Annotated in this window: 58 protein-coding genes and 1 pseudogene (1 of these 59 only partly in view); 37 read left to right on the plus strand and 22 right to left on the minus strand. The window is 66.0% G+C overall.

The features are described from left to right. Together GQ57_RS31490 and GQ57_RS31495 are read left to right on the plus strand one after the other, a co-directional pair. On the plus strand, positions 1–812 hold an 812-nt coding region (locus GQ57_RS31490), incomplete at its 5' end, for an aminotransferase-like domain-containing protein (RefSeq protein WP_152603401.1). 277 nt (positions 813–1,089) lie between these two features. Continuing rightward, positions 1,090–2,217 carry a zinc-binding dehydrogenase gene (locus GQ57_RS31495; protein ID WP_034199909.1) on the plus strand — a complete coding sequence of 376 codons (1,128 nt, stop codon included), beginning with the start codon at positions 1,090–1,092 and terminating at the stop codon, positions 2,215–2,217. Between the two features lie 247 nt (positions 2,218–2,464). On the opposite strand, the gene GQ57_RS31500 is transcribed toward GQ57_RS31495, so the two are convergent. Beyond that, a complete protein-coding gene (locus GQ57_RS31500) occupies positions 2,465–3,625 on the minus strand; it encodes an NAD-dependent formate dehydrogenase (protein ID WP_034199910.1) in 1,161 nt (386 codons plus the stop codon). 203 nt (positions 3,626–3,828) lie between these two features. On the opposite strand from GQ57_RS31500, the gene GQ57_RS31505 reads away from it, so the two are divergent. Then, positions 3,829–5,361, plus strand: coding sequence for an FAD-dependent oxidoreductase (locus GQ57_RS31505; protein ID WP_034199911.1), 1,533 nt, complete (start codon positions 3,829–3,831; stop codon positions 5,359–5,361). A 179-nt stretch (positions 5,362–5,540) separates the two neighbouring features. Here GQ57_RS31505 and GQ57_RS31510 read toward each other — a convergent pair whose 3' ends face one another. After that, entirely contained in the window at positions 5,541–5,759 is a 219-nt protein-coding gene (locus GQ57_RS31510; RefSeq protein WP_034199912.1) for a DUF6566 family protein, read from the minus strand. Positions 5,760–5,915: 156 nt separating this feature from the next. Between GQ57_RS31510 and GQ57_RS31515 the strand changes: the two genes are divergently transcribed. Together GQ57_RS31515 and GQ57_RS31520 are read left to right on the plus strand one after the other, a co-directional pair. Beyond that, the gene (locus tag GQ57_RS31515) at positions 5,916–6,554 is read left to right on the plus strand and encodes a MarC family protein (RefSeq protein ID WP_031401166.1); all 639 of its coding nucleotides are present in this window, start codon (positions 5,916–5,918) and stop codon (positions 6,552–6,554) included. Between the two features lie 45 nt (positions 6,555–6,599). After that, on the plus strand, positions 6,600–7,064 hold the full coding sequence (locus tag GQ57_RS31520) for a DUF1269 domain-containing protein (protein ID WP_034199937.1): 465 nt from the start codon (positions 6,600–6,602) through the stop codon (positions 7,062–7,064). A gap of 69 nt (positions 7,065–7,133) precedes the next feature. On the opposite strand, the gene GQ57_RS31525 is transcribed toward GQ57_RS31520, so the two are convergent. Further along, complete coding sequence (locus GQ57_RS31525) at positions 7,134–7,808, minus strand: HAD family hydrolase (protein WP_031401168.1); 675 nt, start codon at positions 7,806–7,808, stop codon at positions 7,134–7,136. Between the two features lie 194 nt (positions 7,809–8,002). On the opposite strand from GQ57_RS31525, the gene GQ57_RS31530 reads away from it, so the two are divergent. The 11 genes from GQ57_RS31530 (at position 8,003) to GQ57_RS31580 (ending at position 18,418) form a co-directional block, all read left to right on the plus strand. Next, on the plus strand, positions 8,003–9,199 hold the full coding sequence (locus GQ57_RS31530; protein ID WP_031401169.1) for a sugar transporter: 1,197 nt from the start codon (positions 8,003–8,005) through the stop codon (positions 9,197–9,199). A gap of 482 nt (positions 9,200–9,681) precedes the next feature. After that, positions 9,682–10,119 carry a hypothetical protein gene (locus GQ57_RS43175; protein ID WP_160257574.1) on the plus strand — a complete coding sequence of 146 codons (438 nt, stop codon included), beginning with the start codon at positions 9,682–9,684 and terminating at the stop codon, positions 10,117–10,119. A gap of 411 nt (positions 10,120–10,530) precedes the next feature. Beyond that, a complete protein-coding gene (locus GQ57_RS31540) occupies positions 10,531–10,863 on the plus strand; it encodes a hypothetical protein (protein ID WP_034199914.1) in 333 nt (110 codons plus the stop codon). A gap of 51 nt (positions 10,864–10,914) precedes the next feature. Further along, complete coding sequence (gene catA / locus GQ57_RS31545; RefSeq protein ID WP_031401172.1) at positions 10,915–11,850, plus strand: catechol 1,2-dioxygenase; 936 nt, start codon at positions 10,915–10,917, stop codon at positions 11,848–11,850. A 108-nt stretch (positions 11,851–11,958) separates the two neighbouring features. Beyond that, complete coding sequence (locus tag GQ57_RS31550) at positions 11,959–13,317, plus strand: Rieske 2Fe-2S domain-containing protein (protein WP_034199915.1); 1,359 nt, start codon at positions 11,959–11,961, stop codon at positions 13,315–13,317. Beyond that, positions 13,314–13,802 (plus strand): benzoate 1,2-dioxygenase small subunit, encoded by a 489-nt coding sequence (benB, locus tag GQ57_RS31555; protein WP_031401174.1) that lies wholly within the window; start codon positions 13,314–13,316, stop codon positions 13,800–13,802. Before GQ57_RS31550 ends, benB begins: the two co-directional genes overlap by 4 nt. 41 nt (positions 13,803–13,843) lie before the next feature. Beyond that, on the plus strand, positions 13,844–14,866 hold the full coding sequence (benC, locus tag GQ57_RS31560; protein WP_034199916.1) for a benzoate 1,2-dioxygenase electron transfer component BenC: 1,023 nt from the start codon (positions 13,844–13,846) through the stop codon (positions 14,864–14,866). Beyond that, on the plus strand, positions 14,863–15,639 hold the full coding sequence (gene benD / locus GQ57_RS31565; protein WP_034199917.1) for a benzoate diol dehydrogenase BenD: 777 nt from the start codon (positions 14,863–14,865) through the stop codon (positions 15,637–15,639). The genes benC and benD overlap by 4 nt, the downstream gene beginning before the upstream one ends. 72 nt (positions 15,640–15,711) lie before the next feature. After that, entirely contained in the window at positions 15,712–16,110 is a 399-nt protein-coding gene (locus GQ57_RS31570; RefSeq protein WP_034199918.1) for a RidA family protein, read from the plus strand. A 220-nt stretch (positions 16,111–16,330) separates the two neighbouring features. Next, complete coding sequence (locus tag GQ57_RS31575) at positions 16,331–17,143, plus strand: creatininase family protein (RefSeq protein ID WP_034199919.1); 813 nt, start codon at positions 16,331–16,333, stop codon at positions 17,141–17,143. 90 nt (positions 17,144–17,233) lie between these two features. After that, complete coding sequence (locus tag GQ57_RS31580; RefSeq protein WP_034199920.1) at positions 17,234–18,418, plus strand: YncE family protein; 1,185 nt, start codon at positions 17,234–17,236, stop codon at positions 18,416–18,418. 82 nt (positions 18,419–18,500) lie between these two features. Here the strand turns inward: GQ57_RS31580 and GQ57_RS31585 are convergent, their stop codons facing one another. Then, positions 18,501–19,211, minus strand: coding sequence for a response regulator (locus GQ57_RS31585; RefSeq protein ID WP_031401180.1), 711 nt, complete (start codon positions 19,209–19,211; stop codon positions 18,501–18,503). A gap of 628 nt (positions 19,212–19,839) precedes the next feature. Between GQ57_RS31585 and GQ57_RS31595 the strand changes: the two genes are divergently transcribed. Next, the gene (locus GQ57_RS31595) at positions 19,840–20,166 is read left to right on the plus strand and encodes a hypothetical protein (RefSeq protein ID WP_052001545.1); all 327 of its coding nucleotides are present in this window, start codon (positions 19,840–19,842) and stop codon (positions 20,164–20,166) included. A gap of 107 nt (positions 20,167–20,273) precedes the next feature. After that, entirely contained in the window at positions 20,274–20,495 is a 222-nt protein-coding gene (locus GQ57_RS31600; RefSeq protein ID WP_034199922.1) for a hypothetical protein, read from the plus strand. Positions 20,496–20,557: 62 nt separating this feature from the next. On the opposite strand, the gene GQ57_RS31605 is transcribed toward GQ57_RS31600, so the two are convergent. The 3 genes from GQ57_RS31605 to GQ57_RS31615 form a co-directional block, all read right to left on the minus strand. Continuing rightward, positions 20,558–21,097 (minus strand): GNAT family N-acetyltransferase, encoded by a 540-nt coding sequence (locus GQ57_RS31605; RefSeq protein WP_031401184.1) that lies wholly within the window; start codon positions 21,095–21,097, stop codon positions 20,558–20,560. Between the two features lie 66 nt (positions 21,098–21,163). After that, entirely contained in the window at positions 21,164–21,385 is a 222-nt protein-coding gene (locus GQ57_RS31610; protein WP_034199923.1) for a hypothetical protein, read from the minus strand. 65 nt (positions 21,386–21,450) lie between these two features. Continuing rightward, complete coding sequence (locus tag GQ57_RS31615; RefSeq protein WP_031401186.1) at positions 21,451–21,714, minus strand: HPr family phosphocarrier protein; 264 nt, start codon at positions 21,712–21,714, stop codon at positions 21,451–21,453. Positions 21,715–22,123: 409 nt separating this feature from the next. Here GQ57_RS31615 and GQ57_RS31620 point away from each other — a divergent pair, with 409 nt between their 5' ends. Beyond that, positions 22,124–22,468: a zinc ribbon domain-containing protein YjdM gene (locus tag GQ57_RS31620; protein WP_031401187.1), complete on the plus strand. Its 345-nt coding sequence runs from the start codon at positions 22,124–22,126 to the stop codon at positions 22,466–22,468. Between the two features lie 38 nt (positions 22,469–22,506). Continuing rightward, on the plus strand, positions 22,507–23,343 hold the full coding sequence (locus tag GQ57_RS31625; RefSeq protein ID WP_034199924.1) for a spermidine synthase: 837 nt from the start codon (positions 22,507–22,509) through the stop codon (positions 23,341–23,343). Positions 23,344–23,376: 33 nt separating this feature from the next. On the opposite strand, the gene GQ57_RS31630 is transcribed toward GQ57_RS31625, so the two are convergent. Together GQ57_RS31630 and GQ57_RS31635 are read right to left on the minus strand one after the other, a co-directional pair. Continuing rightward, positions 23,377–23,562 (minus strand): ribbon-helix-helix protein, CopG family, encoded by a 186-nt coding sequence (locus GQ57_RS31630; RefSeq protein WP_034199925.1) that lies wholly within the window; start codon positions 23,560–23,562, stop codon positions 23,377–23,379. A gap of 87 nt (positions 23,563–23,649) precedes the next feature. Next, positions 23,650–24,408, minus strand: coding sequence for a YoaK family protein (locus GQ57_RS31635; protein ID WP_031401190.1), 759 nt, complete (start codon positions 24,406–24,408; stop codon positions 23,650–23,652). A gap of 247 nt (positions 24,409–24,655) precedes the next feature. On the opposite strand from GQ57_RS31635, the gene GQ57_RS31640 reads away from it, so the two are divergent. Together GQ57_RS31640 and GQ57_RS31645 are read left to right on the plus strand one after the other, a co-directional pair. Next, complete coding sequence (locus GQ57_RS31640; RefSeq protein WP_031401191.1) at positions 24,656–25,006, plus strand: hypothetical protein; 351 nt, start codon at positions 24,656–24,658, stop codon at positions 25,004–25,006. Next, positions 25,003–25,215, plus strand: coding sequence for a twin transmembrane helix small protein (locus tag GQ57_RS31645; RefSeq protein WP_006489184.1), 213 nt, complete (start codon positions 25,003–25,005; stop codon positions 25,213–25,215). Before GQ57_RS31640 ends, GQ57_RS31645 begins: the two co-directional genes overlap by 4 nt. A 267-nt stretch (positions 25,216–25,482) precedes the next feature. On the opposite strand, the gene GQ57_RS31650 is transcribed toward GQ57_RS31645, so the two are convergent. Then, on the minus strand, positions 25,483–26,787 hold the full coding sequence (locus GQ57_RS31650; protein WP_034199926.1) for a HipA domain-containing protein: 1,305 nt from the start codon (positions 26,785–26,787) through the stop codon (positions 25,483–25,485). Continuing rightward, a complete protein-coding gene (locus tag GQ57_RS31655) occupies positions 26,777–27,061 on the minus strand; it encodes a helix-turn-helix domain-containing protein (RefSeq protein ID WP_031401193.1) in 285 nt (94 codons plus the stop codon). Before GQ57_RS31655 ends, GQ57_RS31650 begins: the two co-directional genes overlap by 11 nt. A gap of 256 nt (positions 27,062–27,317) precedes the next feature. Here GQ57_RS31655 and GQ57_RS38365 point away from each other — a divergent pair, with 256 nt between their 5' ends. From GQ57_RS38365 to GQ57_RS31670, 3 genes are all read left to right on the plus strand, one after another. Continuing rightward, positions 27,318–28,562 carry a hypothetical protein gene (locus tag GQ57_RS38365; RefSeq protein ID WP_031401194.1) on the plus strand — a complete coding sequence of 415 codons (1,245 nt, stop codon included), beginning with the start codon at positions 27,318–27,320 and terminating at the stop codon, positions 28,560–28,562. Between the two features lie 255 nt (positions 28,563–28,817). Further along, complete coding sequence (locus GQ57_RS31665) at positions 28,818–30,035, plus strand: acyl-CoA dehydrogenase family protein (RefSeq protein ID WP_034199927.1); 1,218 nt, start codon at positions 28,818–28,820, stop codon at positions 30,033–30,035. 73 nt (positions 30,036–30,108) lie between these two features. Then, on the plus strand, positions 30,109–31,470 hold the full coding sequence (locus GQ57_RS31670) for an LLM class flavin-dependent oxidoreductase (protein ID WP_031401196.1): 1,362 nt from the start codon (positions 30,109–30,111) through the stop codon (positions 31,468–31,470). A gap of 2 nt (positions 31,471–31,472) precedes the next feature. On the opposite strand, the gene GQ57_RS31675 is transcribed toward GQ57_RS31670, so the two are convergent. Together GQ57_RS31675 and GQ57_RS31680 are read right to left on the minus strand one after the other, a co-directional pair. Continuing rightward, positions 31,473–32,660, minus strand: a complete 1,188-nt coding sequence (locus GQ57_RS31675; RefSeq protein ID WP_031401197.1) for an LLM class flavin-dependent oxidoreductase — start codon at positions 32,658–32,660, stop codon at positions 31,473–31,475. Positions 32,661–32,905: 245 nt separating this feature from the next. After that, positions 32,906–34,090: a porin gene (locus GQ57_RS31680; protein ID WP_031401198.1), complete on the minus strand. Its 1,185-nt coding sequence runs from the start codon at positions 34,088–34,090 to the stop codon at positions 32,906–32,908. A gap of 486 nt (positions 34,091–34,576) precedes the next feature. Between GQ57_RS31680 and GQ57_RS31685 the strand changes: the two genes are divergently transcribed. Both GQ57_RS31685 and GQ57_RS31690 read left to right on the plus strand, forming a co-directional pair. Then, the gene (locus GQ57_RS31685) at positions 34,577–34,921 is read left to right on the plus strand and encodes a DUF3088 domain-containing protein (protein WP_031401199.1); all 345 of its coding nucleotides are present in this window, start codon (positions 34,577–34,579) and stop codon (positions 34,919–34,921) included. A 46-nt stretch (positions 34,922–34,967) separates the two neighbouring features. Continuing rightward, positions 34,968–35,966: an ABC transporter substrate-binding protein gene (locus GQ57_RS31690; RefSeq protein WP_034199928.1), complete on the plus strand. Its 999-nt coding sequence runs from the start codon at positions 34,968–34,970 to the stop codon at positions 35,964–35,966. Between the two features lie 124 nt (positions 35,967–36,090). On the opposite strand, the gene GQ57_RS31695 is transcribed toward GQ57_RS31690, so the two are convergent. Next, positions 36,091–36,411: a hypothetical protein gene (locus GQ57_RS31695; RefSeq protein WP_031401201.1), complete on the minus strand. Its 321-nt coding sequence runs from the start codon at positions 36,409–36,411 to the stop codon at positions 36,091–36,093. A 393-nt stretch (positions 36,412–36,804) separates the two neighbouring features. Between GQ57_RS31695 and GQ57_RS31700 the strand changes: the two genes are divergently transcribed. Together GQ57_RS31700 and GQ57_RS31705 are read left to right on the plus strand one after the other, a co-directional pair. After that, the gene (locus tag GQ57_RS31700) at positions 36,805–38,682 is read left to right on the plus strand and encodes a tetratricopeptide repeat protein (protein WP_052001546.1); all 1,878 of its coding nucleotides are present in this window, start codon (positions 36,805–36,807) and stop codon (positions 38,680–38,682) included. 471 nt (positions 38,683–39,153) lie between these two features. Continuing rightward, the gene (locus GQ57_RS31705; protein ID WP_034199929.1) at positions 39,154–40,128 is read left to right on the plus strand and encodes an NAD(P)H-dependent flavin oxidoreductase; all 975 of its coding nucleotides are present in this window, start codon (positions 39,154–39,156) and stop codon (positions 40,126–40,128) included. 38 nt (positions 40,129–40,166) lie between these two features. On the opposite strand, the gene GQ57_RS31710 is transcribed toward GQ57_RS31705, so the two are convergent. Continuing rightward, positions 40,167–40,976 carry a TetR/AcrR family transcriptional regulator gene (locus GQ57_RS31710; RefSeq protein ID WP_235215159.1) on the minus strand — a complete coding sequence of 270 codons (810 nt, stop codon included), beginning with the start codon at positions 40,974–40,976 and terminating at the stop codon, positions 40,167–40,169. Positions 40,977–41,039: 63 nt separating this feature from the next. On the opposite strand from GQ57_RS31710, the gene GQ57_RS31715 reads away from it, so the two are divergent. The 4 genes from GQ57_RS31715 (at position 41,040) to GQ57_RS31730 (ending at position 46,035) form a co-directional block, all read left to right on the plus strand. Beyond that, positions 41,040–41,783 (plus strand): SDR family oxidoreductase, encoded by a 744-nt coding sequence (locus tag GQ57_RS31715; protein ID WP_031401205.1) that lies wholly within the window; start codon positions 41,040–41,042, stop codon positions 41,781–41,783. A gap of 40 nt (positions 41,784–41,823) precedes the next feature. Further along, positions 41,824–42,420, plus strand: coding sequence for a 2-hydroxychromene-2-carboxylate isomerase (locus GQ57_RS31720; protein WP_031401206.1), 597 nt, complete (start codon positions 41,824–41,826; stop codon positions 42,418–42,420). Positions 42,421–42,564: 144 nt separating this feature from the next. Next, entirely contained in the window at positions 42,565–44,211 is a 1,647-nt protein-coding gene (locus tag GQ57_RS31725) for a long-chain-fatty-acid--CoA ligase (RefSeq protein WP_034199930.1), read from the plus strand. Between the two features lie 36 nt (positions 44,212–44,247). Further along, positions 44,248–46,035, plus strand: coding sequence for an acyl-CoA dehydrogenase C-terminal domain-containing protein (locus tag GQ57_RS31730; RefSeq protein ID WP_034199931.1), 1,788 nt, complete (start codon positions 44,248–44,250; stop codon positions 46,033–46,035). 300 nt (positions 46,036–46,335) lie between these two features. On the opposite strand, the gene GQ57_RS31735 is transcribed toward GQ57_RS31730, so the two are convergent. The 3 genes from GQ57_RS31735 to GQ57_RS38370 all read right to left on the minus strand — a co-directional run bounded on the left by GQ57_RS31735 (position 46,336) and on the right by GQ57_RS38370 (position 48,821). After that, positions 46,336–46,977, minus strand: a complete 642-nt coding sequence (locus tag GQ57_RS31735; RefSeq protein WP_034199940.1) for a response regulator — start codon at positions 46,975–46,977, stop codon at positions 46,336–46,338. Between the two features lie 632 nt (positions 46,978–47,609). Continuing rightward, positions 47,610–47,891: a hypothetical protein gene (locus tag GQ57_RS44445; RefSeq protein ID WP_174923234.1), complete on the minus strand. Its 282-nt coding sequence runs from the start codon at positions 47,889–47,891 to the stop codon at positions 47,610–47,612. A gap of 192 nt (positions 47,892–48,083) precedes the next feature. Next, entirely contained in the window at positions 48,084–48,821 is a 738-nt protein-coding gene (locus GQ57_RS38370) for a winged helix-turn-helix domain-containing protein (protein WP_160257575.1), read from the minus strand. A 339-nt stretch (positions 48,822–49,160) separates the two neighbouring features. On the opposite strand from GQ57_RS38370, the gene GQ57_RS40635 reads away from it, so the two are divergent. The 4 genes from GQ57_RS40635 to GQ57_RS31750 all read left to right on the plus strand — a co-directional run bounded on the left by GQ57_RS40635 (position 49,161) and on the right by GQ57_RS31750 (position 51,590). Further along, entirely contained in the window at positions 49,161–49,775 is a 615-nt protein-coding gene (locus GQ57_RS40635) for a hypothetical protein (protein ID WP_235215160.1), read from the plus strand. 81 nt (positions 49,776–49,856) lie between these two features. Further along, complete coding sequence (locus GQ57_RS43465) at positions 49,857–50,060, plus strand: hypothetical protein (RefSeq protein WP_200880675.1); 204 nt, start codon at positions 49,857–49,859, stop codon at positions 50,058–50,060. 121 nt (positions 50,061–50,181) lie between these two features. Next, positions 50,182–50,322 (plus strand): integrase core domain-containing protein, encoded by a 141-nt coding sequence (locus GQ57_RS44450; protein WP_160257577.1) that lies wholly within the window; start codon positions 50,182–50,184, stop codon positions 50,320–50,322. Between the two features lie 116 nt (positions 50,323–50,438). After that, complete coding sequence (locus GQ57_RS31750) at positions 50,439–51,590, plus strand: serine hydrolase domain-containing protein (protein WP_034199933.1); 1,152 nt, start codon at positions 50,439–50,441, stop codon at positions 51,588–51,590. Between the two features lie 137 nt (positions 51,591–51,727). Here the strand turns inward: GQ57_RS31750 and GQ57_RS40645 are convergent. The 4 genes and pseudogenes from GQ57_RS40645 to GQ57_RS31770 form a co-directional block, all read right to left on the minus strand. Beyond that, positions 51,728–51,850, minus strand: a pseudogene (locus tag GQ57_RS40645) (IS66 family transposase zinc-finger binding domain-containing protein); the annotation flags it as partial. Positions 51,851–52,001: 151 nt separating this feature from the next. Further along, complete coding sequence (locus GQ57_RS31760; RefSeq protein WP_081894967.1) at positions 52,002–52,988, minus strand: LysR family transcriptional regulator; 987 nt, start codon at positions 52,986–52,988, stop codon at positions 52,002–52,004. Positions 52,989–53,178: 190 nt separating this feature from the next. Then, the gene (locus GQ57_RS31765) at positions 53,179–53,865 is read right to left on the minus strand and encodes an OmpA family protein (protein WP_034199935.1); all 687 of its coding nucleotides are present in this window, start codon (positions 53,863–53,865) and stop codon (positions 53,179–53,181) included. A gap of 104 nt (positions 53,866–53,969) precedes the next feature. Further along, positions 53,970–55,632: part of a YadA family autotransporter adhesin coding region (locus GQ57_RS31770; protein ID WP_200880676.1), annotated on the minus strand (this coding region is incomplete at its 5' end). 583 nt of the annotated region lie beyond the right edge of the window; the window shows 1,663 of its 2,246 annotated nt.

Genomic DNA, 55,632 nt, shown 5'->3' on the forward strand with positions numbered 1-55,632 from the left:
CGATCGAGCGGATGGGGATGAAGGCGATCGAGGTGGCGACGCATCCGGAGTACGGGATCGACATCGCGGCGCTGGCGACGATCGCGAAATCGCAGCCGATCGCCGCGTGCATGGTGATGCCGAACTTCCAGAACCCGATGGGGTTCCAGATGCCGGACGAGCGCAAGCGCGAGCTGGTCGAGTTCGCGACGAGAGCGGACATGCCGATCATCGAGAACGGCGTGTACAACGAACTGTATTTCGGCAACACGCATCCGAGCACGCTGAAGTCGTTCGACCGCCACGACATCGTGCTGCATTGCTCGTCGTTCTCGAAGAGCCTGACGGCCGCGTACCGGATCGGCTGGGCGTTGCCGGGCCGCTATCGCGAACAGGTCGAGAAGCTGAAATTCCTGAACACGCTGGCGACACCGTCGTTGCCGCAGCTCGCGATCGCGGAGTTTCTCGAACGCGACGGCTACGAGCATCACCTGCGGCGCCTGCGCAAGGCGTATGCGCAGCAGGCGAACCTGATGCGGGCGATGGTGTCGCGGTTCTTCCCGGAGGGCACGCGCATTTCGAGTCCGGCGGGCGGATACGTGCTGTGGGTCGAGCTGCCCGCGCAGGTCGACGCGATGCGCCTGTACCAGCTCGCGCTGGAACAGGGGATCACGATCGGTCCCGGCTACATGTTCTCGATCACGGACAGCTTCCGGAACTTCATCCGGCTGAACTACAGCAGCCCGTGGTCGCCGGAGATCGAACAATCGGTGATCGCGGTCGGGCAGATCGCACAGGACAAGCATCTGTTCGCTGTCGACCCGGGTGTGTAGCGCCTGACGGGCGATGGCGACCGATCCGCTTCAGGAAGCGTGGATCGTTCCGGGCACGGATTCTGCGGCAAGCTTCGCGCCGAGCCGGGAGTTGGTTTGTCATGAAACGGAACCGATCGCGCCAACTTCGCCGACGACGAGGGAATCCCGCCACCGCGACAAGGCAAGCATCGGGCAGGCTTGCTACCATCTTCGAAGCTGAACGTCATGGACGATTCATTTTCCGGGCTTTCGTCGCGACGACGAGCGCCCGAACTTCAACCTTCGGAGGTGAAACATGGCCTGGGCCGGACGCGAATTGCGATCCACGATCGATCAGAACGGCACGCTTACGTTGTCTCTGGAACACGTCGAACTGGCGGAACCGGGTGACGACGAGGTCATCGTCCGCGTCGAAGCGACGCCAGTCAACCCCAGTGACATCGGCCTGCTATTGGGGCCTGCCGATCTCTCTCGTATCGAGTCGGGCGGCAGCGCTACCGGGCCAGGAACCACGCTGACCGTCCCTCCGGCGCGCCTGTCAGGTGTCGCGGGCCGGATCGGCCAGTCGCTGCCCGTGGGCAACGAGGGGGCGGGTACGGTCGTGGCGGCCGGCAAGAACGCGGCCGCGCTGCAGGGCAAGCGCATCGGCATGTACGGCGGCGCCATGTATGCCGACTATCGCAAGATCGGCGTGGATAACGTGATGGTCCTGCCCGACGACGCCAGCGCCGCTGACGGCGCGTCGATGTTCATCAATCCGCTCACCGCGTTGGGCTTCGTTGAAACCGCCCGCCGCGAGGGGCACAAGGCTATCGTCCACACGGCGGCCGCCTCCAATCTCGGCCAGATGTTGCAGCGGATCTGCCTCGCCGACGGCATCCCGCTGGTCAATATCGTGCGCTCCGACGAGCAGGTCGCCCTGTTGCGGGGCATCGGCGCCACCCATGTGCTGAACAGCAAGGACGAGGACTTCGTCGCGCGCCTGACCGACGCCGTGGCCGAGACGGGCGCTACCCTTGCGTTTGACGCGATCGGCGGCGGACAACTCGGCAGCGATATCCTGCAGGCCATGGAGCGTGCCGCGGCGCGCACGCCGGGCGCCTATAGCCGTTATGGCTCGGCCGTTTTCAAGCAGCTCTATATCTATGGCAGCCTCGACACGGCGCCGACCGTGCTGAATCGCGCCGCATTCGGCTATGCCTGGGGCGTGTCGGCGTGGCTGCTCTTCAATTTCCTGCCCAGGATCGGCCCGGACGCCGCGCAGCATCTTCGACAGCGTGTGACCGACGAACTGACCACCACCTTCGCCAGCCACTACACACGCACCATCGGCTTGGCCGATGTGCTGCAGCCCGACGTGCTGCGCGCGATCGAGCGCAAGGCGACCGGCGAGAAATTCCTGATCGATCCCAGGCTGGGATAAACGATGGGTAGGTGAGACGTCTACGCGCTTTTCCCCGGCGCGTCGCCGTGATGCCGGGCAGTACATGCCGCCGCGATTCTGCCCGGCCGGTGGTCGCGACCGAGGAACATACCCGTGCACGATTGATTGGGCCGCGCCATCGGGCAGGCTGCGATCGCTGTCGGCAAGCGCGCCGCGTCCCGCCTCGGCTGACCACGCGGCCGCGTGCCGCGGCACGCGATCGCATGCAACCGCGCACCGTATCGCGTCAGTTCAGCCGGTACGACCGCGCGCCCGTTCCCGCGAGCGCGCCGCCGTCGACGATCAGGTATTCATTCCGGATCGGCTTGCCGTCGAACCAGCATTGCAGGATCTCCAGCGTGCCGGCCGCATAGCGCGCCTGCGCGGACAGCGACGTGCCCGAGATGTGCGGCGTCATGCCGTTGAACGGCATCGTCCGCCACGGATGGTCGGGAGGCGCCGGCTGCGGAAACCACACGTCGCCGCCGTAGCCGGCAAGATGCCCGGACGTCAGGGCCTGCACGACCGCGTCGCGGTCCACCAGCTTCGCGCGCGCGGTGTTGATCAGGTACGCGCCGCGCTTCATCCGCGCGATCATCGCCGCGTCGAACAGGTGCTCGGTCGACGGATACAGCGGAATCTGCAGGTTGACGATATCGACGGCGCTTGCGAGCGACGCCGGATCGGCGTGATAGGTGAGCGCGAGTTCCTGCTCGATCGCGGCGTCGAGCCGGTGCCGCTGCGTGTAATGCAGATGCAGGCCGAACGGCTCGAGCCGGCGCAGCACCGCGAGGCCGATGCGCCCCGCGCCGACCGTGCCGAAGTGCATGCCCTCGACGTCGTAGCTGCGCGATACGCAATCGGCGATGTTCCAGCCGCCCTGCCGCGCGATCGCGTGCGACGGCAGATAGTTGCGCACCAGCGCGAGCGTCGTCATCACCACGTGTTCGGCGACGCTGATGCTGTTCGAGCCCGTGACCTCGGCGACGGTGACGTGCGCGCGCGCCGCGGCGTCGAGATCGACGTGATCGGAGCCGATGCCGGCCGTCAGCGCGAGCTTCAGCTTCGGTGCGCGGGCGATCCGCTCGGCGCTCAGGTACGCGGGCCAGAACGGCTGCGAAATCACCACGTCCGCTTCCGGCAGCCGGCGCTCGAATTCGGAATCGGGGCCGTCCTTGTCGCTCGTCACGATCAGCGTGTGACCGTGCGCTTCGAGGTAGCCGCGCAGCCCGAGCGCGCCGGATACCGAGCCGACGAGCTCGCCGGGACGGAAGCCGGGAGGGCCGGCCGGCGTCGGCGCGGTTTGTCCGTCCGCGTACTGCGTGACGACCGGAATCGCGTCGCGCACGTAGCGCGGCGGATAGCCGTCGACGGGATCGGGGTAGAGCACGCACAGGACGGTGGCCATCGGGAGCGCTCCTCATGGACGAATGAACACGGGGCCCGCACGCGGTGCGTGTTGCGCCGCAGCGTTGATGACGTTCTACGCCTGCGGTGGATCGCGTACAAGCTACAGTCGCCGTTTGCGTGCGCCGCGGGGCGTCTGTACCTGTTCTTTTCATGGCGGACGTCGATAATGGCTTCGTTACCTCACTTTGCGGGAGCGACGTCATGTCCGGAAGCGATTCCTCGTCTGCAGGCCCCGATCTCGCGCAGGGTATTGCGCTCGACGACATCGCCGACGGCGCGATGATCGAGGGCCATGTCGGCGATGCGGCGGTGCTGCTCGTGCGCCGCGCCGACGAACTGTTCGCGGTGGGCGCGCACTGCACGCACTACGGCACGCCGCTGGCCGACGGGCTGGTGGTCGGCGACACGATCCGTTGCCCGTGGCACCACGCGGCATTCAGCCTGCGCACCGGCGCGATGCTGCGGGCGCCGGCGCTCGACGGGCTGCCGTGCTGGCGCGTCGAGCAGCGCGACGGCCGCGCGGTCGTGCGCGATGCGCGGCCGGCCGTCGCGCCGCCCGCACCGGCCGCCGCCGGGTTGCCCGCATCGGTGGTGATCGTCGGCGGCGGGGCCGCCGCGATCGCTGCGGCCGTGACGCTGCGGCAGGAAGGCTATCCGCATCCGGTCACGCTGCTGAGCGCCGACAGCGATCCGCCCTACGACCGGCCGAACCTGTCGAAGGACTATCTCGCCGGCACGGCCGATGCCGACTGGCTGCCGCTGCGCGCGCCGTCGTTCTATACCGACCACGGCATCGACGTGCGGTGCGGCACGCGGGTCGCACGGCTCGACCCCGCGCGGCACGAAGTCGAGCTCGCCGACGGCAGCCGCGTGGGCTACGGCGCGCTGCTGCTAGCAACGGGCGCCGAGCCGAACCGGTTGAGCGTGCCCGGCGCCGACCTGCCGCACGTATGCGTGCTGCGCTCGCGCGCCGATTGCGAGGCGTTGATCGGCAAGCTGAAGACGGCGCGCCGTTGCGTCGTGGTCGGCGCGAGCTTCATCGGGCTCGAAGCGGCCGCCGCGTTGCGCACGCGCGGGCTCGACGTGCAGGTCGTCGCGCCCGATGCACAGCCGATGGCGCGCGTGCTCGGCGAGGCGCTCGGCGGCACGATCAGGGCGCTGCACGAAGCGCATGGCGTCGTGTTCCATCTGGGGGCGACGCCCGCGCGGATTGCGCCGGACAGCGTGACGCTGTCGACCGGCGACGTGCTGCCGGCCGACGTGGTGGTGGTCGGCATCGGCGTGCGTCCGGACGTCGGGCTCGCGCAGGACGCGGGCCTCGCGGTCGAGCGCGGCGTGACGGTCGACCGGTTCCTGCGCACGAGCGCGCCCGATGTCTACGCGGCCGGCGACATCGCGCGCTGGCCCGATCCGCTGACGGGCGAGCGCATTCGCGTCGAGCACTGGGTCGTCGCCGAGCGGCAGGGCATCGTCGCGGCGCGCAACATGCTCGGGCAGCAGCGGCCGTTCGACGCGGTGCCGTTCTTCTGGAGCCAGCACTACGACCTCACGATCAACTATGTCGGGCACGCGGAGCAATGGGATCGCGTCGAGATCGACGGCGACCTCGGCGTGCACGACTGCACGATTTCCTACTGGCGCGGCGACACGCGGCTCGCGGTCGTGACGATCGGCCGCGATCTCGACGGCCTGAAGGCGGAAGCGGCATTCGAGCGGCAGATCGAGGCCGCATGACGGCGGCCCGTCGGCGCGATGCGAGCGACGCGGAAAGACGAATCGCGGCGGTCGTGCGCGTTTCCGGGCCGGGTTCGCGCCGCGCGTCGCGGTGCGCGTACCGGGCCGGTGACGAACCGGCGACGCAACGGCCGAAGTCGCGCGGGCGGCCGGGCCGCGCGTTCCGGCCCGCGTTGCCGTCAGCGATCGCGCGTCTTGAGGATGACGCGCCCCTGGTCGATGCCGCCGCGCAGCGCTTCGTCGCAGGTGAGCCATTCGGGCGTGACGAGTTCGGGGGCGGGCAGGTCGACCGGCGCGCCGTCGCGGAAGATCCGCACCTGCGCGACCCAGGCGCCGTTGGCGTTGCGCGTCGCGTCGACGCGAATCTCGTGATCCATGAAGGTGTCGGTGGCTTGCATCGCTCGGGCTCTCCGTCGGTCGGGAACGGGCATTCAGCGGCGCCGCTGAACGCGGTGCGTCGATCGTAGCAGCATGGCGTGCACCGCGCACCGGCAACGCAGCGGCAACGCGGCGAAACCGGCCGGTGATTCGATGAACGATCCGGGAGGGAACCCGTGGCTTTCGACCTGACCTTTTCCATCAAGGTGTTCGCGGCGCTGTTCGCGATCATGAACCCGATCGCGAACATCCCGGTGTTCCTGTCGCTGACGGAAGGCGCGGCGGACGGCGTGCGCCGCAAGGTCGCGCTGACCGCCGCGATCGGCGTGACGGTCGGCTGCATCGTGTCGGCGGTCGCCGGCGGCGCGATCCTCCACGTGTTCGGCCTGACGATCGACGATTTCCGGCTCGCGGGCGGGCTGCTGGTGCTGCTGATCGCGCTGTCGATGCTGCACGGTTCGCCGAGCCGCCAGCATGCGCCGGGCGGCGACGAAGGCGCCGATCCGGCGTCGGCCGACAGCATCGCGATCTATCCGCTGACGATCCCGCTGCTGGTCGGCCCCGGCACCATCGCGACGATGATCGTGCTCGGTCACAGCGCGTTCTCGAGCGGGCAGGAACTCGCGTTCGCGCTCGGGCTGGCCGCGTTCCTCGTGCTGCTGGCCGTGTCGCTGCTGGCGGCCCCGCTGATCGGCCACTACCTGTCGGCGCGCGTGACGGCGGTCACGCAGCGCCTGATGGGGATGATTCTCGCGGCGATCGCGATGCAGATGATCGTCGCGAGCCTGAAGGCCGCGTTCGGGCTCGCGCATTGAGCGCGGTACGTCCGTTCCCGGTCGCCTGATGTCATGGAGGTGCCGATGAATACGCTGATCGTGTTGTCCTATCCCGACCTCGACGCGCTGCGCCGCGCGCTCGCCGAACTCGGCACGCTGCGCGACCGGCGCGTGATCGCGCTGTCGGGCGTCGTGACGGTCGAGTGCGCGGCCGACGGACAGTTGCGCGCGCATGCAGTCGATCCCGGCCGGGTTTCGTCCGGATCGCTGCTCGACAGCGCGGTCGCGCACATCGAATCGTCGCTCGCCGCGTGGCGCGAGCGGCCGGTGGACAACGCGCTGATCGACCGCGTCGCGCGCAAGGCGCGCCCCGGCACCGTGTCGCTCGGGTTATCGGCGACGCAACTCGACATCGATGCGTTGAGCGCCGCGCTCGCGCCGATCGGCGGGGACGTGACCGACACGACGCTGTCGATCGACGACGAACTGAAACTGATCGAAGCGATCTCGACCGCGCGCGACGGCGGTGGCAGCACACCGGCCGGCTGAGTCCGCGCCGCGACGGCCGCGGTCGCAACCGCAGCCCCGCAGGCGTCCGACGCGGCGCTTCCCGATGCGTCAGGGCCGGGCGGCGATCTCGTCGAGGTGCCACAGCAGGTCCGCCGGATCGTCGTACACGCGCAGCGCGCCGGCGCGCTCCAGTTCGTCGCTGCCGTATCCGCCCGACAGCAGCCCGACGCCGAGCGAGCGGCAGCGGCTGGCGGCGAGCATGTCCCAGATGCTGTCGCCGACGACGACCGTGTGCTCGATCGGCACGTTCAATTGCGCGGCCGCGGTCAGGAACAGGTCGGGGTCGGGCTTCGCGTACTTGACCTGGTCGCGCGTGACGACGACCTGCTTCGCGGGATCGACGCCGAGCGCCTCGAGATTGATGGCGGCCGTCTCCATCCGCCCACTGGTGGCGATCGCCCAGCGGATGCCCGCGGCCGACAGCGCGGCCAGCAGTTCGCGCGCGCCCGGCAGCGGCCGGACCTGCGCGCGCAGCCGCTGGTACGCGGCCGCATGCAGCCGGGCCAGGCGTTCGACGCGTTCGGCGTCGAGGCTGCCCGAGGTTTCGCGCAGCAACTGATTCAGGAACAGGCCGCCGCTCATGCCGATCTTGCGATGGATACGCCAGACCGACAGCTCGATGCCTTCGGCGTCGAGCGCCTCCTTCCACGCGAGCACGTGCTGGTAGACGCTGTCGACGAGCGTGCCGTCGAGGTCGAACAGAAAGGACGTTTCAATGCGCATGTCGGGCTCCTGGCTCGAAAGGTTCGGAAAAATGGCTGTCGGCACATTATCGGCGCACGGCGATGTCATCGCGATGTCCCGCCTCGCCGGCGTGCGACGACGTGTCATATGCCGCTGGTACAATCGCCGCGAAGCGCCGGGCGGGATTTTCCGCGCCGGACGCGCCTCCAATCCTCGTCTCGTCGATCCCAGGTATGGCAACACCGGACGCCGTCGGCTCCAGGCACGCGTGGCGGGGCGTCATCGCCCTGGCGCTGGCCGCCTTCATCTTCAACACCACCGAGTTCGTGCCCGTCGCGCTGCTCAGCGCGATCGGCGACAGCCTGCACATGCAGCCGACCGACGTCGGCCTGATGCTGACGATCTACGCGTGGGCCGTCGCGATCGTGTCGCTGCCGCTGACGCTGGTCACGCGCCACGTCGAGCGCCGCAGGCTGCTGACCGGCGCGCTGCTGGTGTTCATCGCCAGCCATGTCGTGACGGGCGTCGCCTGGAATTTCGAGGTGCTGATGGCCGGCCGCCTGGGCATCGCGTGCGCGCACGCGGTGTTCTGGTCGATCTCCGTGCCGCTGGCCGTGCGGCTCGCGCCGGTCGACCGGAAAAGCCGCGCGCTCGGCATGCTGGCGATGGGCACGTCGATCGCGATGGTCGCCGGCATTCCGCTCGGGCGCGTGATCGGCGAGGCGTTCGGCTGGCGCGTCACGTTCCTGATCATCGCGGGCGCGGCGACCGTCGCGCTGCTGCTGCTGCGCGCGACGTTGCCGATGCTGCCGAGCCAGGGCGCCGGGTCGCTCGGCAGCATCGGCGTGTTCCTGCGCAAGCCCGCGCTGGTGGCGCTGTACGCGATCACCGTGCTCGTCGTCACCGCGCACTTCACGTCGTACACGTACATCGAGCCGTTCGTCCAGAGCGTCAACCATGCGAGCGGCAGCCGGATCACCTACGTGCTGATCCTGTTCGGCGTCGCCGGCATGCCGGCCGCGATCTGCTTCAACCGCATCTATCCGCGCGAGCCGGACAAGTTCCTGCTCGCGTCGATCGTCACGTTGTCGGGGTGCCTGCTGATCCTGTTCCCGTGCGCGCTGAACATCGTCACGCTGTCGGTGCATACGCTGGTCTGGGGCGGGGCGATCGTCTGTTTCGGCCTCGCGATGCAGGCGTGGGTGCTGAAGCTGGCGCCGGAGGGGACCGACCTCGCGGTGTCGATCTTCTCCGGGCTGTACAACGTGGGCATCGGCGCCGGCGCATTGCTCGGCAACCATATCGCGGGCAATTTCGGGCTGCCGTGGATCGGCACCTTCGGCGGCGTGGTCGGTGCGTGCGCGGTCGGGATCGCGTGGCTCGCGTTGCGGCTTCACGCGAAACGGGAAGCGGCGGCCGCGGCGTCGTGATGCCGTTCGCCGGGCCGCGCCGCACGCGTCGTGCGGCCGATTGGCCGCCGTCGGCCACGCGCGCATGCTCCGGGAAGCCGTCCGACCCGAGGCGCGCAATCACCGTCATTCTCCATTGGACGGCGTGCCTGGCCACCGGAAGACTGCGGGCGTCGAACATGGGCGACCGGGCGCGCCCGGCAAGAGCGGGTGCCCCGGCTGCAACCCCGGGCCCCGGGATTGCGGCGCGGGCGGCGTGACGTCGGGGCGGACGACCGGCGATATCGACGGCATCGGCGCGTCGGCAAGCACGGCAAGCACGGCAAGCACGGCAACACGGCAACACGGCAACACGGCAACACGGCGACACGCGCGGCGCGGTTATCCTGCCGCGGGTGGTCGCGCCTTTGGTCGGAAGACATCCGAAATGCCGACACATTGCGGCATCATCATGTTGCCGCCGCACCCGCGAGCGGCGCCCCGTATCCGACTGGAGACCCTGCATGCCGATACCCCGGATTGAAACCCGCGACGCGATGGGCGACCCCGATGTGGTCTACCTCAACCCGGACCACGTGCTGTGGATGTCGCGGCCGACCGCCGCGCAGCGGCGTCCGGACAGCACGGCCATTCGCGTGGACGACCGCGTGAAGGGCGGTGCGTTGCTGATGGCCGACGATCCGCCGGCCGCGCGACTGCTGCAGGATCTCGGCCCGTTCGTGACGGCGACGCTGGCGAATCCGTCGTCCGACTATCCGGACGGTCTCGTGCATATCCGTTCGCATGCGATCGTCAAGATCGCAACGGACGACCACGACAAGCCGCTCGCCGAACGCACGCTCGGCTGGGTCCACGTCAAGGACGGCTCGGCTTTCCGGATCGAGGACTACGCCGGCGTGGCCGCGCAATGGCAGGCGTCGATCGCGGCAGCCGGCCGCTGACCGCCGACCACGACCACGACCACGACCACGACCACGACTGCGCGCCCGCGTTTTTGCGTCGTTGCGAGCGGGCGGGCGCGTCGCCATTCCCGTCGGGCACCCCCGGCGATCCATCAGGAAAACCCTGATGCGACCCGATGCGGCAGCGCTTTCACGCGCTGATCGACGCTGCTGCAGCCTCCCTCCCGACCGTCGGCGGCCGGCGCATGCCGGTTTGCCGTTCCCCCTGATCCGGCATGGCTTCCAGGCGTTATTGCCTGTCATGTCGGGTATGGAAAATGACGATATTTACCGGCTATCTCTTATTTTCAATACCTGAGTGGTATTGAATTGACTGCCTAAAAGTATTGGACGCTCCATCTGGCCGACACGTATAAATCGGCTCAAGAACTTCACCTCACGGCGTGCTCCATGTCTTCCGTCACCCTCGAACGCATCGAAATCCGCCTCGTCGACCGGCCGGCGATCGGTCCGCACTCGCTGCCGGTCGCCACGAGGCGTGAAGGCGCGTTCGGCACGGCGGCATCCGCACACCGGTTCGCGCGTGTCGCGAACCGGCCGGGGCGCAGCGAACCGTTCGGGCCGCTGCCGATCATCGACGCGATCCCGACGCGGCCGCGCGAAAACAGCGCCTTCGAGCCGACCGTACCGACCGTACTGGCCGGTTCCGGTCCCGGCATCGAACCCGACGAAGCGAAAGCCAGATGCTTCACCGGCGACGGGCTGACGAAAGTCGCCCGATAGCGCGAACCCGGCAAAGACCGTCATTCCCCCAATACACGTGGAGACACCATCATGAGCGTCAAGGTTTTCGATACCAGGGAAGTCCAGGACCTGCTGAGGGCCGCGTCGAACGCGGACGGCAGCGGCGGCCACGCGCGCACGCAGCAGATCGTGCTGCGCCTGCTCGGCGACCTGTTCAAGGCGATCGACGATCTCGACATCACGCCCGACGAGGTGTGGGCGGGCGTCAACTACCTGAACCGGCTCGGCCAGGACGGCGAGGCGGCGCTGCTCGCGGCGGGCCTCGGTCTCGAGAAGTATCTCGACATCCGCATGGATGCCGAGGACGAGGCGAACGGCCTTGCCGGCGGCACGCCGCGCACGATCGAGGGGCCGCTGTATGTGGCGGGCGCGCCGGTGCGCGACGGCGTGTCGAGAATCGACCTCGACGCGGACGACGACGCGGGCCCGCTCGCGATCCACGGCACGGTGACCGGCCTCGACGGCGAGCCCGTCGCGGGCGCGCTGGTCGAATGCTGGCACGCGAACTCGAAGGGCTTCTATTCGCACTTCGACCCGACCGGCGCGCAGACCGACTTCAACCTGCGCGGCGCGGTGAGGACCGGCGCGGACGGCCGGTACGCATTCCACACGCTGATGCCGGTCGGCTACGGCTGCCCGCCGCAGGGCGCGACGCAGCAGTTGCTGAACGACCTCGGCCGCCACGGCAACCGTCCCGCGCACGTGCACTTCTTCGTCGGCAGCGACGATCACCGCAAGCTGACGACGCAATTCAACATCGACGGCGATCCGCTGATCTGGGATGACTTCGCGTATGCGACGCGCGAGGCGCTGATCCCGCCCGTCGTCGACAGGACCGGCGGCACGGCGCTCGGCATGAAGGCCGATGCGTACCGGGACATCGAGTTCAACGTCGTGCTGACGCCGCTGGTACAGGGCAAGGACAACCAGATCGTCCACCGCCTGCGCGCGGCCGCGACGGCGTAACCGCCCGACGGCGCGGCTGCGCCGCCGCCGGCCGGGTTTCCGCGAGATTCAACCGATACCGATGCGAGCGTGCTTGCAGGACGCGGCACGCGCATGGGAGGAGCCAACATGTCCGCCATTCTCGAACGAGCCAACGAACTGGATCACCTGCTTGCCACTGCCGTGCAGGATGACAAGGAGGCCGGCGTATTCCGCTGCCGCCGCGACATCTTCACCCACGAGGAACTGTACGAACTGGAGATGAAGCACATCTTCGAGCGCAACTGGGTGTACCTCGCGCACGAAAGCCAGATTCCCGGCAACAACGACTACTACACGACGTGGATCGGCCGCCAGCCGATCGTCATCACGCGCGACAAGACCGGCGAGCTGCACGCGGTCGTCAATGCGTGCGCCCACAAGGGGGCGATGCTGTGCCGCCGCAAGCACGGCAACAAGGGCAGCTTTACGTGCCCGTTCCACGGCTGGACGTTCTCGAACACCGGCAAGCTGCTGAAGGTGAAGGACGAGAAGACGACCGAGTATCCGGTGCAGTTCAATACGCACGGGTCGCACGACCTGAAGAAGGTCGCGCGCTTCGAGAGCTATCGCGGCTTCCTGTTCGGCAGCCTCAGCGCCGACGTGCAGCCGCTCGCGGACTATCTCGGCGAGACGCGCGTGATCATCGACCAGATCGTCGACCAGGCGCCGGACGGGCTCGAGGTGCTGCGCGGCAACTCGTCCTACATCTACGAAGGCAACTGGAAGATGCAGATGGAGAACGGGTGCGACGGCTACCACGTCAGCACCGTGCACTGGAACTACGCGGCGACGATGGGCCGCCGCAAGGAGGACGGCACCAAGGCCGTCGATGCGAACAGCTGGAGCAAGTCGGTCGCGGGCGTGTACGGGTTCGACAACGGCCACATCCTGCTGTGGACGCAGACGATGAACCCGGAGGTGCGGCCGGTGTATCGGCATCGCGACGAGATCAGGGCGCGCGTGGGCGAGGTGCAGGCCGACTTCATCGTCAACCAGACGCGCAACCTGTGCGTGTACCCGAACGTGTTCCTGATGGACCAGTTCAGCACGCAGATCCGCGTGGTGCGGCCGCTCGGCGTCGACAGGACTGAGGTCACGATCTTCTGTTTCGCGCCGAAGGGCGAGAGCGAGGCCGACCGCACGACGCGCATTCGCCAGTACGAGGATTTCTTCAACGTGACGGGCATGGGCACGGCCGACGACCTGGAGGAGTTCCGGGCCTGCCAGGCCGGCTACGCGGGCATCACGGCGATGTGGAACGACCTGTCGCGCGGCGCGCCGCTGTGGGTCGACGGCCCGGACGAGAACGCGAGGAGGATGGGGCTGAACCCGCGCATCTCGGGCGAGCGCAGCGAGGACGAAGGGCTGTTCGTGAGCCAGCACGAACACTGGGTGAACGTGATGCGCGACGCGCTGAAGCAGGAACGCGGCGAGGTGGCGGCATGAGCGTCGATTACCGGACTGTCTGCGCCGCGCTGTACCGCGAAGCGCGCCTGCTCGACGATCGCCAGTGGGACGACTGGCTGACCTGCTACACGGAAGACGTCACGTACTGGATGCCCGCGTGGGACGACGACGATAGGCCGACCGACGATCCGCAAAGCCAGATCTCGCTGATGTATTACGCGGACCGGGGCGGCCTCGAGGATCGCGTGTTCCGGATCAAGACCGAGCGCAGCGGCGCGTCGACGCCCGAGCCGCGCACGAGCCACAACGTGACGAATGTGGAAGTGCTGGCCGAGCGCGACGACGAAGTGGACGTGCGCTACAACTTCCACACGCTGAACCATCGTTACCGCGTCACCGACCACTTCTTCGGCACGATGTTCGTCACGTTGCGCAAGGCGGGAGATGCGCTGCTGATCTCGTCCAAGAAGATCGTCTTGAAGAACGACTACATCCGGCAGGTGCTCGACGTCTATCACGTCTGACGCCCGACCGTCTTGTCATGAAAGGAAGTGGAGGCGATGCCATGTCCAGCTACACGATTGCACTGAATTTCGAGGACGGGGTGACCCGCTTCATCGACTGCCGGGCCGGCGAGAAAGTCCTCGACGCCGCGTTCCGCGCGAAGATCAACCTGCCGATGGATTGTTCCGACGGCGTGTGCGGCACCTGCAAGTGCCGCGCCGAAAGCGGCCGCTACGACCTCGGCGACGACTACATCGACGACGCGCTCACCGAGGACGAGAAGGACGGCGGCCTCGTGCTGACCTGCCAGATGGTGCCGCACAGCGATTGCGTGATCGCGGTGCCGACGTCGTCGGTCGCGTGCAAGACCGGGCAAAGCGGTTTTGCCGCGACGGTGACGAAGGTCGAGCCGCACAACGACGCGGCCGTCGTGCTCGAACTCGACGTCGGCGCGGCCGCGCCCGTGTTCCTGCCGGGCCAGTACGTGAACATCGACGTGCCCGCGAGCGGCCAGCATCGCTCGTATTCGTTCTCGTCCGCGCCGGCCGACGCAAGGGTGAGCTTCCTGATCAAGAAGATCCCCGGCGGCGTGATGAGCACGTGGCTCGAATCGGCGCGGCCCGGCGACACGCTGGAACTGCACGGGCCGCTCGGCAGCTTCTATCTGCGCGACGTGCAGCGGCCGCTGCTGTTCCTCGCGGGCGGCACGGGCCTCGCGCCGTTCCTGTCGATGCTCGAGGTGCTGGCGCGCGGCGGGTCGCAGCAGAAGGTGCACCTGATCTACGGCGTGACGCGCGACCTCGATCTCGTGCTGGTCGATGCGATCGAAGCGTATGCGGCGAAGCTGCCGAACTTCAGTTTCGCGACGGTCGTGGCCGATGCGGAATCGAACCACCCGCGCAAGGGCTGGGTCACGCAGCACATTCCGGCCGATGCGTTGAACGACGGCGACGTCGACGTGTACCTGTGCGGCCCGCCGCCGATGGTCGACGCGGTGCGCCGGTACTTCGACGACGAAGGCGTGAAGCCGAGCAGCTTCCACTACGAGAAGTTCACGCCCAACGTCACGGCAAAGGCGGCATGACCATGCAACGATTCTCGGGCAAGGTCGTCGTCGTCACCGGCGCGGCGCAGGGCATCGGTCGCGGCGTCGCGCTGCGCGCGGCGGCCGAGGGCGGCAGGGTGCTGTTCGTCGATCGCGCGGATTTCGTCGCCGACGTGGCCGCCGAAGCGGCGCACGGCGATACGGCGGGATGCGTCGCGGATCTCGAAACCTACGAAGGCGCGCAAGCGGCGATCGCGTGCGCGGTGCAGACGTTCGGCGGTATCGACATCCTGATCAACGGGGTCGGCGGCGCGATCCGGATGCGGCCGTTCGCGGAATTCGAACCGGCGCAGATCGACGCGGAAATCCGCCGCTCGCTGATGCCGACGCTCTACACGTGCCACGCGGCGCTGCCGCACCTGCTCGCGCGCGGCGGCGGCACGATCGTCAACGTGTCGTCGAACGCGACGCGCGGCATCCGCCGCGTGCCGTACTCGGCCGCGAAAGGCGGCGTCAATGCGCTGACGCAGGCACTCGCGATGGAATACGCGGAACACAACATCCGCGTCGTCGCGACCGCGCCGGGCGGCACCAGCGCGCCGCCGCGCCGCGTGCCGCGCAACGCGGCCGGCGACAGCGAGCAGGAGCAGGCGTGGATGGCCGAGGCCGTGCGGCAGGTGACCGACTCGACGTTCCTCAAGCGCTACGGCAGCCTCGACGAGCAGATCGCGCCGATCCTGTTCCTCGCGTCCGACGAGGCGAGCTACATCACCGGTACCGTCCTGCCGGTCGCGGGCGGCGATACGGGTTGAGCGGCGCGCCGCCCGCCGTCATTCATCGACAACCAGACGGCCGGCGCACCGGCGCCGGCCACGGAGACCCTCATGCATGAACGCAAGGCCGTCGTTCCGGCGGGAATGGAAGCGGTGTACGAGACGATCGGCTACGCGCCCGGCCTGCTGGTCGGCGATACGCTGTACGTGTCCGGCCAGATCGGCCGCGATGCCGGAATGCGCCTGGTCGAGGCGCGCGAGGCGCAGATCGTGCAGGCGTTCGAAAACCTGAAGCGCGTGCTGGAAGCGGCCGGCGCATCGTTCGCCGACGTGGTCGACCTGACGAGCTTTCACACCGACCTGCGCGACATGCCGCTGTTCATGCAGGTGCGCGACCGCTACCTCGATGCCCACCCGAAGCCGGCGTGGACGGCGGTCGGCGCGCACATGCTGGGCGGCGCGCCGGGTTATGTCGTCGAAATCAAGGCAGTGGCCGTGCTGCGGGCGTGATGCGCGTCGACGGGCGGGTTGTCTGAGGCGCCGCGGGGCGGCACGCCGGCGTCCTCCCGACGCGTAACGACCGGCCGCACTGCGCGACGCCATCCTGACGAAGCGCTTTCGGATCCGCGTTTGCGCAAGGCGCCGCGCTGCGGTCAGCGACAAGTCGCGCGAGTTCGTTTATGGTGCGAGGAATTGCAGCGCCGTTCCCTTCTTCCGTCGAGAATCCGCGATGAAATGCCCGCCACGCGCCGTCTTCGCCGCCCTCGTGCTCACCCTCGCGCAAGCCGCGCTCGCGCAGGCGCCGGGAACGGTCCGTCTCGAGGACATGACCTGGACCGAACTGCGCGACAGCGTACGTGCCGGAAAGACCACCATCCTGATTCCGATCGGCGGGACCGAGCAAAGCGGGCCGTACGTCGCGCTCGGCAAGCACAACGCGCGGGTCAAGGTCCTGTCCGAGCGGATCGCGGAAGGCCTCGGCAACGCGATCGTCGCGCCCGTCATTGCGTACGTGCCGGAAGGCGGCTATGCGCCGCCGACGTCGCACATGCGTTTTCCGGGCACCATCACCGTGACTGACGACGTCTTCGAAAAGACCCTCGAGTCCGCGGCCAACAGTTTCCGGATCCACGGTTTCACGAACATCGTGTTCCTCGGCGATCACGGCGGCTACCAGAACGACATCCGGCAGTCGGTCGCCCGACTCAACAAGTCGTGGGCCGGCACCGGCGCGCGCGCGTTCGTGCCGGCCGAATACTACGGCACCAGTTCCGACGGTTACGCGCAGATCCTGCGCGAGCACGGCGTACCGGCCGCGGATATCGGCACCCATGCGGGGCTGGCCGATACGTCGCTGCTGCTGGCGGTCGCGCCGGGCATGGTCAGGGCCGATGCGCTGCGCAACGCCGCGAAGCCCGGCGCCGTCGACGGCGTGTACGGCGGCGATCCGCGTCACGCCAGCGCCGAACTCGGCCGGCTGGGGACCGACGCCATCGTGTCGCGCACCGTGGACGCCATCCGGAAAGCCGTCGCCGCCCGCTGACGCCGCTGCCACGTCGCGCGACAGTTCCGCCGTTCCGCTTTTTACCGTTCCAGCGCCGTTCCGTTCAAGCCATCGCCCAGGGGCACCGTCATGCAGCTGCGCCTTCGCCGTCACCGTCGCATCCGCTTCTCCCGTTTCGCGTTCGCCGCCGCCGCGGCGCTTGCCGGCTTCGGTGTCCGCGCCGCGCTCGCGGCATCCGCCGTCGCGACCGTACCCGGCATGCCGCCCGTCGTCGACCCCGGCAACCTGTACAGCGAGGCGCAGGCCGGTCACATGAGCGCGGCGGTGGCGGGGGCGTTGCCGCGCGTCTACGTGCCGAACCTGAGATCGAACGACGTCTACGTGATCGACCCGGCCACCTACAAGGTCGTCGACCGGTTCGCCGTCGGCCGCAGCCCGCAGCACGTCGTGCCCGCGTGGGATCTGCAGACGCTGTGGGTGGCGAACAATGCGGAAGGGCGGACCGACGGCAGCCTGACGCCGATCGATCCGAAGACGGGCAAGCCCGGCCCGGAAGTGAGCGTCGACGACCCGTACAACATGTATTTCACGCCCGACGGCCAGGACGCGATCGTGGTGGCCGAGGCGCATGCGCGGCTCGACTTCCGCGATCCGCACACGATGGCGCTGAAATCGAGCCTCGATGTCCCGCAATGCAAGGGGATCAACCACGCCGATTTCTCGATCGACGGACGGTATGCGCTTTTCACGTGCGAGTTCGGCGGCAAGCTCGCCAAGATCGATCTCGTGAACCGCAAGGTGGTCGGCTACCTCGAACTCGACCGGAAGGGGATGCCGCAGGACATTCGCGTGTCGCCGGACGGCAAGGTGTTCTATGTCGCCGACATGATGGCCGACGGCGTGTACCTGGTCGACGGCGACCGCTTCGCGAAGACCGGCTTCATCCGGACCGGCGTCGGCACCCACGGGTTGTATCCGAGCCGCGACGGCGCCCGGCTCTATATCGCGAATCGCGGCTCCAACCTCGTGCACGGGCCGCGCCACGGCAAGGGCAGCGTCTCGGTTCTCGATTTCGCGACGCGCAAGGTGGTCGCGACCTGGCCGATTCCCGGCGGCGGCAGCCCCGACATGGGCAACGTGAGCGCCGACGGCAAGACGCTGTGGCTGTCGGGCCGCTTCGACGACGTCGTCTATGCGATCGACACCGCGAGCGGCGCGGTCCGGTCGATTCCCGTCGGCATGGAGCCGCACGGCCTCACGGTGTGGCCGCAACCGGGCCGCTATTCGCTCGGCCATACGGGAAACATGCGCTAGGCCGCGGCGAGCACCTTCCGGCGCGACGGCCGCTCGACGCGGGCGGCCGTGCGCCGCGCCGGGCCGCCTGCGAGGCGGTGCGTCACTCCCACGCGTGCTTGCTGAATTGATAGCCCTTGGAGCGGATCGTCTTGATTCGCCTCGGTTCCATGACGTCGTCGCACAGCTTGCGGCGCAGCTTCGAGATGCGGCAGTCGATCGAACGGTCGAGGCCGTCGAACTCGATGCCGCGCAACAGCAGCGTCAGGTCTTCGCGGGTGACCACCTCGCCGGCGCGGCACGCCAGGGCCCACAGCAGGTCGAATTCGGTCGACGTCAGGCGCGGCGCGCTGCCGTCCGGAAGGCGAACCTTGCGGTCCGCGCGATCGATCGAAAACTTGCCGAACTCGAAGCGCTGCGGCGATGCGGGCGCGCAGTCGGCCGGCCGAATCCGGAGCCGTCTCAGCTGGGCCTTGATCCGCGCGAGCAGGATGCGCGGCTCGACCGGCTTGTGGAGGAAGTCGTCCGCGCCGAATTCCAGGCCGAGCAACTCGTCGAACTGCTCGTTGCGGGCCGTCATCATGATGATGACGCCGTCGTACTGCAGGCGGGCGTCGCGGCAGATCTCGAAGCCGTCCTTGCCCGGCAGGTTGATGTCGAGCAGCACCAGGTCGGGGCGGTGCGTGACGATCGTGGATACGGCGTCGGTGCCGTCGAACAGGGTGTCCACCTCGTACTGATGCTTGCGCAGATAGTCTGCGATCAGCGCGGACAGATGAACGTCGTCTTCGACGAGCAGGATTCGGATGGGCATCTCTGAACGAGGGGGCAAAACGGGACAATGGCGAGCGGTCAGGCCCGGTCCGAACAGGGGGTAACCGAAGAGAGGCGCATGATACTGCGAAACATTCCGTTGGAATGTGCTGAAATCTGCATCGCCCGGCGTGCCGGTGCGGCGTGCAAACCGGCGCCGCCGCGTACAACGCGTAAGGGCGGCGAGGCCGGATCGCGGTGTCGGCGAACGGCGCGGGATCCTGATGCGACGGCCCGGCGCGAGATCCGGCGCGTCGCCGGACAGGATGCGGGACGAGGTGTCGTCGGGTACCATCCGCGCACGGCTTGCGCGTACGCCTGTCCCGGGCGCTCGTCGGTGCGAAGCCGGTAAAGATTACTCGACATATCATTACAAAATATTACGTACCGGGTGGTACAGGGTTTCATACAATCGCTGCAATTGCATGGCGGCCGACGCATACGCCGGTTGCCGCCCGGTCCTGGAACGGATCGCGCATGCGAGGGCGGTGACCGATGGCGCACGATGGTTCGTCGTTGCCCGTTCGGCACATCTTGCCGATGTCGAGCGCGCACGGGCCGGCGGCAATGTCGCACCGGCCTGCCGGCGCAATCGGGCAGACGGCATGAATCTCTGATAGGAATGCGAAATGACGCCGCTTCAAATCGTCCGGAGTCTCGATTCACTCACGAACGCGATCGAGGCCGCGATCGTCCGCGCCGACTGGAGCGAGGCCGTACGCGCCGCGGAAACCCGTTCGAGTTTCCTGATGGCGCTGGTGCCCGATCAGCCGGACGAGGTCCGGGCGGCGATCGGGAGAATGCGGGAAACCGATCTCCGGATCACCACCGCCGCGCGGGAAACGCTGGAAACCCTCGTTGCCGAGGGCCGGCAGGCGTTGCACGAGGCGCAGCAGGCGGCACAGGCGCTGGCGATGCAGTCGCTGTCGCACACGGCCGATACCGTGGCGTCCTGATTTCCTTCCTTGGCCGCATGCGTTTCATTGCCCCCGGCGATGCACATGTTCCATGCGCGGACAGGTTTCTGAAAGTACCTGCCGCGGCTTAATGTTTCGGTGGCGGTATGCGATTTCGAAAGCGCGTCAGTTATGTCGATGCAACCCGCTGGTTCGTCGACGGCGATCACGAGCGGGTGGAGAGCCGGCAGGGCGGACAGGCGGTCGCCACGCCGGAGGGCTGGCGCATGGTGAAGCCCGGCGACTGGATCTTGCGTGACGAGTGCGGCAATTGCTGGCCGATGGACGACACGCTCTTCGCGAGCCTCTATGAACCCGTTGCCGAGTGAGCGGGACAATGCGCCGGCATCGCAACCCGATGCCGCACGCCTTCGATAACCGGCCGGCCCGCCTACCGGCTCGCGCGCGATAACAGCAGCGAATCGGTGTCGTTGAACCGGATCGGCGCCGGTTCGCCATACCCGGCCTTCCGCGCCACGCGGATCGACGCCACATTCGCGGGCGCGATCAGGCACACGCTGCGCTCGAACCGCCGCTGCCCGTCGAGCCATGCGAGCGCGGCGGCGAGCGCCTCGCTCGCATAGCCCTTGCCGTGCGCCCACGTCGCGAGCGCCCATCCAGCCTCCGGCACGCCGCGAATCGACGGCTCGATGAGCCGGTGGAAATCGGCGAACCCGATATCGCCGACGTAGCGGCCCGACGCCTTCTCGCGAATCGCCCAATACCCGTACCCGAGCAGCGGCCAGAGCCCGCGATACGCGAGCATGCGCATCCACGAATCGCGCGGCGCGGACGGCTTGCCGTTGAAGATGTGCGCGACGACGTCGGGCTCGGTCCACATCGTGGCGAGCGCGTCGAAGTCGCCGAGCGGATGGCCTTCGAGGATGAGGCGCGGCGTGTCGAGCACGGGGGGAGACGAGACGGGCGGCATCGCGGATTCCGGAGGGGCGGCGCGAAATGATAGCAAAGCCGCCGGCCGTGCGGCCGCGCGCGCGGCCTACTTGCGGCTTTTCAGGAAGGTTCGTCCCGCAGGCGTGATCGACGCGCCGGAGCGGCCGTGCGCGGAATGGCTGACGAAGCCCGCGCTGACGAGTTCCCGTGCGATCGACCAGCCGAGCGCCGGTGCGTCGCGGCCGTAGCGGACGTCGGCGAGGCGCTCGAGCGCCCAGATCGCGGAGGCCGACAGGTTGGGGGCGTTTGACGTGAAGGTGTCGCTCATCGCTTCCTCGTGGAGTGGGGATACGGGTGGACGGTGCAAGGCCGTGGCGTCGCGCGGCACGCGAATCAGCGGGCCTGCAGCAGGGGGAGCAGCGCCTGCAGCGCCGCCTCTTCATCGGGCCCGGTGGCCAGCACTTGCGCGGACGTGCCGCCGTGTACCTGCAGCGACGCGATCGCGGCGCTGTCCTTCGCGTTTCCGTCGTGCCCGTTTGCGATCAGCCGGATGTCGCTTTCGAAGCGGCGTGCCGCGTCGACGGCCGCCTCGCGTGCGGCGCTGCCACGGTTGCGGTTCCACGCGGGGCCGAGCTGAATGTACACAACGGTTGCCACGATGGGGGAAAGCCTCCGGACAGGTGGTCGGGGCCGGGGCGCGGCGCCGGGCGGCCAGGGCCCCGGGCGGGCGCGAAACGCGGCTTCGCGACGCGGGTTGGGTACAGCGGGAGACCGGGCTCCGGCGCTTCGCAGCGGAATCGCGCCGCGCCGGCCCGGCGTGTGCAAGGCGCCATCCGGTGCGAACACGCCGGCATCCTCATTGAAGCTGCCTTCATGTTCGCTGAACGTTGCAGGTTCGGCGATTATAATGCATCGTCCAGAATATGTGTATTGCATTATAATGTCGTGTGCGCCGATATCCGCCTGCCGCCGTGGCGGCGGGCTTGTCCGGGCCGCACGGGCCCGCGCGCAGCCTGCTCGCCGGGCATGATTGACCGACCTGAACTTCTCCCGAATGGACGCTGCAATGAACGCTGCCCCCGCCTGCCCGCAATGCGCGATGGAAAACACTTACCCGGACGGCACGCTGACCGTCTGCGCGGACTGCGGCCATGAGTGGTCGGCCGGCGCCGGCGCCGAAGCGGGCGACGAGCCGGCGGGCGATGTCGTCAAGGACGCGAACGGCAATGTGCTGTCGGACGGCGATTCGGTCGTGCTGATCAAGGATCTGCGCGTGAAGGGTTCGTCGATCACGCTGAAGATGGGCACCAAGGTCAAGAGCATCCGGCTCGTCGGCGGCGATCACGAGGTCGATTGCAAGACCGACATGGGCGGGTTCATGCTGAAGGCCTGCTACCTGAAGAAAGTCTGAGCGCGCGCCTGGCGCCGCCCGCCATCGCCTGCCCGCGCATGATCGACGATCGAACTTCCTACGACGCGTTCGTCCGGTTCCTGGCGACGCCCCTGAACGACGGCCGGCCTTTCGTGCTGGAGACGCAGCACGCCGTCTCGCTGCACTTCGATCATTTCGGCACGCAGAGTTACATGTCGCTCAGGGACCCGGTCAGGCTCGAGCTCGGCTATACGCGCGTGATGATGGGCTTCCTGCTGCTGCAGCCGGCGCCTGCGCATATCTGCATGCTCGGGCTGGGCGGCGGTTCGCTCGCGAAGTATTGCTACCGGCACCTGCCCGGCGCGGCGATCGACGCGGTCGAGATCAACCCGGACGTGATCGCGCTGCGCGACGTGTTCAGGATTCCTGCCGATGATTCGCGTTTGACGGTGCTGTGCGCCGACGGCGCGGATCATGTGAGGCGGGCGGACGTCCGGGCGGACGTGATCCTGCACGATGCATTCGTCGCCGACGGCACGCCGGGCCGGTGCACGGGGGCGGCCTTCCTCGGCGCCTGCCACGAGCGCCTGAGCGAAACCGGCGTGCTGGCGATCAACTTCATGGACGACGATCCGGCGCTGCCGCACCATCTCGAACAGTTGCGCTCGGTGTTTGGTGCGTCCTGTGCGCTGGTGCCGTGCGGCGACGACAACAACTTCATCGCGTTCGCATGGAAGGGCGGCGGCAAGCTGCCGTCGCTGCGCATCCTGCTCGAGCGCGCGCTCGCGTGCGAACGGGCCGGCGAACTCAAGCTGGCGGCTACCGCGCGGCGCATGAAGGCCGGCGAGGGCATCGAGCCGCGGCGGCTGGTCTGGCGTGCGCAATCGCACGGGCGATGGGAGTTCGGCGCGTAAGCGGCGCCACGGGTGCGGCCAGGGCGGCCGCGCTTACTTCATGCGCTTGCCGAGCGCGCTTCGGGTCTTGTACGTCACGCCGTGCCGGTCGAGATACTCGCGGATCAGTTGCCGCACGACTTGCGACGGCGTGAGATCCTGCTCCGCGCAGAGCATCTCGAAGGCTTCCTTTTTCGCGGGGTCGATCAGGACGGTCAGGCGGGCGGTTTTCGTTTCCATTGCGGGGCGAGGCTGGTCGGTATGTTAATCAAATTATAATCGATCCGCTTTCCGGGCCACAGCCGGAAACGTTGCGCGGGTGCGCGTTCAGCGCCTGCCGCGCAGCAACGCGAGCAGGTCGTCGGCCACCGGCACGATCGCGAGCGTGACGAGCACCGCGGCGAGCGGCACGGTCGACACGTAGCCGGCATGCTTGAAGCCGATCGCGCCGGCCAGGCCGCCGACGAAGAACGACGCGAGCATCGTCGCGTGAATCCGCAGTTTCGAGCGGTTGGCGATGACCGCGAGCGCATCGACGTCGGCCGCCGACCGATTCCAGTAGAACAGCTTCCCGAGTTCGATGCCGAGATCGGTCACGATGCCGGTCATGTGCGTCGTGCGGATCTCCGCGCCCGACAGCTTCGTGATCGTCGCGTTCTGCAGCCCCATGATGAAGCAGAGCAGCGTGACCGTTACCGGCACGAAGAAGGTTTCCCACAGCGCGAGGTGGCTGCCGAGCAGCCCGAACAGCAGCAGCAGGGCGGCCTCGAGCAGCAGCGGCAGCATGAACTGGCTCTGCAGGCCGCGGCGGCGGCCCCAGTTGACGAGGATCGCCGAGCAGCTGGCGCCGATCAGGAACGAACCGAGCGAGCTGATGCCGGCCAGCGCGAGCCGCACGTCGCCGAGCGCCGTCTGGTCGGCGATCGCCGAGACGATGCCGCTCATGTGCGACGTGTATTGCCTGACCGCGAGGAAGCCGCCGGCGTTGGCCGCGCCGGCGACGAACGCCAGCGAAAACCCGAGCTGGCGGTTCGCCGTCGCGCTGCGGTGTTTTCCCGTCAGGTTTCGAAAGTACTGCGCTGGCATAGGGGCTTCGCTCGATCGCCGCGAATCGCGGGCGCGGACAGGTCGACCGGCGCCGGACGACGGCGGATGCGCTGCCGCCGCCGGCTGCCGGGTCTCATGCATCATGTGATGGACATGATAATGACATTATCATACTCTGTCGGCCGGATGGGGCTTTCAGTACAATGCCTCCCGTGCCCTGCGGCGCCGGGTGCCGGCGGCTTCGCCGTCGCGCAGCCCGCGCGCGATCACTTCTGCCCACCGCGTCATGACTCCACTCAAGTTCATCCTTCGCTACACGGCGATCCCGTTCACGGCCATCGTGGTCGTGGCGATCTGGGCGATCATCCCTTCGTCGAAAGAGATCGATGCGCGACAATATGCGGCGCTGTCTCGCGAGTACGCGGGTTTCCCGTTGCCGTTCCGGCGGGAAATCTCGGAAACGATGGAGCACGGCCGGATCAACGATCGGCGCTATCAGACGCTCGTGCGCGATTCGCTGGGCAACGGCGTCGCGCTGGACTGGCCGGCGTCGGGTGTCGGCGATCTCGCCGCCGAGCGGCAAAAACTGGCCGAACTGATTCAGGCCGATTCCGATCTTCAAGGTCATCACCAATGAAAACTCTGCTGGTTTCCGTGGCATTCGCGATGATCATCGCGAGCCTGATCTTCGCGCTGTATTTCATGAATCACGATCGCGGCAAGTCGAAGCGGATGGCGTGGTCGCTCGCCGCGCGCGTCGGGCTGTCGGTCACGCTGTTCCTGTCGTTGCTGATCGCGTACAAGCTGGGCTGGATCGAACCGACGGGGTTGCCGATCGGACGTTGAGCGGTGCACGCCCCGTTGAGTGCGGGGCGTTCTTGTCGATGGGAGTTTGATTGGATGATCGGTGTATTGTGATAAGAATACTTATCCCGATATCACTGATATGAATCAGTGTCATCAGCGTCACGGCAACATCGTGTGCGAGGTCGAGGCGGATTGCGAGGGTCAACGGAAGCGGCCGGCGGCAGCGCCGTGAGGCCGACGACGCGCGTCGCCGCCTCGCGCTTCACGTCACGGCCACAGGCGCGCGGCGTGCAATCCGCGCCGCGCTTACCCGCGCGCTTTCCGGAGCGCGCGGCTCATTTCCGCGATCGGCATTGCGGCAATCGAGTTCAGCAGGCGGGTTTCCCCGGCGTCGGGGCGGGCGACCGTGCGCACTTCGTCGAGCGTCTGTGCGACGCTGCGATCGAGCGGTTCGAGAAAGCGCACCAGTTCGTTGTCGGCGGCTTTTTCCTTGAGCCCGAGCGCGTGGCCGAACGCGATCAGCGCGCCCGTGTCGATGTCGGAAAATCGCGTCGCCGCGCCGAGCGGCATCGTCAGTTCGCAGTGCGGCCAGTGATCGCCGCGATGATCGGGCCGGTGCGTGGGCGTGTGATAGACGACCGTACTGACGATGTCGTAGAACGGCGCGAGCCGGTAGCCGCGCGCGTCGACGAAGAACGACAGGTTTTTCAGGTGCGCATCGGCATTGCCCACCAGTACGTTGAAAATGGTCCAGCGGAACACCGACAGGCGCGCCAGCGCGCGCGTGCTGGTCCGGCCGATCGCGCGGCCCAGCTCCTGCACGTTCGCGCGCTGGTATTTGAAGCCGCGATCGTAGTTGAGCAACTGCATCGCATCGATCGTATGCAGACGCCCGGCAGGCTGCGCGGTGGTGTCGCGGTCGAAGCGGTCGATCACGTAGCACGCGGACGGCGCACGCAGGAAATGCACGTCGGGAACGTCGAGCCCCATCCGCTTCGCGAGCTTCATGCAGAAGAACTCGTTGATCGCCGAATGCGGGTAGCCGGCGGCGCGCATGTCCGGTTTCAGCAGATGCATCGACGGTTCGCTGCCCACCGGTTCGAACAGTGCGTAGTCGGGAGCGTTGCCGCGCAGGATCAGCAACAGCTTCTGCTGCGCGCCGGCCGCCGACATGCGCTTGGGGGCGGTTGCCGTCAGCGCCCGCTCGGGCATCGCCTGAATGCGGCGTTCGAGTTCGTCGAGCGGGAGCGGTTGCAGGCTGCCGGCCGCTTCCTGCTCGCCTTCGGCCAGCAGCGTGAGCGCGCCGGCCGATTCGCGCCCGAAGTACGCGAGCAGCCCCCACGCGTCGGCCGCATCGACCTTCGCCTCGCGCGCAAGCGACGTCCGCATGCCTTCTTCGGGCAGCAGGTTGTCGAAGAACCACTGGACCGGGCGCTCGGTCGAGTTGTCGGCGAAGGTGCCGGGGCGCAGCGGGAAGGCGGGCGACAGCGGATACGCGTATGACGACGCCAGCCATCCTGCGTCGTAGGTGAACGACCAGACGCCCTTGTCGTCGGTCAGCCGGCCCATGCGCAGCCCGTTCGCGGATGCGATCAGCGTTCTAGCCGCCATGGCGGCTCCTGCGGCGTTGCGCGGCCTTGAGCGCGTTTTCCGCCGAAATCTCGATGGACGATTGCGCGAGCAGGCTGACGCCGAGTTCGCCGAGCAGCAGCAGCACCTTGCCGATTTGCGCGGTCGGTTTCCCGGCTTCCACCTGGCTGATGAATTTCGGCGACAGCCCGGTGGCGTTCGCGAGTTCGTCCCGCGTGAACCCCTGCTGGAGCCGGGCCGCGCGGATAAGGTTGGCGAGCGCCTGGATCGTGCCCACGGGCAGGATCTCCTGCATGACGTCCTCCGGACTTCGTATCTGATCGGGAACAGTATTGCACAACTCGTCGGTACGGGCGTCAATTCGTATCCGGACGGATACGAATGAGCTGGAGAGGCAGCGAAAAACCCGATTCGTTCCCGATCGGGAACCAGGTGCCGTGAAATTGCGATTCATCGCACGTTCGTTACCGCTCGGATACGTGACGGCATGGTTAGAATGACCGCCTCCCATCCGTTTCTCCCACGGCCCGTCACCGGGCCGGCACGACCCCATGACCCTGCAAGCACTCGAAATACTGATGCGAAGCCTGTTCGAGGACGAGCGCCTCGAAATCCTCGCCGACACCGGCTACAGCCTTTCCTTCGTCGTGCCCGGCAAGCTCCGGGACGTCAAGGCCGCGCTGCTGGCGCGCACGGACCCGGCCGGATGGGACGGCGAGGCCGGGAACGCGTTCTATCGATGCGACGACGAGGACTGGGCGCTGTATCTGCGCTCGATCCCGCATGCGGTGTACTGCATTGCGTCCGTGCGGTCGCTGCATGCGCGCCACATGCAGCAGTATGAGGGCGCGTCGACGGTCACGCCGGAGCAGCAGGCGATCGACGACGCCGAGGAGGCCCGGCGCCGGCAGGAGGCCGACGCGCGGCGCCGGCGCGATACGCGCGACGAGCCGCTCGCGCCGCTCGGCGGGCCGTTCCACAGCGACGGCGAACGCGTGTGGGCGCGCATCGGCAGCGGGCACCGGTATCGCGCGCTGAACACCTTCGATCTCGGCAGCTTCCGGCATCTGGTCGACCACTTTGCCGTCGATGCGTCGGGGCTGCGTTACTACGCGGCCGGCACCGCGTTCGGCGACGACGACGCGGGCGAGGAAGGGATCGTCGCCGACGGCGACGCCGCGACGCTCGAGGCGCTGGGCGGCGACTGGTATCGCGATGCGCGGCAGGCTTACTACTTCGAGCGCGACCCGTACGATCCCGATCGCGGCCCAAGTCGTCTGACCGTCGTCAAGGCCGACGTGGCCAGCCTGACGCATATCGGCGGCGCATACGCGCGCGATGCGAAGCACCTGTTCTGCGCCGGCGTGCGCAAGCGCGGCATCGACGATCCGGCCGGGGTGGTCGGCCTCGGCTACCGCTATGCGCGGCTCGGCGCGCAGATCCTGTACGACGGCAAGATCGTGACCACGCCGGGGCGCGTCGATGTCGAAACGGCGCGCGCCGTCTTCCACGACATGCTGATCGACGCCGACGGCCACGTGCTGTGGGGGAAGAACTACCGCAAGCCGTTGCCGGGAATCGACGCCCGCAGCCTGCGCTTTCTGACCTGGGCGTTCGCGGTCGACGACCGGCGCGTCTACTACCGGACCAACACGAACCTGGCCGTGTGCGACGGTGTCGACCGCGCGAGCGTGGAGGTCGTGCCGCCGATGCGCATTCGCGACCGGAACGGGCTGATCGAGATCCGGTATCCGGAAGGCGCGGTGCACGTGCCCGACCCGTCGCCGGAGTCGTGACGGCCGCGGCAGGCGAACGCCGCGCGCGGATCGCGGCCGGGCCCGGGTTCGGGTTCGACACGCGCGATCGCGCGGCACGGGGCAAGTCCACCTTGAGCGACGCTGCGCGACCATTCCCGGCGTACGCATAACCAAAGCTGAAATCGGTTTTTCACGCGTACCGGGGGCGTCCCTATACTTTCGCGATGCTGCGCACGGGCGGCTCGCGAATTCCGCGATCGCCGCGCCCGATTCTCTCGAACAAGGACCTGCCGAATGACTGCCCGTGATGCCGTCGATCCGCGCGACGCGTTGCGCGACGCGCTCGCCGCGCTGCCCGATCTCGCAAGCGCGATCGGGCAGGATGCCGCGCAACGCGAGGCGCGGCGCGAGCTGCCGTTCGAGGGTTTCGCGATCTTCCGGCGTTCGGCGCTGGGCGTGCTGCGGATTCCCGTCGAACGCGGCGGCCTGGGCAGTACGCTGGTCGACCTGTTCGACACGATCGCGACGCTGGCCGCCGCCGATTCGAATCTCGCGCACGCGCTGCGGATCCACTACGACCAGATCGAGACGCTGCGGCTGTCGCCGCGCACGCCGTTCAACGACGTGCAGCTCGAACGCGCGCTGGCCGGCGCGATCTTCGGCGGTGCGTCGACCGAGCGGGGAACGTCGCGGCCGGGCGAAAACACCACCGTATTGCGCCGGGACGGCGAGCACTATCGCGTGTCGGGCCGCAAATACTATTCGACCGGCACCGCATTTGCCGATTTCGCGCGGGTCAACGTGGAGGACGAGCAGGGCGGCGCGGTCGCCGTGATCATTCCGGTCTCGCGCGGCGGCGTACAGGTGCTCGACGACTGGGACGGCATGGGGCAGCGCATGACCGCGAGCGGCAGCCTGCTGCTCGACGACGTGCAGGTGTTCGCGGATGAAGTGGCCGCGCGCGACGGGTCGACGCTCGTCGGCCGTCATTGCGGCGCGCTGCGGCAACTGCATCTCGTCGCGACGGGCGCGGGGATCGTGCGCAACGTGGTGGCCGATGCGCGCCGCTACGTGCTCGCGCACGGGCGTCCGGTGCTGCACAGCCCGGCGCCGACCGCGCGCGACGATCATTTCATCCAGCAGATCGTCGGCGAACTGTCCGCCCACAGTCACGCGATCGACGGGCTCGTGCGCGAAAACGCACGCGCGCTCGACCGCTCCGCCGACGCGATCGCGGCCGGCGCCGCCGATGCGGATGCGCTCGTGCTCGACAGCGCGCTCGCCACGGCACGCACGCAGCTGATCGTCAGCAAGCTCGCGCTGCATGCGGCCGAGCGGCTGTTCGAAGTGGGCGGCGCGTCGGCGACGGCGCGCGGGCACAACCTCGACCGGCACTGGCGCAACCTGCGCACGATCTTCAGCCACAACCCGCTGCTGCACAAGGCGCGCGTGATCGGCGACTACGAGCTGAACGGCGTGACGACGCACCTGACCGAAGGCCGCGTGTTCTGAACCCGCGACGCCGGGCCGGCTGCGGCGGCAATCGTCCGCCGCGCGCCCGGCCCGCTTTCCTGGAACCTTCCCGATGACGACCCGCACCGGACACCTGCATCTCGGCGCATTCCTGTACCCGACCGGCCATCACATCGCCGCATGGCGCCATCCCGGTTCGCAGGCCGACGCGGGCGTGGATTTTCGCCACTATGTGCGGCTGGCGCAGGCGGCCGAGGCCGCGAAGTTCGATCTCGTGTTTCTTGCCGACGGCGCGGGCACGCGCGGCGACGACGTCGCGTTCCTGAGCCGCACCGCGCACAGCTACGTCGCGCAGTTCGAGCCGCTGACGCTGCTGTCGGCGCTTGCAGCCGTCACCGAGCGGATCGGCCTCGTCGGCACCGCGTCGACGAGCTTCAACGAGCCGTTCCACATCGCGCGCAAGTTCGCGTCGCTCGACCACATCAGCGGCGGCCGCGCGGGCTGGAACCTCGTTACGTCGTCGAGCGCGCACGAGGCGCGCAACTTCAACCGGGACGCGCATTTCGACCACGCCGAACGCTATGCACGGGCGGAGGAGTTCGCCGACGTGGTGCGCGGCCTGTGGGATAGCTGGGACGACGATGCGTTCGTGCGCGATCGCGAGTCGGGCCGTTTCTTCGATCCGCAAAAGCGCCATGTGCTCGATCATCGCGGCCGCTTCTTCCAGGTGCGCGGGCCGTTGAACGTCGCACGGCCGCCGCAGGGGCATCCGGTCGTCGTGCAGGCCGGTTCGTCGCCGGCCGGCACGCGGCTCGCCGCGCGCACGGCCGAGGTGATCTTCACCGCGCAGCAGACGCTCGACGACGCGGTCGCGTTCTATGCGGACGTCAAGGGCCAGCTCGCCGCGTTCGGCCGCGATCCCGACACGCTGAAGATCATGCCCGGGGTGTTTCCCGTCGTGGGCCGCACCGAAAGCGAGGCGAAGGAGAAGTTCGACGCGCTGCAGTCGCTGATCGATCCGACCGTCGGGCTCGCGCTCGTATCGGGCCTCACGGGCGGCTTCGACCTGTCCGCCTATCCGCTCGACGGCCCGATTCCGCCGCTGCCGGAAACCAATGCGAGCAAGAGCCGGCAGGCGTTGACGATCGAACTCGCGCGTCGCGAGAACCTGACGATCCGCGAACTCTACCTGCGTGTCGCGGGCGCGCGCGGCCACTGGCAGCTCGTCGGCACGCCGGAACAGATCGTCGACCAGCTGGAGGAGCGCTTCGTGCGATACGGCGCGGACGGCTACAACGTGATGGCGCCGACGCTCCCCGGCGGGCTCGACGATTTCATCGCGCTGGTGCTGCCCGAGTTGCGTCGCCGGGGGCTGTTTCGCAGCGACTATGCGGGCCGTACGCTGCGCGAGCATCTCGGGCTGCGGCGGCCCGGGCGCGGCGACGCCGCCGCGCATGCCGCCGCCGCGGCCTGAGGTCAGCGCCGCAGGCCGGCCTCGCGCAGCAGCGGCAGCACGCGCTCGCCGAAGAAGGCGAGATCGGGCTTGAAGTCGTAGAAGCTCAACTGGACGCCGTCGATGCCCGCGCGGTGCAGCCGCACGAGGGTGTCGGCAACTTCGTCGGGCGAGCCCGTGATCGAGATATTGCCGCCGATCGCGCGGGCGGCGGCCTGCGAACGCTGCTCGAAGCCGCCGCGCCACGCGTGTGCGTCGCTGTCGAAGCGGTGGAAGCTGCCTTCGTCCGCATGCGCGACGATCGCGTCGCGGTAGGCGCGCGCTTCGGCCGCCGTTTCGCGACAGATGACGAGCGGATTGAGCAACGTGCGGATCGTCCGGCCGCGCGCCGCGGCGGCCGCTTTCACGCGGGCCGTATGCGCGGGCAGCGCGTCGAGCGCGAGCGCGACGTCGGGCCCGGCCGGGCTCGTGACGAACACGATGTCCGAATAGCGCGCCGCGAAATCGATACCTGCGTCGGAGCCGGTCGCGTTGATCAGCAGCGGGCGGCCGTAGCGCGGCTTGGGCGTCACGAATGCGCCGCCCAGCCGCCAGCCCGACAGCGCCGGCGTGTAGCTGAAATTGTCCGGTTGCGCCCACAACTGCTGGACCGCATCGAGGAACTCGGCGGCCATTTCGTAGCGCCGGTCGTGCTCGATCCGGTTCCAGCCGAACATCTCGTGCTCGATCGCGCGGTGGCCGGTCACGACGTTGATGCCCCAGCGTCCGCGCGAGATGTGATCGAGCGTCGCCGTGAACTTCGCGAAATGCAGCGGATGCCACGGCCCGTAGAGCACGTGGCTCGTCGCGACGAGGATGATCCGTTCGGTGCGCGCGGTCAGCGCGGCCAGCGTCATGAACGAGTCGAGCGCCTGGCCGTCGAACACGCCGCCGTAGCCGCCCTTGGGCAGCCATTGCGACAGCGCGAACACGAGGTCGAAGCCGAGCGCCTCGGCGTGCGCGACCAGTTCGGCGTTGTAGTCGAAGGTCCAGTCGGTCGAGCGCGGCAGCGTCGATGCGCTCCAGCCGCCGGCCTGGATCGGCAGGAACAGCCCGAGCATCAGCGGCTGCGCGAGCACGCGGGACACGGGGCTGTCAGGGAATTCGGCCGGCGAGCGGACGTCGACGAACGGCGACGGCGCGACCTGCGCGGCGAGGGAGGTGTCGCTCATGAGGGCTTCCTAGCGGGAGATGCGCGCACCGCGCGGTCACGACGGGCGCGCGCGCCTGCCCATCCCGCGGCGGGCCGGTGCGGCGCCGCGCGCGGTACACGGGAAGGCAAACGGGAGTCGGTCATGGTCGGCGCGGATCGCGCGCAGGCGCCGCGCGTGGGGAAACGGACATTCTCGGCAACCGGGCGCGGTGCGGCAAACAACGATTCCCGCTTTGCTTATCGCGCCGCGCCGGTTGCGCGCGGTCAGAACTTCACGCGCAGCCCGCTGACGAGCGCGACCTGGCGGTTCGTCGACGATGCGCTGCCGATGTTCGCGATCGACGCGATCGCGCGATAGCCGCCTGCCGTCGCCGTGCTCGGATCGCCGCCCGCGAGCTGGTAGATGCCGGACAGGTAGAGGTCGGTGCGTTTCGACAACGCGTAGTCGAACCCGAGCGTGAACTGGTGCCAGCGCGGCTTCAGCGTCTGGCCGCCGGTGCCCGGCAGGCCGCTCGCGCGGCCGTCGGTGAACGTGTAGACGCCGATCAGCGTCGCCGCCGGCGTGATCTGGTAGCGGGCGTTGACGTCGTAGTTGTTGAATTTGCGCGACGAGCCGTCGACGTAGTCGAGCTGCGTATGGCTCCACGCGAAGCCGAGCGTTGCCAGGCCGATCGCGTAGTTCGCGCCGACGACCCCGATCTGCTGCTTGCGCACGCCGCCGTTCAGCCCGTAGAAGAACCCGCCGCTGTAGTCGTTGCCGGTCGTGCTGGTTGCGCCCCCCACCGCGCCGCTCGTATTCGACGTCGCGTTCGGCTGGTTGAGCCGCACATAGCCGCCGCCGACCGACAGCGGGCCGTTCACGTAGTTCGCCGATACGCCCCATGCGTTGTTGTTCGAGAAGCCCGTGCCCGCGCCGCCGTTCGCCTGGTTGCTGAACGCATAGAGCAGGTCGGCCGTGAAACCGGCGATCGTGTCGCTGCGGAACTTCACCGCGTTGTTGATGCGGAAGCTCTGGTTCATGTTGTCGTTGTCGCCGACGTGCGTGGCGGGCGACCAGAAGCCCGACCCCGAGTATTGCGCGACGAGATCGGTGATCGGCTCGTACTGGCGGCCGAAGGTCAGCGTGCCCACGCCCGTCTGGCCGATGCCGACATACGCGGAACGGCCGAACAGCCGACCGCCCTGGCCGAGCGTGCCGTCGCTCGGCTTGAAGCCGCTTTCGAGCGTGAACACGGCCTTCACGCCGCCGCCGAGATCCTCGGAGCCTTTCAGGCCCCAGCGGCTGCCGCTCAGCTTGCCGCTCGTCTGCTGGATGTTGCTCGCGCCGCCCTGATTGTTCGTATAGGCGAAGCCGGCGTCGACGACGCCGTACAACGTGACCGAACTCTGCGCGTGCGCGCCGACCGAAGCGACCGAAACCAAACCCAGGACTACCGATTTTTTGATCATCACTATCCTCTGTTTTTTATGGGTACGTCTGCGAGGATCACGATGCTATTGACGACGGGCGCGCCGGCGAACGGCCGATCCGTGGTTTGTAAATCGTCGCGCGGACGATTTGTAATGTGCGTTGCCGCGGGCCTTGCGCGGGCGGCGCGATCGCGTCCGGCACGCATGCTGCGGCGAACGCATCGCACGCCCGGCGAACGCCGGACGCCTGAAACGTGTTGGCGTGGTCATATCGTTCGATGAATTCGTTCGATATGCGCACGATCCGCGATGCATCGCGCGATGTTTTTATGCAACGCCCGCTGTGCGGCAGGCGGACGATGCGCTACGCGCGCCCGAATATCGATTCCGCAAAACGTTGGTAGGGCCGTGCGAGGCGTGACGGTACAGTCGGGCATCCGGCCGCGGGCCGGCCTGATCCGGGAGCACGAGGGCGCGCCGCGCGCATGCGTCCCGGCTGAACAACGAACACGGGAGCCGTTTGACATGAGTCGCGATGTGCTGTTTCTGCTGGAACCGGGCTTTACCGATCCGAAGCATCCGGGGCAACGCTTCGTCTGCCCGCATGGATTGTCGATCGAAGGGCTGCTGGCGAGCGCGCCCGATCGCGCCGGCCGCATCGATGTGAAGCGCGTCGGCTTCGAGCGGCCGCGGCACGCGGTGATCGACGCACTCGACGACGCGCACCAGGGGCTGCCGGTCCTCGTGCTCGGCCGCGACCAGCCGGCGCCGGACGATGCACAGACCCTTGGCGACGTGCGCTTCGTGACCGACGCACGCCGCATCCTCGAGTTGCTGACCGAGCGCCACGGGTTTCCCGCGCTGCACTGACGCGACGGTTTCCGTCTTCCACCCGATCGACCGACAGGAGTATCCGATGTCGTCAATTTCGGCGGCACGCCGCCGCCTGCTGCTCGCCGGCGCCGCGGCCGTGGCGGCCCCGCTCGCCGTGAACGCCGCGTTTGCCGCCGCGCCGCCGGTCAGCGCCGATCTCTCGGGCACGACGCTGCGCGTCGCGACCTACAAGGGCGGCTGGCGCGCGCTGCTGCAGGCGGCCGGGCTGGCCGACACGCCTTACCGGATCGACTGGCGCGAGCTGAACAACGGCGTGCTGCACATCGAGGCGCTCAACGCGGATGCGCTCGATATCGGTTCGGGCAGCGAAATTCCGGCGGTGTTCGCCGCACGCCAGAAAGCCAGTGTCCGGTTCATCTCGCGCGTGCGCGAGGATCTGAACAACCAGGTCACGCTTGCGCGCAAGGACACGCCGATCCGCAGCATTGCGGACCTGAAGGGCAAGCGGGTCGGCTATGTGCGAGCGACGACGTCGCACTATTTCCTGTATCGCCAGCTCGTGGAGGCCGGTCTGGGTTTCGACGACATCCAGCCGATCAACCTGTCGCCGACCGACGGGCTGTCGGCGTACGATCGCGGCGATATCGATGCGTGGGCGATCTACGGCTACAACGGCCAGCTTGCGCGCAATCGCTACGGCGCCCGCGTGCTGAAGACGGGCAAGGGCTATCTGTCGGGCAATTTTCCGGTGTATGCGAACCCGCGCACGCTCGACGACGCGCGCCGTCGGGCGGCGACGGGCGATCTGCTGCTGCGGTTCCGGCGCGCGTATGCGTGGGCGAACGGGCACTTCCGCGACTATGCGCTCGCGCAGAATCGCGAAACGCGCGTGCCGGTGGCCGATCTCGTCGCGATGTTCGACCAGCGCAGCGAGGACTATGCGCTGTTGCCGGTAACGCCCGACGTGGTGGCGCAACATCAGCAGGTCGCGGACGTGTTCGCGCGGATCGGTGTGCTGGATGGGCCGGCCACGGTCGCGCCGTTCTGGGATACGTCGTTCAACGCGCTGGTGGCCGCGTGACCGGGATCGGCGGGACGATCGCCGGGTGAGGTGGGCGGGTGCATTCGCACTTGCTCAAGCGCCCGTGCATGAGCAGCGTGTCATACCCGGCGCGGGGCGCGCCGGGCAAGCGGGATCGACCGGCTCAGGAGAACGTCGTCGCGACCATGATGCCGAATACCAGCCCGAGCGCGATTCCGCAGAGCCGGCCGTAGATCGACGCGCGCACGTTGTCGTCGAGCACGAACGGCGAGCGCTTGTGCTTCCAGACCGTGCTGAATGCCACCGGCCGGGTGAGCAGGGCGATGCAGGCGATCAGGACCGGCGTGGCGACGAGCATCGCGATGCGTTGCCCGTTCCAGTCGACGCCGTGCATCGCCAGCGATACGAGCGCGGCGAGCGGCACCTCGACGCACAGGCCCAGCAGCGAACCGCTGACGAATGAATCTCCCGGGGACTGGAACATGATCGGTCCTGGTGTTCGGATGAAATCGGTGCCCGCTTCGGACGCCCGACGGTAACAAGCCGTGGCCGTGGCCCGAGGTCGGTCGACCTTGGTCGGCATCAGGCAGGATGACGGGCGGATGGTACGGCAAATTGTTGCCCCGTTGGCGGTCATTCAAGCTATTTAACAATGGCGCCGGGGGATGGCATTTTTGCGCCGTGCCGGGATAATGATCGGGCATCCTGCCTTTGTGGCCGGGCGAGGCGGCTGCGCGCCCGGCAGGGCGGCAGCGCCGTCGTTCCGGCACGAAATTCCGGCCACCGCCGGGTTCCGGCAGGCCGCGCGGGTTCCGGAACGGGCTTCCGGACTGGATGAACCGGCAGTCGTCGCGAAGCGCCACCCATCAAGCCGAACATGAGCCAACCCAACGTCCCGGGCGATGACGCGCAACGCATCGCCGCGGCCAACGCGGAATTTTCAGCCGGCGTCGCCGCGCATCACGCCGGACTGGCGGCGGACGCCGCTCGGCACTACCGCGCAGTGCTTGCGCTGCACCCCGATCACGCGGAAGCGCTGAGCAATCTTGGCGTCATTCTCGAAGCGGAAGGTCGGGCGGGCGAGGCCGAGCATTGCTACCGACGGGCCGTCGGGATTCGCCCGGACAGCGTGGACGCCTGCTGCAATCTCGGCCTGCTGCTGCACGACGGCAAGCGCTTCGACGAAGCGGAGGCCTGCTATCGCCGCGTATTGGCGCTGGATCCCGGCCATGGTCCGGTGCTGCGCAGGCTCGGCTTGCTGCTGCACGCGACGGGTCGCCGCGCGGAAGCCGAACGCGCGTTTCACGATGCCGTGATCGCCCGCCCGGGCGATGCCGCGACGCATGTCGATCTGGCGACGCTGCTTCAGGAGCTTGGGCGACCCGACGAAGCGGAGCGGCACTATCGGGAGGCGCTCGTGCACGCGCCGGACGACGCCGCGACGCTCAATCTTCTCGGCGCGTTGCTGCAGCGGCGCGGGCGGCTGCCGGAGGCCGAGCATTGCCTGCGGCGCGCGGTTTCGCTGCAACCGGGCTATCGCGACGCGCGAGGCAATCTCGGCAACGTGCTGTTCGAGCAGCAGCGATACGGCGAAGCCGAAGCGTGTTACCGCGACGTGCTCGCAAACGATCCGTCGTTCGCGGAGGTGTGGAACAACCTGGGCCGCCTGCTGCATGACGCCGGCCGGCTCGACGAGGCCGCCGCCGCGCTGAGACACGCGCTGACGCTCGATCACGATCGCGCGCCGACCGTCTTCAACCTGAGCCTGGTGCTGCTGGCGATGGGGCGGTACGAAGACGGATGGCGGCATTACGAAGCGCGCCTGCAGCCGTCCGCGCACTGGGGCGACGCCGCGGCGAGCGGCGTGCTCGCGAGCCTGCCGGCGCCGCTGTGGCAGGGCGAGCCTCTCGACGGAAAATCGCTGGTCGTCTGGCCCGAGCAGGGGCTGGGCGACGTCGTGCAGTTCGCGCGCTATCTGCCGCTACTCAAGCGGCGTGGCGTGTCGACGCTGACCGTGGTGTGTCCGGCCGCGTTGACGCGCCTGATCGCGACGGTCGACGGGGTGGATCGTTGCGTCGCGCTCGACGAAGCGGCGGCGCTTCCGTCGCACGACTACGCCTGCCTGATCATGAGCCTGCCGTTGCGCTGCGGAACGACGCTCGACACGATACCCGCGACGATGCCGTACCTGCACGTGCCCGCGGCGCTCGCCGAGCGGTGGCGCGACAGCGTGCCCGCGGCGGGCCTGAAGGTCGGGCTGGTCTGGGCCGGCGATCCGCGGCCCGACCAGCCGCAGGCGCACGCGACGGACCGCCGGCGCTCGCTGCCGGCGAGCGCGTATCTGCCGCTGCTGCGGATGCCGGGCGTGAGTTTCGTGAGCCTGCAGAAGGGCGAGACGACCCGCCGGCAGCTCGACACGCTGCCGCCGCCGCTGCGTCCCGCCGATCCGATGGCGCTCGTGCGCGACTTCGCGGACACGGCGGCGATCATCTCCCATCTGGATCTCGTGATTACCGTCGACACGTCGGTGGCCCATGTGGCGGGTGCGCTGGGCAAGCCGGTGTGGATCCTGTCGCGCTTCGACGGCTGCTGGCGCTGGCTCGCGGACCGGGACGATTCGCCGTGGTATCCGGGCGCGCGCCTGTTCCGGCAATCGGAACCTGGGCAGTGGAGCGATGTGGTCGAGCGCGTCGCGGGCGAGCTTGAGCATCTTCGCGTGGAACGGGACGCGTTGCGCGCATCCGCGCCACGTTAGGAAGATCCGGATCGTCTCGCGGCTCACGACCACACCGTGCTCGAACAGCGGTTCCTCGATGTCGTGCTGATTCGGCTGGAAACGGAAATCCCGGCGCACGGTCAGTCGGACGAGCGCCGCCGGAAGCCGATGAACGCGTTAAAGCGACTTCGTCTTCTTCATCCCGACGTCCCGCGATACCCCCTCGGCAACGTGCCAATGCCCTCGCCGGATTTCGCACGGATCCGGTGACTGTCCGGCTTGACACGACGATTGCTTTCGCATAACGTCCGATAAACGAACGATCGTTCATTAAAGCGGATGCCCGGACTGCGTCCGACCTGCCGCCCGAGAGTTGCGCATGATTCGAACGGGTGAATCAGGGCGAAAGGATCCGTTGCATGACGACATGGGCCGGCGGCGGCGTGCGCGCGACCGGCCTGCTGGTCGTCGCTTGAAGCTGCTGTACCTTTCGGCATCGTGGAGACATCTATGAAGACGCGTATTACCGAGCTGTTCGGCATCGAACACCCGATCATCCAGGGCGGGATGCATTACGTCGGATTGGCCGAACTCGTGGCCGCCGTGTCGAATGCGGGCGGGCTCGGGTTCATCACGGCGCTGACGCAAAAGACGCCGGAGCTGCTGGCGAAGGAAATTGCGCGGTGCCGCGACATGACCGACAAACCGTTCGGCGTGAATGTCACGTTCCTGCCGACGCTTTCGTCGCCGCCGTATCCGGAGTACATCGCGGCGATTGCGGAGGGCGGCGTCCGGATCGTCGAAACCGCCGGGCGCAGCCCGGAGCAGTACATGCCGGCATTCAAGGCGGCCGGTATCAAGGTGATTCACAAGTGCACGTCCGTCCGTCACGCGTTGAAGGCGGAAAAGATCGGTTGCGACGCGGTGAGCGTCGACGGCTTCGAATGCGGGGGCCATCCGGGCGAGGACGACGTGCCGAACATGATTCTGCTGCCGCGCGCTGCGGACGAGCTTGCGATTCCGTTCGTCGCGTCGGGCGGCATGGCCGACGCCCGCAGCCTCGTTGCGGCGCTCGCGATGGGCGCCGACGGCATCAATATGGGGACGCGATTCGTTGCGACGAAGGAAGCGCCGGTTCACGAGAACGTGAAGCAGGCCATCGTGGCCGCGACGGAGCGCGATACCCGGCTGGTCATGCGCAGCCTGAAGAACACGGAACGCGTGCTGAGAAACGCGGGAGTCGATCGGCTGATCGAGATCGAGCGGGAGCGGGGCGATGCGCTGAAATTCGAGGACATTCTCGACCAGGTTGCCGGCATTTACCCGAAAGTGATGGTCGAGGGCGAACTGGACGCCGGCGCGTGGAGCTGCGGCATGGTCGCCGGCCTGATCCACGATATTCCAACCGTCAGGGAACTGATCGACCGCATCATGAGCGACAGCGTACGCCTGATTCAGGGACGTCTCGGAAGCATGCTCGGATGAGCGGCGAGCCGCTGCGATTCGGTACGAATGGCTGTCGGTCAGCGCAACGAATCGATCGACAACGCCTCGGCGAGGAACCGCCGGCTGGCCGCGAGAATTTCCTTGCGCGTACGTTCCGATTCCACCGAGCGTGCGAGCACCAGCGCACCGACGCATTGCGCAATGAGGGCCCATGCTGCGTCGGAATCGCCGGTGCGACTGCTCCAGCTCTTTTGCGTGCGCTTGAGCGCCGCCTCCACGACTTCCCGAACGGCCGGCTCTGCACGCGCGATCTCCGGTCCGAGCGTAGGCAAAACGCAGCCATTCTCCGGATGCAGCGCATGAACGGAACTCAGGTAGTTTCGCAGGCAGCGTGCGACATGATCGGGGGGAGATGAATCGTCACCCGCCAGCATCTCCGCGCTCTGCTCGACCTCTTCGCTGACCAGTGCCTCGAAGAGCGCCTGCTTCGACGCGAAGTGGTTGTAGAAGGCGCCCCCGCTCAGCCCGATCGACGCCATCAGCGCATCGATACCCGTTGTCGCGAAGCCGCCGCGCTTCGCGATGGCGCGGCTTTGCGCGAGCAACTTCCGGCGGGTTTCTTCCTTGTGGGTACTTGAGTAGCGCATGGTCGCCGGGGTCCACTGGTGGTAAGGGATTTCAAGATCAGGATAGCCGTCACCCATCGCCCATTCAAGTCCCGAGCGACCCGGATCACAGCGCGTCGGAGCGACGGAGCGGATGCCGGCGGACCGGGTATGCAGGAGCTGACTCGGCTGCAGGCCGGCCGATGGTAGCACGCGGGTGAAGCCCTTTTCGGGCCGCTTGACGGCCTCGTCACAGGCAACCGTTCGCATCAGGGTAATCAAGGACTATGCAAAGCAAATGTCCCGCCCTATAAATGAACGGTCGTTTATTTATAGGAGGAAGAGATGAGCAACGAGAGCACCAAGGGCCGACGTGCGGCACTCATCATCGGAGCCGGAGACGCTACCGGTGGCGCAATCGCCCGGCGCTTTGCGCGCGAAGGCCTGGTTGCCTGCGTGGTGCGTCGCCAGGCCGACAAGCTCGAGCCGTTGATCCGGCAGATCGAGGCCGAAGGGGGCGTCGCGGTCGGATTCGGATCCGATGCGCGCAAGGAGGAAGACGTGATCGATGTCGTGTCGAGGATCGAACAGGAGATCGGTCAGATCGAGGTCATGGTCTTCAACATCGGTGCAAACGTCCCGTGCAGTATCCTCGAGGAAACGGCGCGCAAGTATTACAAGATCTGGGAAATGGCCTGTTTCGGCGGCTTTCTGTTCGGTCGCGAAGTGGCGAAGCGGATGGTCGGAAGGGCGCGGGGCACGATCATCTTCACCGGCGCTACTGCCGCGATGCGCGGATCCGCCAATTTCGCGGCATTCGCCGGCGCAAAGCACGCACTACGTGCACTCGCCCAGAGCATGGCGCGCGAGTTGGGGCCGAAGAACATTCACGTTGCACATGTCGTGGTAGACGGTGCGATCGATACAGAATTCATTCGGGAGAACTTCCCGGAGCGTTACGCCACGAAGGCGGAAGACGGAATCCTCAACCCGGACCACATCGCCGAGAACTACTGGTATCTGCATACGCAGCCGCGCGATGCGTGGACGCACGAGCTGGATCTGCGGCCGTGGCGCGAAACGTGGTGAATCTTCCCTTCAATAAATCAGCATGACTAAAGGTATTTCAATGGAAAAGCGCATCGAATTCTACTTCGATTTCGGCAGCCCGACCGCCTATCTCGCGTGGACCCAGCTTCCCGCGATTGCCGCCGACCATCAGGCAGAACTCGTATTCAAGCCGGTTCTGCTGGGGGCCATCCACAAGGCGACGAACAATGCGTCGCCGGCGATGATCCCCGCCAAGTCGGCATGGATGCTGGAGGATCTCCAGCGGTTCGCACGCAAGTACGGCGTCCGCTATGAACACAATCCGCATTTTCCCATCAACACGCTGACGCTCATGCGCGGCGCGACCGGCTTGCAGATGCGCGACGAAGCGTTGTTCCAGCGATATGTCGACGTGATATTCCGCGCGATGTGGGCGCAGCCGCAGAATCTTGGCGACCCGGATACGTTGCAGAAGGTGCTGCAGGATGGCGATCTCGATTATCGACTGATCGCCGGGATCGTCCAGGATCCGGCCGTCAAGGAAAGGCTGAAGGCGGAAACCGAGGCAGCCGTCGCTCGAGGGCTGTTCGGCACACCGACGATGTTCGTCGGTACGCAGATGTTCTTCGGTCAGGACCGGCTCGACTTCGTGCGCGATGCATTGAATTTCGATTGACGCGCGCTCGCGCGCCCGGTCCGGGCGCCGACGCATCGGCATATCGGGCACGCGACCGGCCCGACATCCGGATGGCAGGCAGTCGCCACGGGTTGCCGCCGGTTCGCGGCCCGAGTGAATGAACTCAGTCAGGGGACGAGAAGCATGGAGAGGATTTGGCAGCGGCACTACCAGGAAGGTGTCCCTTTCGAAATCGACCTGGAAGGCTATCGTTCGGCCGTGGATTTTCTCGTTCGGGCCGTCGACGCGCGTCCGGACGAAACCGCGGTGGTATGTCATGGCTCGACACTGAGCTATCGGGAGCTGGATACGCTGAGTCGCGCATTTGCCAGCTATCTGGTGAATGTCGAGGGGCTGCACGTCGGCGATCGCGTCGCGGTCATGCTGCCGAACCTGCTTCACTATCCTGTCACCGTGTTCGGTGCGCTGCGGGCCGGCCTGACACTGGTGAACCTGAATCCGTTCTATACGACTCGCGAGGTGCTTTTCAACCTGAAGGACAGTGGCGCGAGCCTGCTGGTCGCCGTCGAATCGGCGCTCGACGTGCTGCCGGTCGACATCGAAGGTCGACCGTACAAGGTCGTCGTCGCGGCAGCCGATGAAATGCCGTTGCTGAGCAAGATCGGGCGGGATGCAGCGCCGTCCGTCGCGGCAGCCGAGCCGCAGGCTGCGCGCGTGGGGAGCCGGTTCGTCGACGCGCTTCTGAAAGGTAGTGCGTCAGCCCATGTCGACGCCGTCGTCGATCTGGACATGAATGCGTTCCTGCAGTACACGGGCGGCACGACCGGGAAAAGCAAGGCGGCCGTCCTGACGCATCGGAACATCGTCGCCAACACCCTGATCATGTGCGATTGGTTCGGGATCGGCTTCACCCGAGGTGACGAGTGCGTGGTGACCGTCCTGCCGATCTACCACATCATGGGGCTGGCGGTAGGCTGCTTTTTCTCGATCGCGACGATGCGCAAGAACGTGTACATACCGAACCCGCGTGATCTGGCGCACTTCGTGCGCGAATTTCGGGAGTACCGCTTCGCGTATCTGCTCGGTGTGAACACCTTGTTCAATGCGTTGCTCGAATACGAACCGTTTCGGGCCCTCGACTTCAGTTGCCTGCGGCAAACGATCGGCGCGGGTGCGCAGATCGAGAGCGCCGTTGCAAGAAGATGGCAGGAATTGACCGGTTGTCATCTGCTCGGCGCGTATGGACTGACCGAGGCATCCCCCAGCGTGTGCGGTACACCGCCGCAAGCATTCGAGCGCAGGGACAGCGTCGGCGTGCCGTTTCCGTCGACCGATATCAAACTGCTGGACGGCGCGGGCAGAGAGGTGCCGATCGGTGCCCCGGGCGAAATCACCGTCCAAGGCCCGCAGGTCATGAGCGGTTACTGGAATCGGCCCGACGAAACCCGCGATGCGTTTACTGCGGACGGCTATCTTCGGACCGGCGATATCGGCGTTCTTGATCAATCCGGATTCCTGTCCATTGTCGATCGCAAGAAGGATGTCGTGCTGGTGTCGGGTTTCAACGTCTACCCGAACGAGATCGAGGCCGTCATCAGCCTGCACCGCGAGGTCGTCGAATGCGCATGCATCGGTGTTCCGGACGAAAAAACCGGCGAAGCGCTCAAGGTGTTCGTGGTAACGCGCGACAGCGGGCTCACCGGAGAGGTTCTGGAGCGCTTCGCGCGCGAGCACCTGACGGCATACAAGGTGCCTCGGCAATTCCAGTTCGTCGACGCGTTGCCGAAGTCGCCTGTCGGCAAAGTGCTGCGCCGCGCATTGCGTCCGTGAACGCGGCATGTCATCGATAACGATCCGGGAAAAAGAATGATCAAGTACAGACCGCCAGTCCGTGACATGCAATTCCTGCTGCATGAACTGCTGAATGTCGAAAGCCGCTTCTCGGCAATGCCGCGGCACAGCGACCTGGATGCCGGCACCGTCGACCAGATCATCGAGGCGGCCGGCAAATTCAGCCGCGACGTGTTGCAACCCCTGAACCTGCCCGGCGATCGGGAAGGGTGTACACGGGACGCGAACGGTAGCGTCAGGACACCGGCAGGGTACCCGGAAGCGTATCGGCAATATGTCGAGGGCGGGTGGCCGGCGCTCACCGGCCCGGCCGAGTTCGGCGGGCAGGCGCTGCCGCATGTGGTCGGCAATGCCGTCACCGAGATGATTTGTGCGTGCAACCAGGCGTGGGGCGCCTACCCGATATTGTCACATGGCGCGGGCAGTTGTCTGTTCGAGCACGGCAATGCGGAACTCAAGCGGTTGTACTTGCCGAAACTCGTATCGGGAGCATGGTCGGGCACGATGTGCCTGACCGAAGCGCATTGCGGCTCCGATCTCGGGTTGCTCGGAACCCGTGCGGAGCTTGCAGCGGACGGGTCTTATCGCATCACCGGAACGAAGATCTTCATTTCGGGCGGCGACCAGGATCTGACCGACAACATTCTGCATCTCGTTCTCGCGCGGCTACCCGATGCACCGGCCGGATCGAGGGGGATCTCGTTGTTTCTCGTGCCGAAATTCCTGGTGAACGAGCGTGGCGAGCCGGTCGAGCGAAACGCGGTACAGTGCGGCGCGCTCGAGGAGAAGATGGGCATCCACGGCAACGCGACATGCGTGATGAACTTCGATGGCGCACGTGGCTGGCTGGTCGGGGAGCGCGGCCGAGGATTGAATGCGATGTTCGTGATGATGAACGCGTCGCGACTCGTCGTTGCCACCCAGACGGTCGGCCTCAGCGAGTTCGTGTACCAGCAGGCATCCGGATACGCGAAGGAGCGGCTCCAGTCGCGCAGTGCGTCAGGTCCCAGGCTGCCAGCCGCGGCAGCGGATCCGATCATCGTTCATCCGGACGTGCGGCGCATGCTGTTGACCCAGCGCGCATACACCGAGGGCGGCCGCGCGCTGACGGCCTGGCTGGCCGTGCTGGCCGACCACGAGCAATCGGATGCCGACGAGACGCGCCGTGCCGCGGCCGCGCGGTTGATCCCGCTGTTGACGCCGATTGCCAAGGCATTCGTGAGCGACAACGCGTTCGAAAGCACGAACCTGGGGATGCAGGTGTTCGGCGGGCATGGCTATATCGTCGAAACCGGAATCGAGCAATATGTCCGGGACGCACGCATCAGTTCGATCTATGAAGGCACCAATGCGATCCAGGCGCTTGATCTCGTGAATCGCAAAATCGCCGTGGATGGCGGAGCCAGTCTCGACCTGCTCCTGGCGGATATCGAAGGCTTCGTGGAAAACAGTCGCGCCGCGCCGGCCATGAACGAATTTTCCACCCCCTTGCTTGCGGCAATCGACAAGGCGCGGCGGGGCACGTCGGCGATTCTCGACGGTCAACGGCGCGATCCGGAATTTGCCGGTGCCGCCGCCGTGCATTACACGCGCGTCATCGGTCACCTGCTCTTTGCCTACCTTTGGGCTCAGATGGCGAGGGTCGCGCTTGCAAAATGCGGGCATGACGACGATTTCTACCGCACGAAGCTGGCCACCGCACGATACTACTTCGCCCGGATGCATCCGGAGATCGACTATCAACTGGCACTCGTGCTGGCAAGTCCGGCCAGCCTGATGGAGCCGGCTGACGAGGCGTTCTAGGGGCAACGATCGAATGGCGATGCCATTGTGCTGAAATCGCTGCGGCGTTGTCACGTTGACGCGCGGGTATCGCAGGATGTCGGGATGAAGAGGACGCAATCGCTTGATCGCGAGCATCGGTTTCCTGGCCGTACGCCGATATTTCCGTTACTCGACGCAGTGTTCATGACGCGTACGGCGAGCCTTGGCTGTCGTGGCGCACCGTCGGCGAGCACGACGCCGCGCGTCGATATACAGCCCGAAGCACCGGGTCCGATGCTTGCCGGTCGGACGCAGCAGCCAGTTTGCAATCTCGCGGTGTCAAATGAGCCCGGCCTTCCGGCCCGCAGCCGCAGCCTGAGTGCGATTGATCACGTTCAATGCCCTGAAGATCGATGTGATGTGCGCCTTGACGGTTTTTTCGGAGAGGCTCATCTTGTCCGCGATGACCTTGTTGGGCACGCCATCGGCCACATAGCGCAATACTTCGATCTGGCGTTGCGTCAGCGATACGGTCATGCGCGCCGATGGCTGGCCGCGAACCATGCTGGAGTCTTGCAAAACCTGATGATCAAGGATGACGGGGGGAACATAGCGCTCTCCATCCAGCGCCATTTTTATCGCCGCCAGCAGCGTTTGCAAGCCCGACGTCTTGGGCACGTAACCCAGTGCGCCGTGTGCGAATGCGTCCCGCACGTCCCGCAGGCTCTCTGACGCGGAAAGGACGACGATCGGCAATTCGGGGCGAATTTTCCCGAACTCGGCAATCGCCTCGCGACCGTCTATCCCTTTCAGTGTCAGGTCAAGGAGCACGACGTCCAGATCCAGGTGCTGATCGAGCAACCGCATGGCTTCGTCCGCGCTGCTCGACTGTATGACGACCATGTTTTCACCAGCCTGCTGAAGCAGCTTCGCGACACCCGCCCGCAAGATCGGATGATCGTCGACAATCAATATCTTCATGAGTCGATGGAATGATGTGAGGACGCTCGAGAGATCATCGTTCGACATACAGGTTTCGCCTCGATAGGTCGAACGTCGGCAGTTGGATCCACATTCACCTCGGAATCCGCAAAAACGAATCGCGAGAGGCTGTCGTGCGGGGCGAGGGCGCCGATTTGACCACGATAGAGTTACAGTGGTTGCATGACGATGCCTGGAACGAGCGCGCTTGGTCCCTGTCGATCTGCGAAATGGCTTGTCGGTGCAGGACGGACGCGACGGCAACCCGATTCGTCTCCGAGCGTGAAGTCGAGTGTTAGTCCCAAGGCACAGCGTGAGTCGCTCATTATCCAATCCTGTTCGAATGAGTGGATCGACCAGTTCGTGCATTAATTCCTGATAAGAGACAATTGAAGAAAAGGTAAAGCGCCGTCGATTTCCGTGATGTCATTCGAGAAATGGTAGTGCGTTATTTTCGGCTTGCCAAAATTCACCTGCAAGAAGAGTGCAAAACAAGGCGCTGTCACGTTAACGGAGTCTGTTCGCAAGGAGCGTGAAAGCAGCCGGCTGCTCCATGCTGCCGAGGCCACGCCATGTCGACAAACGCGCGGCAAGGTGTTTGCGATGGAGGCAGGCGCGCGGCGGATGCGGCTTCAGGGCGAAATGCTGACGGGGCGATCCGACGCTCGCGAGGAAAGCCCGAGTGGGCTTCGGGTCGGTAATCCTTGCATGTGCCGCTCGCGTTCACGGGTGGGCTGATGGCTGCTTGCTGCCCGGTTCTTGGCGCTGGCCTTGACGAACACATGCTCCGTGTCGGCCAACCGTTCTTCGGTATCGCGCAGACCCGGTCGGAGACGGGAATGCCGACGCACAGCCAGGCTGATGACTGCCGCCGGAAACGGTTGGTCGTGATCTGGCGCTCGGGTCTTCTTCATCCGACATCCTGCGATACCCGTCCGGCAACGTGACAATGCCGGCGTAGTTCGTAATTGGCAGAAGGTGGGAATAGGCCAAGGCCTTGTAACGGGCCAGCGACTTTCCTGTTGCGGTAAGCCCGATCACCGGAAGCAGATTCTCACGCTCGACATGAAGATCCGAGGTTGTGCTTGTTGACGCTCCTTGCCGGATTAATCGAGGTGAACTGCTTCTTCCAGATTTATTTCTGAAGAATCCTCGAGCCGATATCCTTCTCCATAAATCGACCTTATGACTAACCCGTGATCCGCGTTTAGATGCAATTTGCGTCTGATCGTCGACATGTGAGGTACGATATTGCGCAATGTTTTTGTCTTGTCATTCGGCCACAGAAATTCCAGAATTTCATCGTGAGTCACGACTTCCGTGTGGAATTTGAAGATCAGGTAGGCCAGATCAAATTCCTTTTGACGCAAGCGGATGGTGGTCTGGTTGTAGTCGACACGATTGCAATCCGGCATGAAATGATAACCGTTCACTTTCAGCGGCATGCGTTTCTTTCGCCAGTCGGAGTGGGTCGAGATGATGTTTCGGGCGACGACTTCCGGGGGGATGTCTGAAAATGCGGTTCTTGCGGATACTTCACCCGGGGTCGGAATGCAATCGTCGAGGCCGCAGTAGCAATGACCGCCGCCATGGTTTGAAATCGATCGCGCATGCACGAGCATCGGCTTGTACTCGATTGCTTCCGTCAGACTGTGCCGGAAGTCCTCGAGCATGACATCGGCGACCCAGTCGGTCACGATGACGCAGTCGATTTTTGTCCTTCTGAGTATCGGCCTTGATTTGCTCAGGGACGGCACGGTGAAGATTCGCGCGGAGTCGTATTGAAATTGAGCGGCTATGGCGCCGGAGATATCCGGGCGGGAGCTCAAGATAAGAATGTTCATGTTCATCTTCCGATATTCGTTCGGTGTCGATGCGGTCGCGCCTTGGGTAGTCCTGGTGTCCGGGCGAAACATGACATTTGTCAGACGCTTGCGGGGCCAGTGGCCGGTTTCGATCAATTATTATTTGAATGACTGATATTCAAATAACTTATTTGCGTGACTGGTATTCGCGATTCAGTGGGTGTCTGGTTAAAGTACATCAAGAGAGCTTGGTGGGCAATAAATAGCTGATGTCCCAATATTTTTGTTTCTTAAATTCCTTGGGTGAAAATCTGTTATCTGGATTATGTATTTTCGTATAAATATGGTCGAACGCCGGGCGCCGCGAGGAGCCGCACGATGTGGCGGTGGTTCGTCAATCGGGCGGATACGCAAGTACGCCGCACGGTCGGCAATGCGCACCTCGCGTTGCAGTCCATCCAGTATCTGATGGATGGGCAGGTGCCGGGCGACCCGGAAAGCCTGTTCGGTTTCGAGCAGGCGACGTTGATGTTGCTCGATTCCGTCGTTCGCCGCGAGGCCGGCGACTCGCTCAACCGGGCCGGCGCGCGAAGTGCGTCCCTGCGGATGAACGCTGAAATCTATCTCGCGCATCACTATAGCGATCCCGACCTGACGCCGGGCCGGCTTGCCCATGCACTGAACGTATCGAGACGTACGCTTTATGGCGCACTGGCGGCGACTAGCCAGACACCTCAGGTTGATCCAGGAATATCGACTGCAGGCGAGCAGACGGGCGCTTCTGGATCCGGCCGACACGAACCGCAATCTTCTGGAGCTGGCAGTCATGTGCGGCTTTTCGGACATGATGCGTTTCGGATGCAGCCCCGGCGTTTACCGGATGAGCTGTCGAAATGCATCGGAACCGGCGTGATGCGACGCCTCCGTCATGTGCAATCGGAAAGCGCGCGGTGCAGGGAATATTTGCACGCGTTGACGCAACGTCTGCACTGAACGACGAAATAAAATAATAAAGAATCCTAGACTTTCATGAGCGGATAACTCATGGGGCCGACGGTTATCTAGGAGGCGAACTTGAAGAAAAACCAGGCAGGTATTCGAGCGCTTCGCGTTGCGCGCTTGTTCCGCGGCCCACGCGCCTGGAAGCTGGCTGCGCTTGCGATGGCGGCCGCTTTCCCGACATTGGCTTCGGCAATCAGTATCGACGCGGGGGACTATACGCCGTTGCCGGCGGGTGCGAATCTCATTGCGCTGTACTGTCAGCATGCCGAAGTGTAGTGGTCAACTAATCCCGGACACTGCGTCATGTTTTTCTTCCGCCACCGCCGGCGCCAGTCCGTCATGGATCTGGTGCGGCCGTATCCAGTTGTACCGGTGCATCAGGTAGTGGCTGATGTCGATGGATGGAAAAGGCGCCAGGTGCTCCATCGGCGAATACATCGAGCTGTATAACCGCAAACGGCCCCATTCGAGCCTGGCGGATCGCACGCCGGATGAGGAGTACCTCGCGACGCTTCCTGCGATCAAATCGGCAGCATGACTGCCGCGGACATTCCTCTAAAAAATGTCGAAAACCTGTCGGAACGGGCGAGGCCACCTCTCCGTACCAGAAGTGATTTCGCGTACGGATTCCTAATCACGAACGTAGGAGACAACATGACTTTTGACGGTTCTGCCATCAAGGCGCTGCTGGACGACGCTGTGTCGAAGGGCGTTGTTCACGGCATTGCAGCAGTGGTAGTTGACCGCAGCGGGCCGCTGTTCCATCACGCCGTCGGTGAGGCTGGCCGCCAGACGATGTTCCGCAACGCCTCGATGACGAAGGCCGTCGCCACCACGGCGGCTCTGCAGTTTGTCGAGAAGGGGTTGCTGAGCCTCGATGCCACCGTCGAATCGATTCTGCCGGAATTCGGTCAGTTGCAAGTGCTGGAAGGTTTCGACGGCGGCAAGCCCTGCTTGCGCCCTCCTGCCAGCAGGGCCACCGTGCGCCAACTGATGACCCACACGGCCGGCCTCGGCTACTTCTTCCTCAACGAGAAGCTGTTGCGCTACCACGAGCTGACGGGTGAGCCCCACCCTCTCACGGGGCTGAAGCGCAGTCTTTCAGCGCCACTCGTGAACGACCCAGGCACCGCCTGGGAGTACGGCGCCAGCACCGATTGGCTCGGGCTCATTGTCGAGAAGCTGTCGGGGCAGAGTTTGGGCAGCTACATCAAGGAGCATGTGTACGGGCCGCTGGGAATGAACGACTCGACATTTACCCCTAGCGCCGAACAGCGCTGCCGGCTGATGCGCGTGATGCAGCGCCAGGCCGACGGCACGCTCGCGCCTTCAGCCCTCGATCTGCCGCCGACCTCCGAATGGGACGCTGCCGGCCACGGGTCGTACGGTACGGTGCAGGACTATGGCCGCTTCTTGCAGGCATGGCTCAACGACGGTGCCGGCACCCTCGAACCGGCAACCGTGCAGATGGCGCTGCAGAACCACCTCGGGCCGATCAAGCTACCCGAGCTGATGAAGTCCACGCTGCCCGGACTGTCGAACGACGTGCCCGCGGCACCGGTGCCGCAGGGCTGGGGTCTGGGCTTCCACCTCACGCTCGACGACGTGCCGGGCATGCGCGGCAACGGCACGGCCGACTGGGCCGGCGTCTTCAATTCCTACTATTGGATCGACCGCTCGAAGGGCATCGGCGCTGTGCTAATGACGCAACTGCTGCCCTTCTTTGACATGCCCGTCGTCGAGACACTCATTGGCTTCGAGACGGCGGTGTACCAGCAGGTGGGAGCGGCCGTTCCAGCGGCATAACGCCAGAGCGCAAGCGCTGAAATCGGGATCAACCGCATGTCCGCTCAGCTTGGTGCGGTCAAGGTCGATCCCGAGCGACCGCTTCCCGGCCGGTCAGCTTCGGCGGTTCAGTGCCCGCCTTGGGGCGATTTATGCCACGCGTATTTGACGCGCGGGTGCTGGATCACACGACGCTGCTCGGGGATGACATCGAGCTGCTCGCTGATCTCCGCACCGAACTCGACGAGCGCGTGTCCGCCGTTCGTGCAGAAGCGTTCAGTTCTCTCCGACAACTTGACAGTGCCCTCGCTGCTATGCAGCTTCAAGTGTGTTGCATCGACGCGTTGAATCCGCACGGCTTCGAAGGTGCAACGAGGTCACCGCAGGCAGCAAGCCCCGAGCGATATCACCGGCATCGAGGCTTGCGTAGCATCAATCGATCGGGGTAATCATGTCATGGATGATCCGCTTCGCAATCGAAATGAATTCCTTCATTTTCGCGAGATTCTGGCTTCCTTCCTTGTAGATGATATTTAACGGAATGGGGCATCCCTCGAAGTCCGGAAAAATCCTGATCAACTCCCCGCTTTCGAGGGCGTCGCATATCATCAGCTCGGGCAGGAGAGCGATGCCGATATGCGACTTGGCCAGTTTTTTGGCGGCGATCGGATGATCGACGGTACATATCGGATTTATCTTGATATCGATTGCCTTTCCATCCTTTCCGAACAATTCGATTTCGTTACGGTAGTGCGGTGAGCAGGCGATCCAGGGAGGCGCGGCGATGTGGTCGCTCTGGGCGAAATTCCCCGATTGCCGTTCGATGAACTCAGGCGTGGCGACGATGAATCGCTTGACATATCCGATGGTTTCAAAGACGGCGTTGAAGCTTTCAGGGGCGGAAGTGGAAATTGCGCAGTCGATGGCGTTCTCGTAGAACCTGACCGGATTTTCATTGGTTTGCCACTCGAGCGTGACCCTGGGGCAGGCTTCGAGGTACCTGGCAGAGATTTGAGTGATGATATTCTTTTCGAATCCACTCGGCGCCGATACACGCAAGACCCCGTGAGCGATATTTTTTTCGCTTCTCACCAGTTCTTCAAAATCCATCAAGTCGTTGATCAGATATCGAACGTACTCGTAATATCGCCGGCCGGTTTCGGTTACATCCATGCCGTGCGTGGTTCGATTGATGAGCGGTACGCCAAGATGCGCTTCCAGAATCTGAAGCTGACGACTGACGGTGGGCTGGCTCGAGTTCAATTGCCTGGCGGCGTCGGTGAAGCTTCCCGTCTCTACGATCCGAGCGAACGTATCCATTAAGGCCAGTTGATTGATCTTGGGGCTCGATGAGTTTTTCATGAAAACAGACAATTCCAGGCTGCGCAGCGCGCGACTGTCCCGCAGCATCGATCGCATGATTGTTCAATCCTGATCTGCCGAAAGGATGCTGCAATGAACAGGTCACGTAGGGAAAAATAATCTGGACGATGGCATGTCGTTCAAGAGGCGCGAGCGACCAGCATGGGCAATCACTCCCGTGTTGGTTGCTCGCACGATGCGCGTGCCGACATCGAATCGTCGACGCACGCTTTCGCGGATCGATCCGTCAGTCGGCGCGCAGCGAAATTTCGACGCGGCGGTTGCGGGCGCGGCCTTCGGCCGTTGTGTTGACGGCGATCGGATCGGCCTTGCCGCGACCTGAAACCGACCACGCTGCCGTCTTCTGTCCGTGTGCCCTCAGATAATTGGCGACGGCATCGGCACGTCGTTTCGACAACGCCAGGTTGTACGCATTACCGCCGACGGAGTCGGTGTAACCGGTAACCGTTACCAGGGAGTACGTGCGGGCGGTCCGCTCGTTCAGAAGCGTGTCGAGGGACGCACGGGCGGCGGGTGCCAGCGTCGCCTGAGCAGTCGCGAACAGCGCATCCGTCGACAGGTTGATGTGCTCGATCGTGACGGGCGGGGCGGGTGGCACGGGCGCCGGTTCAGAGGGCGGCGGAGCGACCGGGGCGGGCGCGGCGCCGCATTGAAACACCAGCGATGCGGGATCGGCGTTCTTGCGTATCGCGTTTGCGGAATCGACGATACGTACCGGCTGGTCGCCGCAAATCTTGCGAGCGGCCTTCATGCAGGTCTGCGGGCCCGACAGCACGCCGTGACAGCTCACTTCGAACGTGCGCACGCCGTCGCGCGGCTGCAGTTCGGATGCGCTGAAGGTCGGGCCGGACGTCGTCGAGCACGCGACGAGAGACATGACCGAAAGCGCGGCCAGACAGGTGAGTTTGTTCATGGTTGTATCCTCAATGCATTCTTTGGGAGAGCCCGTCGCGCCGACTGGCAACCAGCCGGCGCGACGAACCGGAACGCGGGAGCGTGTCCGGTTGGTGGCGCAGATTATTTCCACTGATACAGCATGCCGGCGCCGATCACCCGCTGACCGCCGCTGAAGCCGCCGTTGATCGACGCCTTCAGGTTCTCCGTGATGCGCGCCTGCATGTTGACCGCCATCGCCTTCTGGCCGAGGAAGGTCGATGTGCCGACGCCCATCCCGAAGTTGGCGTCGCGATCCAGTTGCGGGATCGATGCCATCGCGCCGACGGCCGCGATACCTTCGATCGCCATCTGGTTGGTCTGCTGCAGTTGCGAACCCAGCGAGTTGATCTGCGCCTGCTGACCCGACAACGCCGTCGACATCGTCGACTGCACCGTGTTGAGCTGGTTCAGGTTGACCGCATCCGTGCCTTGCGTACCCGGCGCGACGTTCGTGATCTGGCGCTGCTGCGTGTCGCTGCCGACCGACACCACGTTCGAACGGCCGCCGTCGTTCGAGTTTGCGCCGATCGCCACCGAGTTCGAGCCGGCGGTGACCTTCGGCACGTCGCTGCCGGTGCCGTTCATGTCGGCCGCGATCCCGTTGTTGTTCGCCGAACGGATGGTGTTGTTGTTGATCGTCGTCGACAACTGGTTCACCGTGGTGCTGATGTTCGACACGCCGCTCGACAGCGAGGCCACGTTGCTGTTGGTCGAGCTGAGGCCGGTGGACAGCGAGCTGATGCCGGTCGAGGTCGACGTGGACAGCGAGGCCACGTTGCTGTTCGTCGTGCTGAGGCCGGTAGACAGCGAGCCGACGCCGGTCGACAACGAACTGATCGCGGTCGAGGTCGAGGTGGACAGCGAGGCCACGTTGCTGTTGGTCGCATTCAGGCTGGTGGACAGCGAGCTGATGCCGGTCGACAGCGACGAGAAATTCGCCGCGGTCGACGTCGACAGGCTGTTCACCGCCTGATTCGTCGCGTTGAGCTGGCTGCCGTTGACCGCGTCCGTGCTGGTGGCCGAAACCTGGCCGGCAGCGACGTTCGTGACCTGGCGTTCCTGGCCCGGCGCGCCCACGCTGACGACGCTCGTCGGCGAGCTGCCCGCGAAGAAGTACGTGACGCCGCCGATCGTGGTGCTCGACGTCGGGTTTGCCGCGCCGGTGATCGAGCCCGCGCCCAGCGCAACGGAGTTGGCAAGGTTCGCGGTAGCGCCCGCGCCGAAGGCCAGTGCGCCCGTGGCGTTCGCGGTGGCGGCGTTGCCCAGCGCGATCGTGTTGTCCGCGATGGCCTGGCTCGAATTGCCGAGGGCGAGCGCGCTCGCGCCGTTCGCGGTGTTCGCGTTGCCGAGCGCCACCGCGCCGTTGCCGGTCGCCGTGTCGTTCGCGCCCAGCGCCACCGCGCCGGTGCCCGTCGCGATGCTCGGGTCGCCGATCGCGACTGCGCCGTCGCCGCTCGCGGTGTTGCCGGCGCCGATCGACACGGCGTTGCCGCCCGTAGCCGAGGCGTTCTGGCCGATCGCGACCGCGCCTGCCGTCTGCGCGTTCGAGCCGTCGCCGACCGCGACGCTGCTGGCGCCTGCCGCGCTGGCGTTCGTACCTGCCGCGAGAGCGTTGATGCCGGTTGCGCCGTCGTTGTTGTAGTTGGCCTGCTGCGTGCCGTTGTCGTTGACGCTGTAGTAGTGCGTCTTCGAGGCATTGATCGCGGTCGAGGTCGACGTGGACAGCGAGGCCACGTTGCTGTTC

The organism is Burkholderia sp. MSh2 (assembly GCF_000731655.1).
GTDB classification, from domain to species: domain Bacteria; phylum Pseudomonadota; class Gammaproteobacteria; order Burkholderiales; family Burkholderiaceae; genus Burkholderia; species Burkholderia paludis.

Coding starts and splice junctions, on each gene's coding strand:
- GQ57_RS31495 (WP_034199909.1), top strand. CDS start 1,090: ATGGCCTGGGCCGGACGCGAATTGCGATCCACGATCGATCAGAACGGC.
- GQ57_RS31500 (WP_034199910.1), bottom strand. CDS start 3,625: ATGGCCACCGTCCTGTGCGTGCTCTACCCCGATCCCGTCGACGGCTAT.
- GQ57_RS31505 (WP_034199911.1), top strand. CDS start 3,829: ATGTCCGGAAGCGATTCCTCGTCTGCAGGCCCCGATCTCGCGCAGGGT.
- GQ57_RS31510 (WP_034199912.1), bottom strand. CDS start 5,759: ATGCAAGCCACCGACACCTTCATGGATCACGAGATTCGCGTCGACGCG.
- GQ57_RS31520 (WP_034199937.1), top strand. CDS start 6,600: ATGAATACGCTGATCGTGTTGTCCTATCCCGACCTCGACGCGCTGCGC.
- GQ57_RS31525 (WP_031401168.1), bottom strand. CDS start 7,808: ATGCGCATTGAAACGTCCTTTCTGTTCGACCTCGACGGCACGCTCGTC.
- GQ57_RS31530 (WP_031401169.1), top strand. CDS start 8,003: ATGGCAACACCGGACGCCGTCGGCTCCAGGCACGCGTGGCGGGGCGTC.
- GQ57_RS43175 (WP_160257574.1), top strand. CDS start 9,682: ATGCCGATACCCCGGATTGAAACCCGCGACGCGATGGGCGACCCCGAT.
- GQ57_RS31540 (WP_034199914.1), top strand. CDS start 10,531: ATGTCTTCCGTCACCCTCGAACGCATCGAAATCCGCCTCGTCGACCGG.
- catA (WP_031401172.1), top strand. CDS start 10,915: ATGAGCGTCAAGGTTTTCGATACCAGGGAAGTCCAGGACCTGCTGAGG.
- GQ57_RS31550 (WP_034199915.1), top strand. CDS start 11,959: ATGTCCGCCATTCTCGAACGAGCCAACGAACTGGATCACCTGCTTGCC.
- benB (WP_031401174.1), top strand. CDS start 13,314: ATGAGCGTCGATTACCGGACTGTCTGCGCCGCGCTGTACCGCGAAGCG.
- benC (WP_034199916.1), top strand. CDS start 13,844: ATGTCCAGCTACACGATTGCACTGAATTTCGAGGACGGGGTGACCCGC.
- benD (WP_034199917.1), top strand. CDS start 14,863: ATGACCATGCAACGATTCTCGGGCAAGGTCGTCGTCGTCACCGGCGCG.
- GQ57_RS31570 (WP_034199918.1), top strand. CDS start 15,712: ATGCATGAACGCAAGGCCGTCGTTCCGGCGGGAATGGAAGCGGTGTAC.
- GQ57_RS31575 (WP_034199919.1), top strand. CDS start 16,331: ATGAAATGCCCGCCACGCGCCGTCTTCGCCGCCCTCGTGCTCACCCTC.
- GQ57_RS31580 (WP_034199920.1), top strand. CDS start 17,234: ATGCAGCTGCGCCTTCGCCGTCACCGTCGCATCCGCTTCTCCCGTTTC.
- GQ57_RS31585 (WP_031401180.1), bottom strand. CDS start 19,211: ATGCCCATCCGAATCCTGCTCGTCGAAGACGACGTTCATCTGTCCGCG.
- GQ57_RS31595 (WP_052001545.1), top strand. CDS start 19,840: ATGACGCCGCTTCAAATCGTCCGGAGTCTCGATTCACTCACGAACGCG.
- GQ57_RS31600 (WP_034199922.1), top strand. CDS start 20,274: ATGCGATTTCGAAAGCGCGTCAGTTATGTCGATGCAACCCGCTGGTTC.
- GQ57_RS31605 (WP_031401184.1), bottom strand. CDS start 21,097: ATGCCGCCCGTCTCGTCTCCCCCCGTGCTCGACACGCCGCGCCTCATC.
- GQ57_RS31610 (WP_034199923.1), bottom strand. CDS start 21,385: ATGAGCGACACCTTCACGTCAAACGCCCCCAACCTGTCGGCCTCCGCG.
- GQ57_RS31620 (WP_031401187.1), top strand. CDS start 22,124: ATGAACGCTGCCCCCGCCTGCCCGCAATGCGCGATGGAAAACACTTAC.
- GQ57_RS31625 (WP_034199924.1), top strand. CDS start 22,507: ATGATCGACGATCGAACTTCCTACGACGCGTTCGTCCGGTTCCTGGCG.
- GQ57_RS31630 (WP_034199925.1), bottom strand. CDS start 23,562: ATGGAAACGAAAACCGCCCGCCTGACCGTCCTGATCGACCCCGCGAAA.
- GQ57_RS31635 (WP_031401190.1), bottom strand. CDS start 24,408: ATGCCAGCGCAGTACTTTCGAAACCTGACGGGAAAACACCGCAGCGCG.
- GQ57_RS31640 (WP_031401191.1), top strand. CDS start 24,656: ATGACTCCACTCAAGTTCATCCTTCGCTACACGGCGATCCCGTTCACG.
- GQ57_RS31645 (WP_006489184.1), top strand. CDS start 25,003: ATGAAAACTCTGCTGGTTTCCGTGGCATTCGCGATGATCATCGCGAGC.
- GQ57_RS31650 (WP_034199926.1), bottom strand. CDS start 26,787: ATGGCGGCTAGAACGCTGATCGCATCCGCGAACGGGCTGCGCATGGGC.
- GQ57_RS31655 (WP_031401193.1), bottom strand. CDS start 27,061: ATGCAGGAGATCCTGCCCGTGGGCACGATCCAGGCGCTCGCCAACCTT.
- GQ57_RS38365 (WP_031401194.1), top strand. CDS start 27,318: ATGACCCTGCAAGCACTCGAAATACTGATGCGAAGCCTGTTCGAGGAC.
- GQ57_RS31665 (WP_034199927.1), top strand. CDS start 28,818: ATGACTGCCCGTGATGCCGTCGATCCGCGCGACGCGTTGCGCGACGCG.
- GQ57_RS31670 (WP_031401196.1), top strand. CDS start 30,109: ATGACGACCCGCACCGGACACCTGCATCTCGGCGCATTCCTGTACCCG.
- GQ57_RS31675 (WP_031401197.1), bottom strand. CDS start 32,660: ATGAGCGACACCTCCCTCGCCGCGCAGGTCGCGCCGTCGCCGTTCGTC.
- GQ57_RS31680 (WP_031401198.1), bottom strand. CDS start 34,090: ATGATCAAAAAATCGGTAGTCCTGGGTTTGGTTTCGGTCGCTTCGGTC.
- GQ57_RS31685 (WP_031401199.1), top strand. CDS start 34,577: ATGAGTCGCGATGTGCTGTTTCTGCTGGAACCGGGCTTTACCGATCCG.
- GQ57_RS31690 (WP_034199928.1), top strand. CDS start 34,968: ATGTCGTCAATTTCGGCGGCACGCCGCCGCCTGCTGCTCGCCGGCGCC.
- GQ57_RS31695 (WP_031401201.1), bottom strand. CDS start 36,411: ATGTTCCAGTCCCCGGGAGATTCATTCGTCAGCGGTTCGCTGCTGGGC.
- GQ57_RS31700 (WP_052001546.1), top strand. CDS start 36,805: ATGAGCCAACCCAACGTCCCGGGCGATGACGCGCAACGCATCGCCGCG.
- GQ57_RS31705 (WP_034199929.1), top strand. CDS start 39,154: ATGAAGACGCGTATTACCGAGCTGTTCGGCATCGAACACCCGATCATC.
- GQ57_RS31715 (WP_031401205.1), top strand. CDS start 41,040: ATGAGCAACGAGAGCACCAAGGGCCGACGTGCGGCACTCATCATCGGA.
- GQ57_RS31720 (WP_031401206.1), top strand. CDS start 41,824: ATGGAAAAGCGCATCGAATTCTACTTCGATTTCGGCAGCCCGACCGCC.
- GQ57_RS31725 (WP_034199930.1), top strand. CDS start 42,565: ATGGAGAGGATTTGGCAGCGGCACTACCAGGAAGGTGTCCCTTTCGAA.
- GQ57_RS31730 (WP_034199931.1), top strand. CDS start 44,248: ATGATCAAGTACAGACCGCCAGTCCGTGACATGCAATTCCTGCTGCAT.
- GQ57_RS31735 (WP_034199940.1), bottom strand. CDS start 46,977: ATGAAGATATTGATTGTCGACGATCATCCGATCTTGCGGGCGGGTGTC.
- GQ57_RS44445 (WP_174923234.1), bottom strand. CDS start 47,891: ATGAAGAAGACCCGAGCGCCAGATCACGACCAACCGTTTCCGGCGGCA.
- GQ57_RS38370 (WP_160257575.1), bottom strand. CDS start 48,821: ATGAACATTCTTATCTTGAGCTCCCGCCCGGATATCTCCGGCGCCATA.
- GQ57_RS40635 (WP_235215160.1), top strand. CDS start 49,161: ATGTGGCGGTGGTTCGTCAATCGGGCGGATACGCAAGTACGCCGCACG.
- GQ57_RS44450 (WP_160257577.1), top strand. CDS start 50,182: ATGGATGGAAAAGGCGCCAGGTGCTCCATCGGCGAATACATCGAGCTG.
- GQ57_RS31750 (WP_034199933.1), top strand. CDS start 50,439: ATGACTTTTGACGGTTCTGCCATCAAGGCGCTGCTGGACGACGCTGTG.
- GQ57_RS31760 (WP_081894967.1), bottom strand. CDS start 52,988: ATGCGATCGATGCTGCGGGACAGTCGCGCGCTGCGCAGCCTGGAATTG.
- GQ57_RS31765 (WP_034199935.1), bottom strand. CDS start 53,865: ATGAACAAACTCACCTGTCTGGCCGCGCTTTCGGTCATGTCTCTCGTC.